At 71.9% G+C, this 57,317-nt stretch carries 48 protein-coding genes, 2 tRNA genes and 2 pseudogenes (2 of these 52 only partly in view); 29 read left to right on the top strand and 23 right to left on the bottom strand.

Annotation, left to right across the window (positions count from 1 at the left end; all coding sequences use genetic code 11):
• Positions 1-1,339 carry the 3' portion of a hypothetical protein gene (locus JL106_RS11825; RefSeq protein ID WP_205260926.1) on the top strand. 92 nt of this gene lie to the left of the window's left edge, so 1,339 of the gene's 1,431 nt are visible here — the last part of the coding sequence; its start codon lies beyond the left edge, outside the window; its stop codon occupies positions 1,337-1,339.
• A 97-nt stretch (positions 1,340-1,436) separates the two neighbouring features.
• Here JL106_RS11825 and JL106_RS11820 read toward each other — a convergent pair whose 3' ends face one another.
• Both JL106_RS11820 and ilvB read right to left on the bottom strand, forming a co-directional pair.
• Positions 1,437-3,761 carry a transketolase-like TK C-terminal-containing protein gene (locus JL106_RS11820; RefSeq protein WP_205260925.1) on the bottom strand — a complete coding sequence of 775 codons (2,325 nt, stop codon included), beginning with the start codon at positions 3,759-3,761 and terminating at the stop codon, positions 1,437-1,439.
• A 25-nt stretch (positions 3,762-3,786) separates the two neighbouring features.
• Positions 3,787-5,544, bottom strand: a complete 1,758-nt coding sequence (gene ilvB / locus JL106_RS11815) for a biosynthetic-type acetolactate synthase large subunit (protein ID WP_407940149.1) — start codon at positions 5,542-5,544, stop codon at positions 3,787-3,789.
• A 135-nt stretch (positions 5,545-5,679) separates the two neighbouring features.
• On the opposite strand from ilvB, the gene JL106_RS11810 reads away from it, so the two are divergent.
• Positions 5,680-6,165: an Lrp/AsnC family transcriptional regulator gene (locus tag JL106_RS11810; RefSeq protein WP_268928138.1), complete on the top strand. Its 486-nt coding sequence runs from the start codon at positions 5,680-5,682 to the stop codon at positions 6,163-6,165.
• A 12-nt stretch (positions 6,166-6,177) separates the two neighbouring features.
• Here JL106_RS11810 and JL106_RS11805 read toward each other — a convergent pair whose 3' ends face one another.
• On the bottom strand, positions 6,178-7,167 hold the full coding sequence (locus JL106_RS11805) for a GlxA family transcriptional regulator (RefSeq protein WP_205260922.1): 990 nt from the start codon (positions 7,165-7,167) through the stop codon (positions 6,178-6,180).
• Positions 7,168-7,262: 95 nt separating this feature from the next.
• The gene (locus JL106_RS11800; RefSeq protein ID WP_205260921.1) at positions 7,263-7,640 is read right to left on the bottom strand and encodes a YybH family protein; all 378 of its coding nucleotides are present in this window, start codon (positions 7,638-7,640) and stop codon (positions 7,263-7,265) included.
• 332 nt (positions 7,641-7,972) lie between these two features.
• Here JL106_RS11800 and JL106_RS11795 point away from each other — a divergent pair, with 332 nt between their 5' ends.
• The 8 genes from JL106_RS11795 to JL106_RS11760 are packed head-to-tail and all read left to right on the top strand — an operon-like array spanning position 7,973 to position 18,519.
• Positions 7,973-8,977, top strand: a complete 1,005-nt coding sequence (locus JL106_RS11795; protein WP_205260920.1) for a sugar ABC transporter substrate-binding protein — start codon at positions 7,973-7,975, stop codon at positions 8,975-8,977.
• Positions 8,978-9,023: 46 nt separating this feature from the next.
• Positions 9,024-10,559: a sugar ABC transporter ATP-binding protein gene (locus JL106_RS11790; RefSeq protein ID WP_205260919.1), complete on the top strand. Its 1,536-nt coding sequence runs from the start codon at positions 9,024-9,026 to the stop codon at positions 10,557-10,559.
• Positions 10,556-11,548, top strand: coding sequence for an ABC transporter permease (locus tag JL106_RS11785; RefSeq protein ID WP_205260918.1), 993 nt, complete (start codon positions 10,556-10,558; stop codon positions 11,546-11,548). Before JL106_RS11790 ends, JL106_RS11785 begins: the two co-directional genes overlap by 4 nt.
• 31 nt (positions 11,549-11,579) lie before the next feature.
• A complete protein-coding gene (locus JL106_RS11780; protein WP_205260917.1) occupies positions 11,580-13,814 on the top strand; it encodes a N,N-dimethylformamidase beta subunit family domain-containing protein in 2,235 nt (744 codons plus the stop codon).
• Positions 13,811-14,581: an SDR family NAD(P)-dependent oxidoreductase gene (locus JL106_RS11775; protein WP_205260916.1), complete on the top strand. Its 771-nt coding sequence runs from the start codon at positions 13,811-13,813 to the stop codon at positions 14,579-14,581. The genes JL106_RS11780 and JL106_RS11775 overlap by 4 nt, the downstream gene beginning before the upstream one ends.
• Entirely contained in the window at positions 14,578-15,948 is a 1,371-nt protein-coding gene (locus JL106_RS11770; RefSeq protein ID WP_205260915.1) for a glutamine synthetase family protein, read from the top strand. Before JL106_RS11775 ends, JL106_RS11770 begins: the two co-directional genes overlap by 4 nt.
• Positions 15,949-15,957: 9 nt before the next feature.
• The gene (locus tag JL106_RS11765; RefSeq protein WP_205260914.1) at positions 15,958-17,403 is read left to right on the top strand and encodes an aldehyde dehydrogenase family protein; all 1,446 of its coding nucleotides are present in this window, start codon (positions 15,958-15,960) and stop codon (positions 17,401-17,403) included.
• 45 nt (positions 17,404-17,448) lie between these two features.
• A complete protein-coding gene (locus JL106_RS11760) occupies positions 17,449-18,519 on the top strand; it encodes a Glu/Leu/Phe/Val dehydrogenase (RefSeq protein WP_205260913.1) in 1,071 nt (356 codons plus the stop codon).
• A gap of 64 nt (positions 18,520-18,583) precedes the next feature.
• Here JL106_RS11760 and JL106_RS11755 read toward each other — a convergent pair whose 3' ends face one another.
• On the bottom strand, positions 18,584-19,336 hold the full coding sequence (locus JL106_RS11755; protein ID WP_205260912.1) for a gamma-glutamyl-gamma-aminobutyrate hydrolase family protein: 753 nt from the start codon (positions 19,334-19,336) through the stop codon (positions 18,584-18,586).
• Positions 19,337-19,406: 70 nt separating this feature from the next.
• On the opposite strand from JL106_RS11755, the gene JL106_RS11750 reads away from it, so the two are divergent.
• Positions 19,407-20,105 (top strand): FadR/GntR family transcriptional regulator, encoded by a 699-nt coding sequence (locus JL106_RS11750; RefSeq protein WP_205260911.1) that lies wholly within the window; start codon positions 19,407-19,409, stop codon positions 20,103-20,105.
• A gap of 294 nt (positions 20,106-20,399) precedes the next feature.
• On the opposite strand, the gene JL106_RS22055 is transcribed toward JL106_RS11750, so the two are convergent.
• Both JL106_RS22055 and hrpA read right to left on the bottom strand, forming a co-directional pair.
• A complete protein-coding gene (locus tag JL106_RS22055; RefSeq protein WP_205260910.1) occupies positions 20,400-21,503 on the bottom strand; it encodes a copper resistance D family protein in 1,104 nt (367 codons plus the stop codon).
• Entirely contained in the window at positions 21,500-25,939 is a 4,440-nt protein-coding gene (gene hrpA, locus JL106_RS20985) for an ATP-dependent RNA helicase HrpA (RefSeq protein ID WP_236007502.1), read from the bottom strand. The genes JL106_RS22055 and hrpA overlap by 4 nt, the downstream gene beginning before the upstream one ends.
• 123 nt (positions 25,940-26,062) lie before the next feature.
• Between hrpA and JL106_RS11735 the strand changes: the two genes are divergently transcribed.
• A complete protein-coding gene (locus JL106_RS11735) occupies positions 26,063-27,274 on the top strand; it encodes an MFS transporter (protein ID WP_205260909.1) in 1,212 nt (403 codons plus the stop codon).
• A 21-nt stretch (positions 27,275-27,295) separates the two neighbouring features.
• Positions 27,296-27,847 (top strand): 2'-5' RNA ligase family protein, encoded by a 552-nt coding sequence (locus JL106_RS11730; protein WP_205260908.1) that lies wholly within the window; start codon positions 27,296-27,298, stop codon positions 27,845-27,847.
• 21 nt (positions 27,848-27,868) lie between these two features.
• Here JL106_RS11730 and JL106_RS11725 read toward each other — a convergent pair whose 3' ends face one another.
• Positions 27,869-28,600: a GAF and ANTAR domain-containing protein gene (locus JL106_RS11725; RefSeq protein ID WP_205260907.1), complete on the bottom strand. Its 732-nt coding sequence runs from the start codon at positions 28,598-28,600 to the stop codon at positions 27,869-27,871.
• A 354-nt stretch (positions 28,601-28,954) separates the two neighbouring features.
• Between JL106_RS11725 and JL106_RS11720 the strand changes: the two genes are divergently transcribed.
• From JL106_RS11720 to JL106_RS11710, 3 genes are read left to right on the top strand one after another with little or no spacing between them, the layout of a single operon-like run.
• On the top strand, positions 28,955-30,175 hold the full coding sequence (locus tag JL106_RS11720) for an AI-2E family transporter (RefSeq protein WP_236007501.1): 1,221 nt from the start codon (positions 28,955-28,957) through the stop codon (positions 30,173-30,175).
• A gap of 24 nt (positions 30,176-30,199) precedes the next feature.
• Complete coding sequence (locus tag JL106_RS11715) at positions 30,200-30,715, top strand: SixA phosphatase family protein (protein ID WP_205260905.1); 516 nt, start codon at positions 30,200-30,202, stop codon at positions 30,713-30,715.
• Between the two features lie 58 nt (positions 30,716-30,773).
• Entirely contained in the window at positions 30,774-32,354 is a 1,581-nt protein-coding gene (locus JL106_RS11710) for a CYTH and CHAD domain-containing protein (RefSeq protein WP_205260904.1), read from the top strand.
• Positions 32,355-32,399: 45 nt separating this feature from the next.
• On the opposite strand, the gene JL106_RS11705 is transcribed toward JL106_RS11710, so the two are convergent.
• Positions 32,400-33,488, bottom strand: coding sequence for an NAD-dependent epimerase/dehydratase family protein (locus JL106_RS11705; protein WP_205260903.1), 1,089 nt, complete (start codon positions 33,486-33,488; stop codon positions 32,400-32,402).
• Positions 33,489-33,620: 132 nt separating this feature from the next.
• On the opposite strand from JL106_RS11705, the gene JL106_RS11700 reads away from it, so the two are divergent.
• On the top strand, positions 33,621-34,766 hold the full coding sequence (locus JL106_RS11700) for a pepsin/retropepsin-like aspartic protease family protein (RefSeq protein WP_205260902.1): 1,146 nt from the start codon (positions 33,621-33,623) through the stop codon (positions 34,764-34,766).
• A 103-nt stretch (positions 34,767-34,869) separates the two neighbouring features.
• Here the strand turns inward: JL106_RS11700 and JL106_RS11695 are convergent, their stop codons facing one another.
• From JL106_RS11695 to JL106_RS11670, 6 genes are all read right to left on the bottom strand, one after another.
• Positions 34,870-35,304: a hypothetical protein gene (locus JL106_RS11695; protein ID WP_205260901.1), complete on the bottom strand. Its 435-nt coding sequence runs from the start codon at positions 35,302-35,304 to the stop codon at positions 34,870-34,872.
• 623 nt (positions 35,305-35,927) lie between these two features.
• Positions 35,928-36,422, bottom strand: coding sequence for a gluconokinase (locus JL106_RS11690; protein WP_205261016.1), 495 nt, complete (start codon positions 36,420-36,422; stop codon positions 35,928-35,930).
• Between the two features lie 84 nt (positions 36,423-36,506).
• Positions 36,507-37,346 (bottom strand): HAD family hydrolase, encoded by an 840-nt coding sequence (locus JL106_RS11685; RefSeq protein ID WP_205260900.1) that lies wholly within the window; start codon positions 37,344-37,346, stop codon positions 36,507-36,509.
• Positions 37,343-38,476: a cysteine protease StiP family protein gene (locus JL106_RS11680; RefSeq protein WP_407940155.1), complete on the bottom strand. Its 1,134-nt coding sequence runs from the start codon at positions 38,474-38,476 to the stop codon at positions 37,343-37,345. The genes JL106_RS11685 and JL106_RS11680 overlap by 4 nt, the downstream gene beginning before the upstream one ends.
• Before the next feature lie 38 nt (positions 38,477-38,514).
• Positions 38,515-39,903, bottom strand: a complete 1,389-nt coding sequence (locus tag JL106_RS11675) for a phosphoribosyltransferase domain-containing protein (RefSeq protein WP_205260898.1) — start codon at positions 39,901-39,903, stop codon at positions 38,515-38,517.
• Positions 39,900-41,054, bottom strand: a complete 1,155-nt coding sequence (locus tag JL106_RS11670) for an HpcH/HpaI aldolase/citrate lyase family protein (protein ID WP_205260897.1) — start codon at positions 41,052-41,054, stop codon at positions 39,900-39,902. The genes JL106_RS11675 and JL106_RS11670 overlap by 4 nt, the downstream gene beginning before the upstream one ends.
• A gap of 444 nt (positions 41,055-41,498) precedes the next feature.
• Here JL106_RS11670 and JL106_RS11665 point away from each other — a divergent pair, with 444 nt between their 5' ends.
• From JL106_RS11665 to JL106_RS11635, 7 genes are all read left to right on the top strand, one after another.
• The gene (locus JL106_RS11665; RefSeq protein WP_205260896.1) at positions 41,499-42,074 is read left to right on the top strand and encodes a TerD family protein; all 576 of its coding nucleotides are present in this window, start codon (positions 41,499-41,501) and stop codon (positions 42,072-42,074) included.
• A gap of 152 nt (positions 42,075-42,226) precedes the next feature.
• Entirely contained in the window at positions 42,227-43,465 is a 1,239-nt protein-coding gene (locus JL106_RS11660) for a DUF475 domain-containing protein (protein WP_205260895.1), read from the top strand.
• Positions 43,466-43,541: 76 nt separating this feature from the next.
• Positions 43,542-44,285 (top strand): TerD family protein, encoded by a 744-nt coding sequence (locus JL106_RS11655; RefSeq protein ID WP_205260894.1) that lies wholly within the window; start codon positions 43,542-43,544, stop codon positions 44,283-44,285.
• A 102-nt stretch (positions 44,286-44,387) separates the two neighbouring features.
• Positions 44,388-44,528 (top strand): hypothetical protein, encoded by a 141-nt coding sequence (locus JL106_RS11650; protein WP_205260893.1) that lies wholly within the window; start codon positions 44,388-44,390, stop codon positions 44,526-44,528.
• Between the two features lie 344 nt (positions 44,529-44,872).
• Complete coding sequence (locus tag JL106_RS11645; protein WP_205260892.1) at positions 44,873-46,261, top strand: S8 family serine peptidase; 1,389 nt, start codon at positions 44,873-44,875, stop codon at positions 46,259-46,261.
• Between the two features lie 68 nt (positions 46,262-46,329).
• On the top strand, positions 46,330-46,596 hold the full coding sequence (locus JL106_RS11640; RefSeq protein WP_205260891.1) for a hypothetical protein: 267 nt from the start codon (positions 46,330-46,332) through the stop codon (positions 46,594-46,596).
• A gap of 61 nt (positions 46,597-46,657) precedes the next feature.
• Positions 46,658-46,852 carry a hypothetical protein gene (locus JL106_RS11635; RefSeq protein ID WP_205260890.1) on the top strand — a complete coding sequence of 65 codons (195 nt, stop codon included), beginning with the start codon at positions 46,658-46,660 and terminating at the stop codon, positions 46,850-46,852.
• A 109-nt stretch (positions 46,853-46,961) separates the two neighbouring features.
• Here the strand turns inward: JL106_RS11635 and JL106_RS11630 are convergent.
• The 3 genes from JL106_RS11630 to JL106_RS11620 form a co-directional block, all read right to left on the bottom strand.
• Positions 46,962-47,034, bottom strand: a tRNA-Arg gene (locus tag JL106_RS11630).
• A 57-nt stretch (positions 47,035-47,091) separates the two neighbouring features.
• On the bottom strand, positions 47,092-48,087 hold the full coding sequence (locus tag JL106_RS11625) for an NADPH:quinone oxidoreductase family protein (RefSeq protein ID WP_205260889.1): 996 nt from the start codon (positions 48,085-48,087) through the stop codon (positions 47,092-47,094).
• Positions 48,084-49,796: an AMP-binding protein gene (locus tag JL106_RS11620; protein ID WP_205260888.1), complete on the bottom strand. Its 1,713-nt coding sequence runs from the start codon at positions 49,794-49,796 to the stop codon at positions 48,084-48,086. The genes JL106_RS11625 and JL106_RS11620 overlap by 4 nt, the downstream gene beginning before the upstream one ends.
• A 169-nt stretch (positions 49,797-49,965) precedes the next feature.
• Between JL106_RS11620 and JL106_RS11615 the strand changes: the two genes are divergently transcribed.
• Positions 49,966-50,736: an SDR family oxidoreductase gene (locus JL106_RS11615; RefSeq protein WP_205260887.1), complete on the top strand. Its 771-nt coding sequence runs from the start codon at positions 49,966-49,968 to the stop codon at positions 50,734-50,736.
• 76 nt (positions 50,737-50,812) lie between these two features.
• Here JL106_RS11615 and JL106_RS11610 read toward each other — a convergent pair.
• Positions 50,813-50,900: transfer RNA gene (locus JL106_RS11610), tRNA-Ser, on the bottom strand.
• A gap of 78 nt (positions 50,901-50,978) precedes the next feature.
• The gene (locus JL106_RS11605; RefSeq protein WP_205260886.1) at positions 50,979-51,902 is read right to left on the bottom strand and encodes a hypothetical protein; all 924 of its coding nucleotides are present in this window, start codon (positions 51,900-51,902) and stop codon (positions 50,979-50,981) included.
• A 205-nt stretch (positions 51,903-52,107) separates the two neighbouring features.
• On the opposite strand from JL106_RS11605, the gene JL106_RS11600 reads away from it, so the two are divergent.
• The 3 genes from JL106_RS11600 (at position 52,108) to JL106_RS11590 (ending at position 54,593) form a co-directional block, all read left to right on the top strand.
• Entirely contained in the window at positions 52,108-52,434 is a 327-nt protein-coding gene (locus JL106_RS11600) for a putative quinol monooxygenase (RefSeq protein WP_205260885.1), read from the top strand.
• Positions 52,435-52,581: 147 nt separating this feature from the next.
• On the top strand, positions 52,582-53,658 hold the full coding sequence (gene hisC, locus JL106_RS11595; RefSeq protein ID WP_205260884.1) for a histidinol-phosphate transaminase: 1,077 nt from the start codon (positions 52,582-52,584) through the stop codon (positions 53,656-53,658).
• A 188-nt stretch (positions 53,659-53,846) separates the two neighbouring features.
• Complete coding sequence (locus tag JL106_RS11590; RefSeq protein WP_205260883.1) at positions 53,847-54,593, top strand: Pr6Pr family membrane protein; 747 nt, start codon at positions 53,847-53,849, stop codon at positions 54,591-54,593.
• Here JL106_RS11590 and JL106_RS11585 read toward each other — a convergent pair.
• Positions 54,536-55,438, bottom strand: coding sequence for a DNA-3-methyladenine glycosylase family protein (locus JL106_RS11585; RefSeq protein WP_205260882.1), 903 nt, complete (start codon positions 55,436-55,438; stop codon positions 54,536-54,538). The genes JL106_RS11590 and JL106_RS11585 overlap by 58 nt on opposite strands.
• A gap of 97 nt (positions 55,439-55,535) precedes the next feature.
• Positions 55,536-55,949, bottom strand: a pseudogene (locus tag JL106_RS11580) (VOC family protein).
• Between JL106_RS11580 and JL106_RS22525 the strand changes: the two are divergent.
• Positions 55,908-56,716 (top strand): annotated as a pseudogene (locus JL106_RS22525) (helix-turn-helix transcriptional regulator); the annotation flags it as partial. The pseudogenes JL106_RS11580 and JL106_RS22525 sit on opposite strands and share 42 nt — an antisense overlap.
• A gap of 2 nt (positions 56,717-56,718) precedes the next feature.
• Here JL106_RS22525 and JL106_RS11570 read toward each other — a convergent pair.
• Positions 56,719-57,317, bottom strand: partial view of a SulP family inorganic anion transporter gene (locus JL106_RS11570; protein WP_205261015.1) — the 3' end only. Its footprint extends 943 nt past the window's final position; only the last 599 of its 1,542 coding nucleotides appear in the window; the start codon falls outside the window, past its right edge; the stop codon is at positions 56,719-56,721.

The raw sequence follows: 57,317 nt of genomic DNA, 5'->3' as shown, positions 1-57,317 counted from the left end.
GGGGCGCACCACGCCCCGCAGCCTCGTCGTCTTCATGCACCGCATGTGGCTGCTGGCCTTCGTGCTCAAGCTCATCGGGGCGTCCTGGGACGTCTCCTGGCACTTCAAGTGGTTGCGGGACGACCTGGCCCCGCCGCACCTGATCAACACCGTCGGCACCGGCATCGCCGTCGGCCTGGTGCTGGCGCACAGCTTCACCGGCTACGGCACCGACCGGCGGTCGCTGCGGATCATCCAGGTCGGCACCGGCATCTTCGTGCTGGCCGGCCCGATCGACATCATCAACCACCGGCTCAACGGCCTGGACCTGACCGCCTGGTCGCCGTCCCACATGCTGCTGTACATCGGCACCGGGATCATGCTGGCCGGTGTGCTGCGCAGCTGGTGGCACAACTACCCGCGCGACACCGACGGCGACATCAGCCGGAGCACCGGTCGGCCCAGCCGCGGCTGGACCGCGGGGTTCGTGGCGATGTGGGCCCTGATGTTCGAGAACACCTTCTTCCCGACCGGGCAGCAGGAGTACGGGATCCTCGAGGTCGCGTCCTGGTTCCGTGGCCAGCCGTACGGCGAGGGTGAGCTGCTGAACTTCGCCGCCGAGCAGATCGGCCGGCCGGTCGACGACATCGCGATCGAGCACTTCTCGCTGCCCATCGCCCCGTGGGTCTACCCGGTGTGGGGCGTCGCGGTCTGCGCGGCGGTGCTGGTCTTCGCCCGCCTGTCCACCGGCTGGCGCTGGACGGCGACCGCCGTGGTCGCGGGCTACGTCGCCTACCGCTGCGTCATCTGGCCGCTGCTGACCTTCACCATCTTCCCGCCGAGCTCGGTGCCGTTCTGGCTGCTGCCGGTCGGACTGGCGGTCGACCTGGTGCTGCTGCTGCGCATCAACCCCTACCTGCGCGCGGTGCTCGGCGCCGTGGTGGTCACCGCCGTCGCGTGGGGCGCGCTGGCGGTCAACTCGCTGGCCCTGGGCACCCCGCTGGCGCTGGGGTCCTGGGACATCGCGCAGATGCGGGCCGCGTTCGAGGCCGGCGACACGCTGCACTTCCCGCCGGTGAGCTGGAGCTCCTGGTGGCTGGCCGGCCTGGGCCTGACCGTCACCTGGGTCGCCGTGACGTGGATCTGGCAGCGCAGCACCGGTGATCGCCCGCCGCCCGCCGCCTCGTACGCGGCCGAACCGCCGCGCGACGCCCGCGGCATCCTGCTGGGCGAGCCGCTCGACGAGCCGGACGCCCGGCCGGCGCGCCGCGCGGCCGCGACCGGCGAGCGGCCGGTCGCGGGGCCGTCCAGCCGTGCGGGCCGCCGCAGCCGGCGGGCCCGGGAGCGCGCGCACGCCTGATCGGCATCGGCCGGGACCCGACCGGTTCCAGCGTGCGCGGTGACGGTTTGCGCCTGGGTCGCGCTCGCCGGACCACCCCACCCCATCGATGACGGAGTCAACGACCGCTGACCGCGAAGGCGGCGTCGACGATGGTCGTCACGTCGATGCCGTGCAGGCGGTAGGCGTCCTCCACGTCCGAGGACTGACCGAACTCGGTCACGCCCAGGTTCATCGACCGGTCCCCCCGCAGACCGGCCAGGAAGGACAGCGTGTGGGGATGGCCGTCCATGACGGTCACCAGCGGCGCCGGGTGTTGCGAGGGGAAGAGCACGGAACTGATGTCGCTGCCGTGCCCCTGCGCGGAGCGGAACAGCAGATCGGGGCTGGTCAGGCAGACGATGCCCGCGGTCACACCCTGCTCCGCGAGCACGTGGGCGGCCGCGATGACCTCCGGCATGATGGCTCCGGCGCCGACGAGCGTCACCTGATCGTCGGCCGGGGCGTGGGTCGTGATCCGGTAGCCACCGGCGACCGCCTGTCGTCGACGCCGTTCCAGGAGGACCTCGTCCTGCGGCAGCGCCGACAACGAAGGGTCGATCGGGCGGGTGGACAGGCGGAAGTAGCCGGATGTACCGCCGGGGACGCCGACGTGACTCATCGCTTCGAGCAGGCACCACTCGAGGTCTTGAGCGAACGCCGGCTCCCAGGCGATGCAGCCGGGCTGTTCGAGCCCGATCGAGGGGGTGGTGATGGACTGGTGGGCGCCGCCCTCGGGGGCGAGCGTGACGCCCGATGGTGTGCCGATGATGATCGACTGCCCGCCGGCGTAGATGCCGTACGACCAGGGTTCGAGAGCCCGTGAGATGAACGGGTCGTACATCGTTGCGATCGGGATGAGCCGCTCCCCCCATCGTGACCACGTCGCTCCCAGTTCGCCGAGCAGCCCGACCAGGTTGACCTCCGCGATGCCCAGTTCGATGTGTTGTCCGGTGGTGACCTCGGACCACTTCAGGACGCGTTCGGCGTCGTCAGCGAACCAGTCCAGGCGGTCCTGTGCCGACCACACCCCAGTCTTGTTGATCCACCCGCCCAGGTTCGTGGACGAGGCCACGTCGGGGCTGCACGTGACGACCCGCGCCGCGACGGCCGGCGCTTCGCGGGCCAGGTCGGCCAGGAAGCGACCGAGCGCCGCCTGGGTCGAGATCGGCTTGCCGTACGAGCGGGACAGCGTCGATGGCAGGACGTCGGGCCGTCGGGACGGGACTGCGGGTCGCTCGAGTGCCGTGGTCCGCTGTGCGCACAGCGCCGCAGCCGGTGAGCCGGGGGCGAAGGTCCGCCACGGATCGGCCGGATCGGCCCCGACCGAGTCGGCGAGCGTGGCCATCTGAGCTTCGCTGAGCAGTGCCGAGTGATTGTTGGGGTGGCCTTCGGTCGGCAGTCCACGACCCTTGACCGTGTACGCGAAGATCACGGTCGGGCGGGTCGTGTCCACCGCCCCGTACGTCTCCAGCAGCAGGCCCATGTCGTGACCGCCCAGGTCGCGGACGGCGACGGCCAGGTCGGCGGCGGGGAGCGACGCGAGCAGCGCACGGAGCTCGTCGGATGCGCCGGCACCGGCGATCCGCTCGGCCACGAGCGAGGTGTCGACCCGCAGCAGGCGCTGGTACTCCTCGTTCGACATCGTCTCGAGGCGCTCGCGCAGCTCCTCCCCGCCCGGGCGTTCGAACAAGGCGCTGATGGTGCGCCCCCACTTGAGGGTGATCACCTGCCATCCGGCCGCCCGGAACATCCCGATCAGCCGGTGGATCTGGACGTCCGGGACCACCCGGTCGAGAGACTGCCGGTTCAGATCGACGATCCACAGCAACTCGCCCAAGGTCGCGACCGAGGGGTCGGCGACGGCCTCCCAGATGGCCCCCTCGTCCAGCTCGGCGTCCCCCAGGAGGCTGATGAACCGTCCGGCTCGGGGCGTCGTGTCGAAGTGGGACGCGACGTAGCGGCGGGACATGGCGGCCCAGAGCGCTGCGGTGGCACCGATCCCCACCGAGCCGGTGGAGAAGTCGACGGTGTCGGGATCCTTCAGGCGGCTGGGGTAGGACTGCAGGCCGCCCTTGGCCCGGAGTGAGGTCAGGTACTTCGCGTCGAGATCGCCGATCAGGTAGTTGATGGCATGCAGCACGGGTGAGGCGTGGGGTTTGACCGAGACGCGGTCGTACCGCGTCAGCTCGGAGAACCAGAGCGAGACCATGATGTCCACCATCGATGCGCTCGACGCCTGGTGTCCCCCGACCTTGACGCCGCTGGTGTTGGGCCGGCCACGGTTGGCCGCGTCGACGATCGAGGTCGACAGCCAGAGCACCTTCCGGGCGATCTCGTCGAGCAGTTCGGTGCTGATCGGGCTGTCGCCCTCGGACAGTTCGGATTCGTGGACTGCGGTCATGATGCTCTGCCTCTGGGTTCGGGGATCAGTCTTCGGCGGCGAAGGCCGGGGCCAGACCGCGGGCGTACTGGATGTCTTCGTTGCTGGCTCCGGCGGCGATGCTCGGCCAGACCAGGGCCTGGGCGTCCACCCGGAAGTCGATGACGACGGGTGCGTCGTTGATCGCCATCGCCTTGGCGATCACGACGTCGACCTCCTCGGGTGTGTCGCACGACAGCCCCACGCAACCCAGCGCGTCCGCGAACCTGACGAAGTCGGGAACTCGCTCGAGCGGGTGCCGGGACGTCAGGTCGACGTTGTTGATCCGCTCGTCGTAGTAGAGGGTCTGCAGTTGACGGACCATGCCCAGGCCGCCGTTGTTGATCAACGCCACCTTGATGGCGATGCCTTCGAGCGCACAGGTGGCCAGTTCCCGGCCGGTCATCTGGAAGCAGCCGTCGCCGTCGATGCACCACACCGTGGCCTCGGGTCGTCCGAGCTTGGCGCCCATGGCGGCGGGAACGCCGAAGCCCATGGTCCCGAGCCCGCCGGAGTTGAGCCAGGTCGACGGGTGCTCGAAGGCGATGAACTGCGACGCCCACATCTGGTGCTGGCCGACGCCGCTGGTGAACACGGTGTCCGGTCCACCCACCAGTTCCCCCAATCGCTGCAGGACGTACTGCGGGGACAGCGGTCCGTCCGGAGGCTGTTCGAAGCCGAGCGGATACCGCTCGCGCAGGCTGTCGAGTCGGCGGTGCCAGGCGGACAGGTCCGGCGCCGGCTGCGTCTGATCGAAGTGCCCGGCCAGCTCTTCGAGCACCCGGCGGCAGTCACCGACGATGGGCACGTCGACTGCTCGGTTCTTGCCGATCTCGGCCGGGTCGATGTCCACGTGGATGACACGGGCGTCGGGGGCGAACGAGTCTCGGTCGCCAGTCACGCGATCATCGAAGCGGGCGCCCAGCGCGATCACCAGGTCGCTCAGTTGCAGGGCCACGACCGCCGGCACGGTGCCGTGCATCCCGGGCATCCCCAGGTTGCGTGGGTGGGAGTCGGGCAGGGCTCCCCGGGCCATCAGGGTCGTCACGACCGGGAGCTGGGTCCGGTCGACCAGCTCGCGCAGTGCGCGGGCGGCGCCCGACCGGATGACGCCACCCCCGACGTACAGCACCGGGCGGTGTGCTGCGTGGATCAGCTCGGCCGCGGCGCGGATGTGGTCCGCGGTCGGCGGCTCCGTGGTCTCGTACCCCGGCACTCCGGGCGAGTCGGGCCACCGGTAGCTAGCGCGTCGGATCAGGGCGCTGCTGGCGATGTCGACGACGACCGGGCCTGGACGTCCGGTGGAGGCGATGTGGAAGGCCTGGGCGATCGTCGGGGCGATGTCGCTGGTCTCGGTGACCAGGAAGTTGTGCTTGGTGACGGGCATCGTCATGGCGCAGACGTCGATCCCGTGCAGGACCCGGTTCCCGGCCTGGTCGTCGGCATCCTGGTGGATGGTGATGGCCACGACGGGCACCGAGTCCATGGCGGCGTCCGTGAGTGGCGTGATCAGGCTCGTGACACCGGCTCCCGAGGCCATGCACACGCCCACTCGCCCCGTGGCCAGCGCGTATCCCTCGGCGGCGTGCCCCGCACCCTGCTCGTGTAGGAACCGAACCTGTCGGATCCGCGAGGACCCCGCCGACGCCTCGCTGACCGGAAGCACCGGACCACAGTCGGGAATGGCGAAGACGGTCGTGACCCCCGCCGCCTCGAGGGCGGCGAGCAGACACCCCGCGCCGGTCCATTCGATGCTGTCCACCACACGCTCCTTGAGATCCGTTGTCCCGCGCGAGCACTGTGCGGACACAACGATCACGGGGGCAACGGATGTCGTGATTCCGTGCGGACATTCGCACGAGAAGCTCGCGGCCACGGTCAGGTCGTGCATCATGCGTTCATGGCCGAGCACGAATCCCGGACGACGCGTCGGACGGTGCACTTGGATCAGGTCGACCGACAGTTGCTGGAGCGGTTGCGCACGGACGCCCGAGTACCCGTGACCCAGCTCGCGCGGGACGTGCAGCTGTCACCCGCGCCGGTCAGCCGCCGGATCGCGCGCCTGGAGCAGGAAGGCGTCATCCGCGGCTACGTCACCGTCATCGACGATCGAGCAGCGGGGGATCTGCATGCTTTCGTGGAGATCCGGCTCACCGGCGACACCGAGACCGGGGATCTGGAGGAGCAGCTGCGCCAGATGGCGGAGGTGGAGCACTTCTTCACCGTCGCCGGTGATCCGGATGTGCTGGTGCGGCTGCGCGTGCACGACGTCGACCACCTGCAGCGCGTCGTCAACACCATCCGGCGTACGCGCAAGGTGACCGGCACCAAGACGATGATCGTCATGTACGACTGGTCTCGCAGCGAAGATGTCGGTGTCGGTTGAGCGCGGGCACCATCACGCAACGGGTGTCGAGCGCCGGCTTCCCGGTGTGGAGTGCCTGAGTCGGTAGCCGGCGGGCGACTCGCCCAGGGTCCGAGTGAACGCCCGTCGCATCGCCTCCGAGGAGCCCCAGCCACACGATCGGGCGATGAGGTCGACGTTGTCCCGGGTGTCGGTCAGCATCCGTTGAGCGGCCTCGACCCGGACCCGCTCGACGTAGCGGCCCGGGCTCGTACCTGTCTCGCTCAGGAACAGCCGGGCGAAGTTGCGAGGCGACATCGGCATCCGCTCGGCAAGGGCGGTGACCGACAGGTCGTCGTCGAGGTGATCAGCGATCCACGCGCGGACGTCGCCGAGGCGGGCCGGCCCGTTCGACTGGACAGTCAGCTGAGTGCTGATCTGAGCCTGGTGGCCCGGCCGACGGACGAAGACCACGAGCAGCCGGGCGACCTGGAGAGCGAGCTCGCGACCGTGGTCCTGCTCGATCAATGCGAGGGCCAGGTCGATCCCGGCGGTCACCCCGGCCGAGGTGAAGACGCCGTCGTCCTCGACGAAGATGGGGTACCGCTGGACCTTGACCTCGGGGTACTCCCTGGCCAGGTGGCCACAGAACGACCAGTGGGTGGTGGCCCGCTTGCCGTCCAACAGCCCAGCTTCGGCGAGCAGCAGCGCACCCGTGCAGACCGATGTCAACCGACGGGCATCCGGGCCCAGGCGGCGCAGCCTCTGTGCCACCTCGGGATCGGGAGTCTCCGCACCAGGGCCACCGGGCACGAGCAGGATGTCCGTGCGCCCCACATCATCGATGTCCAGGTCGGGAACGACCATGAGCCCACCGACCAGGCGCACCGGTCGGCCACCGATCGTTGCGATCCGCACCACGTAGGGCGGGTCCGTCAGCGATGAGGAGACCCTGGCGGCGCCGTTGAAGGCGTCGTACGGGCCGGTGACATCGAGCGGCTGCGCGCCGTCGAACAGGAACATCACCACTTCCCGTGGAGGCATTCCAGGGATCCTAGGCACCTGCGCCACCCACCGTTCCGGCCCGGGTCCCCCGACCGGGACGCGGCGCCGCCGGTCGGAGGTCGGGGCCGCGGACCTCACGGCCTGTCGTGCCACATGTCGACGCTGCACTTCCAGGTTCCGTCGGACTGGCGCACCCAGGCTTCGTGCGTGAGACCTTCGGCGCGAGCGCCGTCGGCCGTGGTGGCGACGTAGGTACCGATGACGCTGGCACTGCTCGCCCCGGCCACGATCTTCAGCACGCCGAGCTCGAAGCGCAGTCCAGTTGCCTCACGCAGCCCCGCGAGGTAGTCGCAGATGGGCCCTCGCCCTTCGATGAGGTCGTGATCGGCCGGCAGGGCGATCGCGTCCTCCGCATAGAACCAGGTGCCGAGCTCGTCGAAGCGGCCCTCGTTGAACAGCAGCGGGAACCGTGCCCTGGCGTCCTCGACGGTCTTGGCATTCGCGGCGCTCATGTGCGGTCTCCTCGTCCTCATCCAGATCGTCCCCGGGTGGCCCGTCAGGACAGCTCGCGAAGCCAACAACGGCTGTGTTACGAACAGTCGATGCTGTCCGGATCGGTGGGAGGGCTGTCCTGGTCCGTGGTGTGCCCGAGGCTCACGCTGGGGTGGCGGCACCTGGATCTCATGCGTGCCCCCACCGCAGCGTGGCTGTCGGCGCCGCGACTGTTGCTGAACGGCGCGAGAACGCAACATGTCTCGAGGGTCTGTTCACGGGGCGGGGTCGACCGCTATGGTCCCCGGATGATTGGTCTACAACGCAGACCAACTAACCGACCATGGGACGGGTGATCGCAGCGATGCTGACGACGAGGAAGGCGCGAGGTACGGTCGGCGTGACCGCCGCTGCGCTGCTGGCACTGACGCTCGGCGCGTGCGGCGGCTCGGACGACGCCGCAGCCGCGTCCGGCTGTGAGACGACCTACGAGATCGGGTTCTCGCATCCGATCAGTGAGGCCGCCTTCGTCAAGGGTCTGAAGAGCCAAGTCACGGCCCAGGCGAAGGAGATCGGTTGCGTGGAAGTTCTTTTCGATGACACGCAGGCCAGTGACCTGGAATCCCAGCGGAACACCGTCGAGACCTGGGTGACTCAGGGGGTTGACGCCGTGGTCGTGTTCCCGGTGGACGCGAAGGCGCTCACCCCACTGCGGACGCAGGCGCAGTCGGCCGGCATCAAGTGGCTCCAGTACGCCACGCCCGGTGAGGGCGTGGACGGCTACACCGGCTTCGACAACGTCGCCAGCGGCGACATCGTGGGCCAGGCTGCTGTCGACTGGATCACTGAGCACCAACTCAGCGGCAAGGTGACCGCAGCGATCACCTCCATCACCGCCGTGCCTGACGTCCGGGGCCGCTGGGAGCAGCCGCAGAAGTTGATCTCCGACGCCGGTGTGGAAGTGATCTCCTTGCAGGACTGCTCCGACCAGACCTGCGGGCTGGAGCAGGCCGAGGCGCTGCTCAACGCGAACCCGGATCTGCGGATCTACATCGGCGCCAACGACGACGCCGCCCTGGGCGCGCTCAAGGCGTTCCAGAGCAAGGGCATCGATCCCAGCGAGGTCTTCATCGCCGGTCAGGACGGCAACATCGAGGCGCTGAAGGCGGTCAAGGCCGGCGGCGCCTACAAGGTGTCGGCTGCCATCGACATGATCGACCTGAGCCACGCCATCGTTCAGAACTCGATCAACGCGATCACAGGCTCGGGCGAGACCGAGACCGAGGCCGCTGTCATCCCGGCTTCGCTCGATGATCCCAGCGAGCTCGACGAGCTGATCGCGCAGCAGGGCGGATGAGCAGCGCGACGCGGCGCGAGGAACGCGTGCCATGCCGATGAGCGGCATGACCATCCACGGTCTGAGCAAGTCGTACGGCAACAACGTGGTCCTGCGGGGCGTCGACCTGCAGATCCGGGCGGGTCGGATCCACGCCCTGCTGGGACCCAACGGTGCGGGCAAGTCGACCCTGCTGGGCTGTCTGAGCGGCGCGGTACGGCCGGACGCGGGGACGATCACCGTGAACGGTCTGACCCACACCGGCTTCACGCCCCAGTCAGCGCTCAAGGCTGGGACAGCGATCATCTACCAGCACCTCGAGCTCGTGAGCGACCTGTCGGCGGTGGAGAACATCTTCCTGGGCAGTGAGCAACGGACCCCGTTCGGCACCGTTCGGAAGGCCGCACAGCGCCGGATCGCCTCCGAACTGCTGGATCGGGTCGGAGCGGACTTCGATCCGTCCCGACCGCTCACGTCGCTGACCATGGGACAGAAGCAGGTCGTCGAGATCGCGAAGGCCCTGCACCATCGGCCCGAGGTCCTGATCCTCGATGAGCCCACGGCGGCCCTGAGTTCGCGGGAGACCGACATCCTGCTGGGCCTGATCACCAGGCTCGCCCACGAGTCCGGCCTTGCGATCGTGTACGTCACCCACCTTCTCCGCGAGGTGACGGCGGTCGCCGATGAGGTCTCGGTCCTGCGCGACGGCAGCGTGGAGTGGACTCGACCCACGGCCGACCTCGGCATCGAGACACTCATCGAGGGCATCACCGGGGCCCCCGTCGCCCGAGCCGCCACCGCCACGAGCGAGAACCGCCCGGTCCAGCATGACCGGCCGCCCCTGCTCGAGCTTGCCGACTTCCGCGCGTCCGGCGCACCGGGCGTCTCCGTGCGGATCGGCGCCGGCGAGATCGTCGGAGTCTTCGGGCTGCTCGGTTCCGGGCGGACCAACCTGGTCGAGGCACTGGCCGGAGCCAGGCCCAGCGAGGGTGGGTTCCGGTTGGCCGGAAGTGATCTCCGGCTGTCCTCGCCCGGGATCGCCCGGCGGTCGGGCATCGCGCTGGTCCCGTCCGATCGCAAGTCGCAGTCCCTGTTCTCCTCGCTCTCGGCCCAGGAGAACGTGCTGATGCCGCACTATCGGAGGCTGTCCCGGGGTTGGCGCCGACCAAGGGTCGAGCAGCACGTCTTCGACTCAGTCGCCGGACGCATGTCGCTCCATCCGATGTCCGCGGGCCTGGCCGGCGATCGCTTCTCGGGCGGCAACGCGCAGAAGCTGGTGATGGGCCGATGGCTCATGGACGGCAGCGGCGTCACCCTGCTGCTGCTCGATGAACCCACCCAGGGCGTCGACGTCGGTGCGCGGGCAGAACTGCACCGCATGATCCGAGAGTTCGCGCGCGAGAGCGAACGCGCGGTCATCTTCGTCTCCAGCGACGTCGAGGAGCTCAACGCACTGGCCGACCGTGTGGTCGTTCTCGCCGAATCCCGCATCGTCGGGATCGTGCCGGGCGACACGGCCGAGCGGGAGCTCATGGTGCTGGCCCAGCCCGCCCCATCATCCGGACCCAGCGAGGTCCGATCCGAAGGGAACACCGCCGCATGACCGAAGTGATCGCCACCGACGCGAAGTCCGAGCCGGCCCCGTCGCTGAAGTCCGGGCTCCTCACCGGCATCGACAGCATCATGCCCGTCGCGACGGTCGGCTTGATGATCTTCTTCGCCGTCAACCACTCCTCGTTCCTCACCAAGGACAATCTGCTGCTGATCGCGCTTCAGTCAGCGCCCCTGATGGTCGTCGCGGTGGGAGCCGCGCTCCTGCTGATGTCCGGGTACATCGACCTCTCGATCGGCTCGGTGATGGCCGTCTCCGGGGTCTGCGCCGGTCTCACCTTCAACTCGGCCGGCGTGACGGCAGGCGTGATGGTGGGCCTCGGCGTCGGTCTCGCGGTCGGCCTGCTCAACGGCGTGCTCATCGGCTACTTCAAGCTCTCACCGATCATCGTCACCCTGGGCATCCTGGCAGCCGGTCGCGGGCTGGCCCAGGTGCTGTCCCCGGACGCGCTCTACGGCTTCCCGAGCGCCGTGCTGGAGTTCGGCAACGCCCGCGTGCTCGGCGTCCCCACGCTCGTGTGGATCGCGGTGTTCGTGGTCGCACTCGGGGCACTGGTCATGACGCTCCTGCCGGCCGGCCGCCATGTCGTCGCCGTCGGCGTCAACAGCCGAGCCGCGTACCTGAGCGGAATCCCAGTCCGGCGCCTCGTCCTCAGTCTGTATGCATTGGTCGGGACCCTCAGTGCTCTGGGCGGTCTCATGGTCGTTGCGCGCCTCGACAGCGCCCCCAGCGGCACGCTGGGGGCCGGCTTCGAGATCAGTGTCCTGACCGCAGTGCTGCTCGGAGGCATTCCGTACTCCGGCGGCAAGGGCCATCTGTGGCGCGTCGTGGTGGGCGTCTGGCTGATGGGCATCCTGACCAACGGCATCACGCTGATGAACGTCAGTTCCCAGCTGAGCCAGGTCCTGACCGGCGCTGTCCTCGTCCTCGCGGCAGCGCTCGAAGGCGTTCGCTTCTGGATCCACCGGTCGTCGCGCTGACGACCCGTCCCCCATCTCGTCAGGAGCCTCGATGATTCCCTCGATCTTGACCTCGTACACCGACCGACTGTCGTACTTCCCGGGCGATCCGATCCGCGTGTACGTCTCGAGTCCGACCCGAGCCCAGGCAAGCATCGCCCTGGTGCACCTGGACACAGCCCTGGACTCGCCCGGGCGGGAAGGACAGACCACCGAGATCACCTGGCCCGACGCGACCACCCTCACCGTCGACGGCCAGGACGGTCACTTCGGCGGCTTCATGACCGGCACCCTCCGCACAGCGCCCGGCGCCCGACTCACCATCGGCGCCTTCGTGCGCTTCGACGGCCAGGTCGGCTCGACGCCGCAGTCCATCGTGACGGTGGGGGACGAACAGCGGCTCGTCACCCTCGGCGTCGAGGACTCCCGGGTGGTGCTCAAGACCCACGATCCCGCGGGAACCCTCTCCAGCCCCGAGCCGCTCGAGCCGAATGCGTGGTACCTCCTCGTCGGCATCGTCGACGACGACCGCACCCAGGTCCATGCCATCGCGGTCGAAGGCGGGGTGGAGTCCAGCTCGGCCAGCGGCCACCTGGCAGGCAGCGTCTCCATCGGCGACCAGGTGGTGGTCGCCGGGGCGTTCCCGATCGTGACCCACGGCACCGGCCCCACGGCCCACGGGCGCGCCACTGCCAATCTCACCGCCACGATCAGCTGGCCGTTCGTGGCCGACGGTGTCCTGAGTCCGCAACAGCTGCGGACACTGGCCAGGCAACGCACCCTCGACCCGGCGGACTCCGAGGTCGAACTGCTGGGCGCCTGGGACCTGTTCCCTGCGTCGGGCGAGGACGGCGTCGCCACGAACATCGCCGGTGGCACCTCCGGCCAGCTCTACAACCTGCCGACCCGTGGGGTCCCCGGACCGAACTGGCAGCGGCGGACCACTCGCTTCATCGAGGCGCCCACGGAGTACTCGGCCGCGCACTTCCACGAGACCGACCTGTCGGACTCCGGCTGGACGGAGACCCTCACCGGGGCGCTCCCCGCCGACCTGCCCTCCGGGGCCTACGCCCTCCGGATCGCCACCGAGCACGCAGTGGACTTCGTCCCGTTCGTGGTGGCGCCGGCCCCGGGGGACACCCGCAAGCCGGTCGTGGTGGTGGTGCCGACCTTCACCTACCTGTCCTACGCCAACGAATCCCTGTTCGAAGGCATGGCGCCCTCGGTGACCGGGCACTTCACGACTGAACCCGGCGAGGCCGACCTCGCGCACGTCGGCAACGGCACCTTCGGGCTCTCGCAGTACGACACACACCCCGACGGACACGGGGTCGTGTACTCCAGCGCAGCACGCCCCATCGTCAACACCCGGCACGACTACCGCATGTGGCTCAGCGACAGCGGCCGCGGCTTCTCGGCCGAGATGTACCTGCTGGAGTGGCTGGCCAGCGTCGGCATCGAGTTCGACGTGATCACCGACTTCGAGTTGCACAAGCTCGGCACCGACTATCTGCGCGGGTGGAAGGTGGTCGTGACCGGGGCGCATCCCGAGTACTACTCCAGCGAGATGCTGGACGCGCTCGAGCAGTACCGCGACTCGGGCGGCCGCATGGTGTACATCGGCGGCAACGGCTTCTACTGGGTGACCGGGGTCGTCTCCGAGTCCCCCTTGGTCGTGGAGGTCCGTCGGGGCTTCGCCGGCATCACGGCGTGGAAGTCCCGACCGGGCGAGACGCACCTGGTGTCGACCGGGCTGCTCGGCGGAGCCTGGCGGCACCGCGGCCGTGAGCCGCAGCGCCTGGTGGGCATCGGGATGGCGGCGCAGGGCTGGGGTGGATCACAGCCGTACTGGCGGACGGACGCATCGTTCGCGCCCGAGCTCGCCTGGATCTTCGAAGGCGTGGACGAGGAGCCCCTCGGCAACTACGGGCGAGTGATGGGCGGCGCAGCCGGCGATGAACTCGACCGGGCGGATCCGGTCCTGGGCACACCCGCCAACGCAATCATCCTGGCGGCCTCGCGCGACCACGGTCGCACCTACCAACGGGACGCCTCGGAAGTCGCCTTCATCCTCGACGGCCAGCACGGCGGGGACGTCGACCCAGAGGTGCACTCCGACATCGTCTACTTCGAGACCTCGCAGGGAGGAGCGGTTTTCGCCGCCGGGTCCATCGCCTACTCAGGTGCCTTGCTCGAGAACAACTCGAACAACGGCATTTCGCGAATGACAGAGAACGTCGTCCGGCGGTTCGCCGAGATCGACACCATGGAAGGAACCACAGCGTGAAGCGCCGTCATGAGGGCAAGGTCGCGTTCGTCACCGGCGCCGGCGCCGGTATCGGCCGGTCGATCGTCGAGCACCTGGCAGCCGAAGGGGCCCGCATCGTCGTCACGGACGTCGACGAGACCGCCGCCACGACCGTCGCCGAGGCCATCGCCGCGAACGGTGGCGAGGCCATCGCCGCTCCGCTCGACGTCCGGAGCGCGGAGCAGATCGACGCCGCTGTCGCCCGGGCGGAGGCGACGTTCGGCGGGATCCATCTGCTGGCCAACAACGCCGGCGTGGTGACCAGCCACTCGCTGGCCACCCTCACCGAAGAGGCCTGGGATCTGGTCGTCGACGTCAACCTCAAGGGTCAGTTCCTCGTCGCCCGAGCCGTCGGCAAGGCCATGGCCCGCAGCGGCGGTGGGGCCATCGTGAACCTCTCCACGATCGAAGCACTGGTCGTGGTCACCTCGGGTGCGACCTCGCAGCCGCACTACAACGCCAGCAAGGGCGGCGTCCCGATGCTGACCAAGGCCTTGGCGGTGGAACTCGCCGGCGACGGCATCCGGGTGAACTGCGTCGCCCCCGGCCCCATCGCCACCAACTTCTTCGATCTGGAGACGGTCACCTCCGAGGCGGGTCTGGCGTTCATGAGACAACGCCTGCTGATTCCCCGGGTCGGTCAACCCGAGGACGTCGCCAAGGCGGTCTCCTTCCTCCTGTCCGATGAAGCGTCCTTCATCGACGGCGTCCAGCTGCCCGTCGACGGCGGGTGGCTGACCCGATGAGCGCCCAGATCCTGGCCGATGCCGGCCTGACCGACGACATCCACACCGTGATCGTCGCCACCCCGGACCTGCAGGGTCGCCTGGTCGGCCGTCGGATCCCGATCGAAGGCTTCGATCGTGTGGTGGAGGGGGGCGTTGACGTCTGCACCTGCATCTACGCCTGGGATCTCACGCAGAGCCTGGACCTGGTGGAGGCGAATGTCTTCAAGGTCTGCGGAGTGCACAACGGGATCCCCGACTTCACGCTGCGCCCGGACCTGTCGACGCTGCGCCGAGCAGCCTGGCTCGACGGAATCGCGATCTGCTTCGCCGATGCCGTGGACAAGGAGACCGGGGAACCCCTGGCGATCTCACCGCGCGAGATCCTCAAGCGTCAGATCGCCGACCTGACCGACGCCGGCTTCGCGGCCAAGACGGGCACGGAGCTGGAGTTCTACCTCTTCCGCAACGAGCCACGGGCACTGCGGCAGGCCGGGTTCCGTGGCCTGGAGCCGACCACCCTGAGTCCCTCGGACTACATGATCCACGAGGGCAACCACTACGAGCCGTTCTTCCGCAAGCTGCGCCAGGACCTGCGCGACTCCCGGATCGAGATGGAAGCGGCCCAGAGTGAGTGGGGCTCCGGCCAGTGGGAGATGACCTTCCGGTACGGCGAGCCACTGGAGATGGCTGACCGACACGCCCTGTACAAGCTGGCGGTCCGAGACAGCGCCGCGGCCGCGGGCATGTCGGCCACCTTCATGGCCAAGCCGCTCAACCAAGGCCAACCAGGGTCCTCATGTCACGTCCACCTGTCCGTGGTGGATCGTCACGGCACGCCCAGCTTCTGGGATCCGACCGCGGAGCACCGTCTCAGCGACATCATGCGCGGCGCGATCGGCGGGGTCCTTCACCATGCGCCCGCGTTCATGACCTGGTACGCCCCCACGGTCAACGCCTTCCGGCGGGTGAACTCGGGGGACGTCTCCGGTTGGGGCACCACCTGGGGGCTGGACAACCGCACGACGTCGCTGCGCGTCGTCGGGCGGCAGCCGCAGGACCTTCGCCTGGAGTTCCGTCTCCCCGGGGCCGACACGAACCCGTACCTGACGTTGGCCGGGCTCATCGCCTCAGCGCGAGACGGGATCGCCAACGACGTCGCCCCGCCTCCCATGACGACGGGCAACGGGTACGAGGCACCGGTGGATCCCACCTTCCCGGCGAACCTGGCCGAAGCCGCAGCCCTGTTCCGCGACGCGGACTTCGTCGCCCGCATCATCGGCGAGGAACAACGCCATCACATGGCCATCCTGGCCGAGCACGAGTGGCGCACCTTCATGTCCCACACCGGCGACTGGGATCTCGACCGCTACTTCGACAGGATCTGAGGCACCACGATGCAACCCCCCGTTCCGCGTACCTGGATCGCCGGCGCGCCGACCCCGAACGCCGCACCGACCTTGCGCCGCGACCTGTTCGACCCCAACACCGGTGACCTGCTCCAGACGTACTCGTTCTCCAGTGACGGCCAGGTCGACGCAGCGATCGCCGCGGCCGTCAGGACCCATCGATCTGGACTCTGGGCGCGGGCCGACCTGGCGGAACGAGCTGCCGTCCTCGCGGCCTTCGCCACGCAGCTCGAGCAGGCGGCCGACGACATCGCAGCACTGGACGCGATCAACAGCGGCGTCCCCGTGCGGTTCACCCGGCTGTTCGCCCAGAGCCTGCCCGGAACTGTTCGCCGGGCAGTGCAGCTCGCGCAACAGCAGGCCGCCGCCAGGTGGCTCGAGGCCGATGGCAGGAGCGTGCAGCTGCGACGCGTGCCCTGGGGTCCGACCGCGCTGCTCCTCCCCTGGAACGCGCCCGCCGCCGTCCTGGTCAAGAACCTGACCTACGCCTTGATCGCCGGCGCGCCGGTCGTGGCCAAGCCATCGCCCGAGTCACCCTGGAGTGCTGAGCTCATCGCCGCAGCGCTCGCGGCCGCCGGAGTGCCGGACGGGGTCTTCGGGCTGATCCACGGCGACGCCCATGTCGGCGCGCTCGTCGCGGGCGACTCGCGCATCCGAGCCATCTCGATGACCGGGTCCACGGAGACGGGTCGCCGGGTGGCTTCGCGCGCCGGTGGCAACCTCACCCGGCTGCGCCTGGAGCTGGGTTCCAACAACCCGGCGCTGGTCCTCGCGGACGCCGACCTGGCGGTCACTGCACGCGCGCTGGCCTCCGGTTTCACCAAACTGAACGGGCAGTGGTGCGAGGCGCCGCGCGTCGTCCACGCCCATCACCGTCTCGTGCCGGCTCTGGTCGAGGCAGTGGTGGCCGAGATCGAGCAGCTCCGCCTGGGACCGAGCACCCACCCGGAGGTGACCTTCGGACCGCTGGCGTTCGCCGACCGCCGAGCCGTGCTGGAGGGCCAGATCCAGCAGATGGTCACCGCGGGAGCCGGCCACCTAGCCCCGCTCCCGTCGCCCGAGCACGGCTGGTTCCTCTCGCCGACGCTGCTCGTCGGCGACGACATCCCCCTTCCCGGCGAGATCTTCGGCCCGGTCCTGGCGATCAGTCCCGTGCTTGACGATGCCCAGGCCGTGACCCGGGCGAACGGGCTCGGCGGTGGCCTCGCCGGGTACGTCTTCACCGGCGATGAGGAGCGCGGGATGGCGGTCGGCGCCCAGATCGTCGCCGGTGAAGTCAAGCTCAACGGAACGAGTCTGCTGGACATGGCCGCCGACTCGGCCCAGAGCTTCTTCGGTACCAGCGGCCTGGGCGGGCACGGCGACCGTGACGTCCTGGAGTTCTTCGCCGGCAAGCAGGTTGTCGGTGCAGACCTGCTCGACCCGGTGATCTGAGTCGCGCATCCGCGAACCGGACCCCCTCACACGAAGGCAAGAGCCATGATCAACGACATCTTCAGCAGCGACCACGAACAGGTGGTGTTCTGTCACGACGAGGCATCCGGCCTCAAGGCCATCATCTCGCTGTACTCCACGGCCCTCGGGCCGGCGATGGGCGGAACCCGCTTCTACCCCTACAGCTCATCGCAGGACGCCCTCGACGACGCGTTGCGCCTGTCCAAGGCGATGGCCTACAAGAACTCCCTGGCGGGGCTCGATCACGGCGGGGGGAAGGCGGTCATCATCGGAGATCCCGACAAGCACAAGTCCGAGATCGTGCTGCGGGCCTACGGCCGCTTCATCCACGGACTCAGCGGGCGCTACCTCACCGCCTGCGATGTCGGCACGTTCAGCCCTGACATGGACGTGGTGGCCCGCGAGACGCCCTACGTGACCGGCCGGACCGTCGCTCAGGGCGGAGCCGGTGACTCGTCGATCCTGACCGCGTGGGGAGTGTTCCAGGGCATGCGGGCGGCCGCTGCGCACCGCTGGGGCAGCACCTCACTGAGCGGCAAGCGGGTCGCGATCGCGGGCGCCGGGAAGGTCGGCTCGCGCCTGACCGAACTGCTGGTCGAGGCGGACGCAGTCGTCACCATCACCGATCCCAGCCAGGCGGCGATCGACGCCCTGGCGGGCCGATACCCGCACATCACCGTCGTCGGATCCACCGATGAACTGCAGAGCGTCGACATGGACATCTACTCACCGTGTGCCATGGGCGGCGCCATCGATCGCTCCTCGCTGGCTGCGCTCAACGCCGAGATCATCTGCGGAGGAGCCAACAACCAGCTGGCGGAGCCGGGGATCGACCAGGAGATCGCGTCCAAGGGAGTGCTCTACGCCCCTGACTACTGTGTCAACGCCGGCGGAGTGATCCAGATCGCCGACGAGGTGCACGGATTCGACTTCGAGCGCGCGAAGGTCCGCGCCACCGGGATCTTCGACACCACACTGCGAGTCCTGGAGACCGCCGCATCCACCGGCCTCACGACCGCAGCGACCGCCGATCGTCTGGCCGAGGAGCGGATGGCGGGCGTGAGTCGCCTCCGCAGCATCGACCGCGGCGCCTGACGGCGGGACACCGATGAGGCGTACGCCCCGGGCCTGAGGCCGGGGCGTACGCCTCATCTGCGCGTCACCCCGCCGCGGCCACGTCACTCCTGGCGGCGTGGACCAACCAGTCGAACACCGGGTCGGAGGCGAAGCACTCGGGATGCCACTGGACCCCGAGCACCGGTGCGTCGTGCATCTCGATGGCCTCGACGACCCCGTCCTCGGCTCGTCCGGTCACGGTCAGTCCAGAACCGACTCGGTCCACCGCTTGGTGGTGGAACGAGTTGACGCTCGTCAGATCTCCGTACATCTCGTGCGCCCTACTGCCGACCTCGAACCGCACTGCATGGCGACGGTGCGCCCTCGGGAAGGCGTACGACGCGTGGGAGGCTCCCTCACCGAGGGGCAGGTCCGACACCAAGGTGCCGCCCAGCGCCACGTTGATCAGCTGGCTCCCACGGCAGATGCCGAGGATCGGCTTGCCAGCCCGCAGGACGGCCTCGAACAGGGCGATCTCGAACGCGTCGCGGTCTGGGTCGACGGCCGTCGATCTGGGACCGATCGTGCTCCCGTACCGGGACGGTTCCACGTCGTCCCCACCGGTCAGCACCAACGCGTCGATCACGTCGCCGACGTCTGTCGCTGCGGCATCCAGCGAGATGTGGAACGGAAGCCCACCGGCGTGCGCCACGCTGCGCGCGTACTCGCTGTAGTAGGCGTCCGCTTGGGCGTCCCAGAAACCGGGCGGTGCTCCCAGGCGGGCAGCGGAGGTACGCCGTCCCGTCAGGCCGATGACTGGTCGGCTCCGGACGTGATGTCTCGTCGAAAGTGTCATAATGGATCGCAGATTAGTCCAAAGGACCGTCTTTGGGTATGGCGCACCGACGCCGGATAGGATCGTGGTCATGGCCGATCACCAGGTGCGCGTTCCGGCTGCCTATTCGGTGGTGCTGGAACGACTTCGCCGGGACATCATGCTGAGCCGGGTCTCGCCCGGTGAGCGGTTCCCACCGGAGCGCGAGCATGCCGAACGCCTGGGCGTTTCGCGGGTCACCCTGCGTGAGGCGCTCCGGGTCCTCGAGGGCGAGGGCCTGATCGAGGTGCGCCGTGGCGTCAACGGAGGCTCGATCGTCAAGGCTCCGGCGGCCCCGGACGCCCGGACCCCGCCCGCGCTGCGCTGGTCCGAGCTGCAGGGACTGCTCGAGTTCCGGGCTCGCATCGAACCACTCGCGGCTCGCCGGGCCGCGGAACGCCCGACCGACGAGGGCTTGGGTGAGCTCGAAGGCGCCGTCCGCGGTCTCGACACGGCTGAGGACGTCGCCACCTTCCGAAGTCTGGATTCAGCGTTCCACCTCACGATCGCGCAGATGGCCGACCTTCCGCTGCTGTTGGACGCCATCGAGACGACGCGGATGGCGATGTTCGAGCCGTTGGACCGCACGGACTTCGACGTCGTGCTGCCGTCGACCCAGCGCGCGCACCGACGGATCCTCGCTGCGATCACCGACGGGAACGCCACATTGGCGGAGCGGAGGATGGCGTCACATCTCGCCGACTCCGCCACTGAGGTGGCAGACGTCTACACCCGCTTCATCGACTCCTAGGGCGTTCGCTCGATGACCGCGGCGCGGGACGGGGATCGAGGCCTGATGTCGCGGGTTGCGGTGCTCTCGGATGGCCAGTGGGGCTCGGATCGAGTCGTTCGGAACCACCATGGGTGGTCAGCGGGCGGGCCGTTCCGTGATCACCGGCAGGCGATCGAGAGCGATGTGTCCCGGTAGCGGCCCGGCAGCGCCTGGCGAAGGCGGTCCCTGGCCACCCGTTGCGACGGACTCGAGGCCGAAGGCAGGTGCCCGGTCGAGATCGTCCGACTCGCCGGGCAGCACGCACACGCCTGCTCAGTACAGGGTGACCGAGCTGCGGGTCAGCACCACGGCGACCCCGAACGCGACAGCCAGCACGATCAGCTCCCAGCCGCACCAGAGCGCCACCGCCGTCCGCTGCCGGTTCGCGATGTGCGGCAGGAAGCGCGTCCGCACCACCACCGCGATGACCGCGACGACGACCATGCACAGCGTCTTGGCCAGGATGAGCACGCCGTAGCGCGTCGTCCACAACGAGGACGGCAGCTCGGTGAGCGGTGAGAGCGCCAGCTCGAGGATGCCGGTGAACAGGCCGGTCACCCCGACCGCGACGACGCACCAGGTCGCCAGCCGGGAGAACCGCGGCAGCGCGACGGCCAGCAGGTCCGGCCGGCGCACCAGGAAGACGATGACCGCGCCCAGTCCCCCGGCCCAGGCGCTGGCCGTGACCACGTGCAGCTCCATCAGCACCATCGACAGGTCGTGGTACTGCCAGTTGCTGGCGTGCCCGGTGAGCGGCAGCGGCAGCAGGCCGAACAGGGCCAGCCCGGTGCGCAGCTCGGCCGGCACCCGTTCGCCGTGCCGGACGGCCAGCCGGGCCAGCCACACCGAAGCCAGCGCGCAGGCCGCGGACAGCAGCAGTCCCTTGCCGGCCGGGATGTTGCCGATGTACCGCCACACGTCGGCCGGGCTGGGCACCGAGCCGGGCTGCAGCTCGGCGGTGAGCAGCACGATGCTCGTCAGGGCGGCGGCCGCCCAGGCCGCCGCCGTCCACACCGCCACCCGGCGCACCCGACGCAGCACCGGTTCGGCGCGGTCCGGGTCGTCGAATCCGATGAACCGGGACAGCAATCCGAGCCCGGCGGTCGCCACCGCGGCCACGTCGAGCAGGGTGCGCATCACCGGGATGCCGAACTCCACCAGCGGGCCTGGTGCGGCCAGGCCGACCACGGCCGGATCAGCGGTGCCCGCCGTCCCGACCAGCGCGGCCACCGCCGCGGCCCCGACCACCAGCGCCATGAACGTTGCTCCGCCCCGCACCAGCCCGGCGAACCGGACCGGCGGCTGCTCGGCGCCGGCCGGCCGGCGGGGGCGTGATCGGGACGGCTGACCCGACCGGCGGGTGGACGAGGAGGTCACCGGCCCATCGTGGCACGGAGGTCGGCCACGGCCGCCCCGATGCGCTTGGCCGACACCGGCACCGCGGTCCGCATCGGCTGGGCGAACAGCGCGACCCGGTACTCGGCCAGCAGCCGCCGCAGCTCCCGCACCCGCGGGTCGAGCTCGGGTCCGACCCGGGCGCCGGATCCGGCCCGCCCGTCGACCAGCGCGGCCAGCCCGCGGCGGTGCCAGACGGCGTCGACGACCTCGTCGGCGGCGGCGGACAGCTCGGCGATCTCGGCCATCCGCTGCCGGTCCCGGTCCGGGTTCTCGGCCAGCCGTTGCGCCCGCACTTCCAGGGCCTGCAGGTACCGGACCAGATCGGGCAGCCCCGCGGCACCGGTCCGGGCCACGAAGTCGCCGCCGACCAGCTCGGTCAGCCGGGCCTGCAGGTCGGCGACCTGCCGGGTCAGCGCGGTGCCGCGGATCCCGTCGATCCGGTCCCGGGCCGCGTTGGCCGCCTGCACCACCTGCCCGGCGGCGTGCAACACGTCCAGCACCGACCGGTTCAGCTGCCCGGCGATCCGCTCCCGGCGGGCTTCGAACTCGGCCGCCGTCCAGGGTGGCCCGCCGGCCCAGTCCAGCAGCGCGTCGACCACGGCCACGGTGGCGTCCTGCACCAACGCGGTGGTCGAGCCGTGCCCGCTGGTGGCCAGCAGCATCATCTCGGTGCGGCTCAGCGCCTGCCGCAGGAAGCTGATCGGCACCGTCAGCCCGGCCCCGAGCAGTCGCACCGTCCCGGTGCGGTGGGCCAGCCGCTGGTCGTCCGGGTCGGTGAGCACGACCAGGTCGACCCGCGGCGCACCGTCCACCGTCCCCCGGTCCAGCAGCGCCGGGTACGCGGTCACCGACTGGCCGGCGACGGTGGTCGTCACCTGGCGCGGCACCCCCTCGGGCGGGAAGGTGGTCTGCCCGGGCCGCTCCAGGCTGCGGCTGTCCCGCGCCACGGCACTGGCCACCGCGGTGCGGGTGTCGTCCCGCAGCCGGTGCTGCAGCGATGCCAGGTCCTTGCCCGCGGCGACGTCCTCCCCGGCCTCGTTGACGATCTTGAACGTCATCCGCAGGTGGTCGGGCACCTTGTCCACGTCGAAGTCGGCGGCCCGGACGACGACGCCGGTGAGCGCGGTGAGCGCGGTCGCCAGCTGGTCCGGCAGACCGGACGACCCGTCGCCCGCCTGGTCGATCCGCTGCAGCGCCGCCGCGGCGAAGTCCGGCACCGGCACGAAGTTGCGCCGCAGCTGCTTGGGCAGCGAGCGGATCAGGGCCACGGTCAGGTCCCGGCGCAACCCGGGGATCTGCCGACCGAACGCGGCCGGGTCGACGCGGGACAGCACGGCCAGCGGGATGGTGACACTGACCCCGTCGTCGCTGCGGGCCGGGTCGAACGTGTAGTCCAGGTCCAGCTCGACCGGGCCGGCCGCGAACGTGTCCGGGAACGCGTCGCGACCCAGCTCGGAGTCCGGGAAGCCGGCGTCCCGGCGCTGCAGCTCGGCGACCAGCTGGTCGGCGGTGAAGGTGAGCAGGCCCGGCTGCGTGCGGGACTGCGTCTTCCACCAGCGGTCGAACCGGCGGGCGTCGGTGATGTCGGCCGGGATCCGCTGGTCGTACCAGGCGAACAGCACCTCGTCGTCGAGCAGGTCGCGACGACGCAGCCGGTCCTCCCACTCGGCGACCTCGTCGACCGCCCGCCGGTTGGCGGCCGCGAACGCGTGCCGGGTCGGCCAGTCCCGCTCGACCAGCGCGTGCCGGATGAACAACTCGCGGCACAGTTCCGGGTCGATCCGGTCGAACTGCACCGTGCGCGCCGCGAACAGCGTCACCCCGAGCAGGGTGACCCGCTCGGTGGCCACGGTGGCGCCCCGCTTGGCGCTCCACCGAGGCTCGGAGTACGAGCGTTTCAGCAGGTGCTCGCCGACCTGCTCGGCCCACTCCGGTTCGATCCGGGCCACCACCCGGCCCCAGAGCCGGCTGGTCTCCACCAGTTCGGCCGCGACGGCCAGCGGCGGACCGGACCGGGACAACGCCGAGCCCGGCCAGATCATCCACTTGCTGCCGCGGGTGCCCTGGTACTCGCGGCTGGCCTCCGGACGGCTGCCCAGGTGGCTCAGCAGGCCGGCCAGCACGGCGGTGTGCACGCGGGCGACGTCGACCGGGACCGCCAACGAGCCCTTGACGGGCTGACTGGGCTGGGTGGTCCCAGGTGCCGCCGCGGGCGCGGTCTGGGGTGCAGGCTCGGGTGCGGCGGCCACCACCTGGGCAGCGGGACGGCGGCGCCGGCCGCGTCCGCGCCGGCTGCCGTCCCCGTTCCCGGCTCCGGATGACTCCGGTCGACCGTGCTGCTGCGGCTGCTCGAGGACGAGGCCGACGTTGGTCCGGGCCGACGCGGTGGTGTCCATGCCGAGGCCGCGGGCGATCTGCTCGAGCTGGGCGTGCAGGTCCTGCCACTCCCGGATGCGCAGCCAGTGCAGGTACTCCCGTCGGCACATCCGGCGGAACGCGTTGCCGGACAACGCTCGTCCCTGATCGGCCAAGTACTGCCACAGGTTGATGACGGCCAGGAAGTCGGACCGGGGGTCGACGAACCGGGAGTGCGCGGCCACCGCCTTGTCCCGTTCCTCCAGCGGGTACTCGCGGACGTCGACCACGGTGAGGGCGGCGACGACGACCAGGATCTCGGCGATGCAGCCCTGCCGGTCGCCCTCGACGATCATCCGGGCCAGCCGCGGGTCCACCGGCAGCGCGGCCAACGCGCGACCGGTCGGAGTGAGGAAGGTGCCACCCTGACCGGGTTCGAGCGCGTTCAGCTCGGTGAGCACCGTGATGCCGTCGGTGATCAGCCGGCGGTCCGGCGGGTCGATGAACGGGAACGACTCGATGTCGCCCAGGCGCAATGACGCCATCTGCAGGATCACCGAGGCCAGCGAGGTCCGGACGATCTCCGGGTCGGTGAACTCCGGCCGCGCCACGAAGTCGTCCTCGCTGTACAGCCGGATGCACACGCCGTCGGCGACGCGGCCGCAGCGTCCGGCCCGTTGCCCGGCCGACGCCTGGGACACCGGCTCGATCGGCAGCCGCTGCACCTTGGTCCGCGGCGAGTACCGCGAGATCCGGGCGGTGCCCGGATCGATGACGTACCGGATGCCCGGGACGGTCAGCGAGGTCTCGGCCACGTTGGTGGACAGCACGATCCGCCGCCCGCTGTGCGGACTGAACACGCGGTGCTGGTCGGCGGCCGACAGCCGCCCGTACAGCGGCACCACCTCGTGCACGCCCGGCCGTCCGGCCAGGTGCGCCCGCACCGCGTCCGCGGTGTCGGTGATCTCCCGCTCGCCGGACAGGAAGACCAGGACGTCGCCGTCGCCCTCGCGGGCCAGCTCGTCCAGCGCGTCGCAGATGGCCTGGGTCTGGTCGGCCGGGCCGTCGGGCCCGGCCCCGCCGGCAGTGGCACCGGTGCGGCGGTCGGCCTCGTACACGGCGTCCGGGTCCCCGTCCCCGTCCTGGTCGCCGAGCGCGTCGAGGCCGAAGGGCCGGTACCGGATCTCGACCGGGAACGTGCGGCCCGACACCTCGATGACCGGCACCTCGCGGCCGGGGGCGGCGAAGTGCCGGGCGAACCGCTGCGGGTCGATGGTCGCCGAGGTGATGATGAGCTTGAGGTCGGGCCGGCGCGGCAGCAGCTGCACCAGGTACCCGAGCAGGAAGTCGATGTTGAGGCTCCGTTCGTGGGCCTCGTCCAGGATGATCGTGTCGTAGCCGAGCAGGTCGGCGTCCCGACCGATCTCGGCCAGCAGGATGCCGTCGGTCATCAGCTTGACCGAGGTCTGCGGACCGGTGTGGTCGTTGAACCGGACGCTGTAGCCGATGGCCTGTCCCAGCTCGGTGCCGGTCTCCTCGGCGATGCGCTCGGCCAGCGCCCGGGCGGCGATGCGGCGGGGCTGGGTGTGCCCGATCATTCCCCGCCGGCCGCGGCCGAGCCGCAGGCACACCTTGGGCAGCTGGGTCGACTTGCCCGACCCGGTCTCGCCGGCCACCACCACGACCTGGTGATCACGGATGACCGCGGCCAGGTCGTCGACCCGCTGGGACACCGGCAGCGAGTCCGGGAACGTGATGGCCGGGACGGCGGCCGCGCGACGACCCAGTCGCTCCTCGGCCCGCTGCAGCTGGGTGAGCCACTCCTGCCGCTGCAGGTCCCGGCGGGCCGGCGGCCTCACCCCGGCGAGCCGGTGCCAGCGCTGGGTGAGCCGGCGCTCGTCGAGCAGCGTCACCGCGGCCAGGCGGGCGGCCAGGTCGGACGGGAGATCGAGGCGGCCCCGCCCGCGATCGCTCGGGGTGCGGGAATTCCGGCCGTCGCCGGACGAGGGCGGCGTGGCTGGGGCCTGGGCGGGAGCCGGCACCCCGGGCGAGACGGTCATGGCGCCGTTAAGGATAGGCGCGCCCCGGCCGGGCGGGGCGCGGCCGACGGGTCCCGTCCCACGGCCTATGCTCCTGAGCAGTTCATCAAGTGAGACACCGATCCCAAGATGTGGGAGCAGCAGATGAGAACGCCGGATCGTGGGCATCTTCCGCCGCTGCGCCTGTGGTCGATGCTGGCGCTCGGCATGGGCACCCAGGCCGCCGGCGCGGTCTTCACCAACGGAGTGGCCTTCCTGCTGCCGACGCTGCACGAGCAGCGCGGACTGTCGCTGGCCGCCGGCGGCGTGGTCGTGGCCATGCCGACGGTCGGCGTGCTGTTCACCCTGATCGCCTGGGGGGCGCTGGCCGACGCCGTCGGCGAACGCCTGGTGCTGGCCCTCGGCGGGATCCTCACCGCCGCGGCCGGACTGGGCGCCGTGCTCACCGCCGACGCCGGATCCCTGGTGCCGCTGAGCGTCTTCCTGCTGCTGGGCGGGGCTGGCGCGGCCAGCGCGAACGCGGCCAGCGGGCGGGTCGTGGTCGGCTGGTTCCCCGCCGAGCGGCGCGGCACCGTGATGGGACTGCGGCAGATGGCACAACCGCTGGGCGTGGGACTGGCCGCGCTCACCGTCCCCGGCCTGGCCGAGGAGCACGGCATCGGCGCGGCCCTGCTGGTGCCCACCGTGCTGACCGCCGTCGCCGGGATCTGCTGCGCACTGTGGGTGCTGGACCCGCCGCGGCCGGTCCGCGCCCAGGCCGCTCCGGAGCTGACGGCCAATCCGTACCGCACCGACCGGCGGCTGTGGCGCATCCACGGCGTCTCGGTGCTGCTGGTCGTCCCCCAGTTCGTGGTGTGGACCTTCACGCTGACCTGGCTGATCACCGAGCGGTCCTGGTCCGCGGCTGCGGCCGGGGTGCTGGTCACCGTGACCCAGCTGCTGGGCGCGGCCGGCCGGGTGGCGGCCGGCATCTGGTCGGACCGGGTGCACAGCCGCATGCGACCGCTGCGCACCGTCGCGGTGGCCATCGCCGTCGTCATGGCCACCCTCGCGGTCACCGACGCCCTCGACTGGGGGGTGGCCGTCGTCGTGCTGGTGCTGGCCACGGTGGTGACGGTGGCTCCGAACGGGCTGGCCTTCACCGCGGTCGCCGAGATCGGCGGGCCGTTCTGGGCCGGGCGGGCGCTGGGGGCCCAGAACACCGCCCAGTTCCTGGCCGGCTCCGCGGTCCCGCCGGCGATCGGTGCGCTGGTCGGCGTGGCCGGCTATCCGGCCGGGTTCGGGGTCGCGGCGCTGCTGGCCGCGGCGGCGGTGCCGCTGGTCCCGCTGCGCCGCCGCGGCGACCGGCCCGACTGACCCGCGTGCCAGGCTGATCCGATGGTGCAGTCGGTGGAGTTGCTGTTGGACCACGACGCCGACGCGTGGGTGCGCTCCCAGTGGGACACGCTGGCCGCCGCCGGACTGCCCAGCCAGTCCCGGCACACCGGGTCGACCAACCGCCCGCACATCACCCTGGCCGTCGCCCCGGCCCTGGACGACGAGCCCGGATCGCCGCTGGCCGCGGCGCTGACCGCCGCCGTCGCCGACCTGCCGGTGTCCGCCACGTTGGGCGGCGTCGTCGTCTTCGGCGGGACGCGCTGCGTGCTCGCCCGCCTGGTCGTGCCGTCCGCGGCCCTGCTCGCCGTGCACGCCCGGGTCGCGGCCGTGCTGGCCGACGCCGGGGTCCCGGCGGCCGGGCACCTGGCCCCGGACGACTGGACCGCGCACGTCACGCTGGCCCGGCAGTGCCGCCCGGAGCAGGTCGGTCTGGCCTTGCCGCTCGTCGGCGGGTTCGGATCCGTCCCGGCCACCGCGGTGGCGGCCCGGCGCTGGGACGGCGACCGGCGGGTGGCCTGGGCGCTGGACGGTCGGGTCGCGCCACCCAGCTGACGCCGCCGGGCGGCGCGGCCGTCAGGCGAGCAGCCGGCGCGGCAGCAGCACACCGTCCACGATCAGCTGCGCGGTCGCCTCCACCGGGCGTTCCGTGCGGTAGGAGTAGGCCCGCAGCAGGGACAGCGCGCGTGGCGCGGTCAGCTCGAGCGCGACGTTGATGATCCCGGCCGCCTGCACCACCTGGTTGCGGGCCGCGGCCGCCGGATTGCTCAGCCACAGGGACGACCGGCCGACCTCGGCGCTGAGCTCGGCGTCGACCAGCAGCCGGCAGATCTGCTCCGCGACCGTGTTCACCACGGCCAGGTCGAGGGTGTGCAGCGACGCCCCGGTCCCGAACAGGTCGAGCACGCCGATCTGCACCAGGTCGTCGTGCAGCGGCACCGACGCGACGGACCGGAACGCGGTCCGGGCCACCAGGTCGTGGTGGTACTTCGGCCAGTGCTTCGCGATGACCGGCTCGGCGGCGAGCAACGGCTCGCCGAGGGCGTACGCCTCCAGGCACGGCCCGGACCCGAGCGTGAACTGCAGCCGCTCGGCCAGCGCGGCCGACTCGTCGCTCGCCCCCACCGGGATGCGCAGGTCGTCCCCATGCAGGCTGAGGCCGGCGCCCGCCACCGGCAGGGCCCGGGCCGTGGCCACGGCGAGCCGTTCGGGCAGCAGCTCGGGCCGGACCAGCTCGGGGTCGTGCAACTCCGCGACCAGATCGAGGAAGTGTTCCAGCGGACTGTCGTCCTGATCGTTCGTGACCATGCGCGACCTGCTCGGGTCTCGAGACACCGGCCGGGGCCGGCGAAGGCCGCCGGGCTCGGGTCGAACCACGGGGCGGCCGTACGGTAAGTCGTCCACCAGTGAGCCCGCAAACCGGTCGGTGACCCCGTCCGGACGGGCGGTGTCGTCGGACCGAACGCTCCGGCGGCTGGTTGGACGTGGGGGTCAGGGGAACACACGAGCGTCCGATGCCACCGCCCGGGTGGTCACCGGTTCACACTCGGTCATCGGCGGTGCACCGCACCGTCGGATGGCTCGGACAGGAAGGCGTTCATGTTCGGTCGACGCGGCAGTTCCACTCCTGACCGGCCCCGCGCCCGGAAGCAGGACCAGGCCATGGAGGTCCCGCAGGCCGATCCGGCCGCCCGGCACCGGCTCGGCCGGGGCGTCACGGCCGTGTCGACCTGGACGCTCCGGCTGATCATCATCGCGGCCGGGTTGTGGGTACTGGCCTGGCTCATCGGCGAGTTCTGGTCGATCCTGCTGCCGCTGTTCCTGGCCCTGCTGCTGTCCACCGTGCTGTGGCCGCCCGTGCGGTTCCTGCGGCGCTGGCTGCCCGCGTCGCTCGCCGCGCTCATCGGCGTGGTCGGCCTGCTGCTCATCGTGGCCGGGGTGGTCACCCTGATCACCCGGGTGGTCACCGCCCAGGGTCAGGACCTGGCCAACCAGTTCTCCGCCGGTCTGTCCTCGCTGCAGGACTGGCTGGCCGGACCGCCGTTCAACCTGAACGACAACGCGCTCGGCGACCTGGTCAACCAGGGCGTGCAGTGGGTGCAGGCCAACACCCAGACGGTGGCCGGCACCGCGCTGAGCAGCCTGGCCACCGTCGGCTCCATCCTCATCACCCTGGTGCTCGCGCTGGTGCTGGCCTTCTTCATGCTCAAGGACGGGCCCCGGTTCGTGCCGTGGCTGCGCCGCTGGATCGGCCGCGAGGCCGGTGACCACTTCGCCGAGGTCTCGGGCAGGGTCTGGTCGGCGCTGGGCGCCTACATCTGGTCGCAGGCGGCGGTGGCCGCGGTCGACGGCATCTTCATCGGCCTCGGGCTGTGGATCCTGGGTGTGCCGCTGGCCCTGCCGATCGCCGTGCTGACCTTCTTCGGCGGCTTCATCCCGATCGTCGGCGCCTTCGTGGCCGGCGTCGTCGCCGTGCTGGTCGCGCTGGTCACCCAGGGCTTCTGGTCGGCGGTCATCGCACTGGGCATCGTGCTGCTCGTCCAGCAGCTCGAGGGCAACGTGCTGCAACCGTTGCTGGTCAGCCGGACGCTCAAGATCAACGCGGCCGTGGTGCTGGGGAGCGTGTCCCTGGGCGGCACCCTGTTCGGCATCATCGGCGCGTTCCTGTCGGTGCCTGCCGTCGCCGTCGTCATGGTGGTGGCCCAGTACCTGCGCAGCCAGGTCACCCAGAACCGCGAGGAGTCCGAGCGCTTCCCGGAGTTGCCGGAGGAGATTCCGAGCGACCGCAAGGCGCAGCAGAACAACGAGGACTCCGAGACCCAGTACCTGGGCGACGTGGTCGGCGAACGGCGGCCGGATCGGTCCCCGGACGACCGCAGGTAGGCGCCGGTGCGACATGCTGGAGCGGTGACGAACCCAGCTTCCGGCACGCACACCCTGGTGCTGCTGCGGCACGCCAAGTCCGGCTGTCCGCCCGGCGTGGCCGACCACGACCGGCCCCTGGCCGAGCGCGGGCGGCGCGAAGCCCCGCTGGCCGGGCGCTGGCTCGCCGACCGGCTCCCACCTGTCGACGGCATCTTCTGTTCCACCGCGGTACGCACCCGGCAGACACTCGAGGCGACCGGCCTGGTCGCACCCACCGTGTACACCGACGACATCTACGAGGCCGCCCCCGAGACGCTGCTCGAGCTGGTCAACTCGGCCGACGAGACACTGCGCACCCTGCTGCTGGTCGGCCACGCACCGGGCCTCCCGGCCCTGGCCGACCGGCTGGCCGGACCCGACTCGGCCCCCGACGCGCTCGACGCACTGCACACCAAGTTCCCCACGTCGGCGATCGCGGTGCTGACCGTGCCGGGTCGCTGGGCGGACCTGGCCCCGGGTGGCGGGACGCTCACCGCGCTGCACGTCGCGCGCGACTGAAGACCGGCCCGCCGGGCACCGATCTCGGGAGCCCCGTCCATCAGGAGGAGATCACCGCATGTCCCGCTCGTCCGAAGCGCTCGAGATCGAGCGCAAGTTCGAGGTCGCACCCACGACCGCCATGGCCGACCTGGCCGGGGTGCCCGGTGTGCACAGGGTCGAGGTGCTCACGTTCCCGCTGGTCGCCGAGTACTTCGACACCGACGACCTGCGGCTGCTGCGGGCCGGCATCACCCTGCGCCGACGCACGGGCGGCGACGACGACGGCTGGCACCTCAAACTGCCCAAGGGCGCCGACCGCAGCGAGATCGCGCTGCCGCTGGACGCGTCCTCGTCCGAGCTGACCCCGCCCACCGATCTGCTGGACCGGGTCCGGGTGCAGCTGCGTGGCGGATCGGTCGGCCCGGTGGCCACGCTGCGCACCGAGCGGGTGGTCAGCCGGCTGGTCGACGCCGACGGCACCGAGCTGGTCGAGGTGGCCGACGACCGGGTCAGCTCGTCAGCCGGCGCCGACGGCACCGCACACCTCGACCAGTGGCGCGAGTGGGAGGTCGAGCTCAAGGACCCGTCCGGCGAGGACGTGCTGGCCGCGGTGTCCGAGCTGCTGGTCGAGGCCGGCGCGGAGCCGGCCGACCGCCGGGCCAAGCTGGACCGCGCCCTGGCCGACCGCGTCCCCGCACGCCGGCCGAGCGCGTCGGCGCTGGCGGCCGACCTGTCCGCGGATGGTCCGGCCGGCGCCGTGGTGCTCGCCCACCTCGCCGATCAGGCGGAGACGCTGCTGGCCTACGACCCGAAGGTGCGGGCCGACGAGGCGGACAGCATCCACAAGATGCGGGTCGCCACCCGCCGGATGCGCTCGGCCCTGTCGACGTTCCGCCCGCTGCTGGACCGCGCGGTGACCGACCCGATCCGCGACGAGCTCAAGTGGCTCGCGGCCGTGCTCGGCGTGGCCCGGGACGCCGAGGTGCAGCGCGACTTCAGCGCCGGCCTGGTCGCGGCCGAACCGGTCGAGCTGGTCATGGGACCGGTCGCCGCCACGCTGGACCACCACTGGACGTCGGTCTACCAGCAGGCGCACGCCGAGGTGGTCGTCACCCTCGACTCGACGCGGTACTTCACCCTGCTCGATCGGCTCGAGGCGCTGATCACCGAACCGCCCCTGCTGCCGACGGCCGAGCGGCCCGCAGGCCCGGAGCTCACCCGGCTCACCCGCCGCGCCTACCAGCGGCTGGCCGCCGCGGTCGACGAGATCGAGCACCCGCCGGCGGTGCTGCCGCTCGGCGTCACCGAGGCCACCGCCCGGGACCACCACTTCCACGAGGCGCGCAAGGCGGCCAAGCGCCTGCGGTACGCGGCCGAGGCGATCACTCCCGTCCTGGGCGACCGCGCGGAGGCCCTGGCCGCGGCGGCCGAGGACCTGCAGGAGGTGCTCGGCGAGCACCAGGACAGCGTGGTGGCCCGCGAGTGGCTGCGGGAGTTCGCCGTCCAGGCGTTCCTGCGCGGCGAGAACCCCTTCACCTACGGCCGGCTGCACGCCCTGGAGCAGGCCCGGGCGGACCGCGCCGAGACGCTCTTCGAGCCGGCGTGGGCGGCCCTGTCGGCCACGAAGATGCGCGGCTGGCTCAAGGGCAAGCGCTAGTCCGTGGACCCGGCCGGCGCCCTGACGGGTGCCGGCCGGATCCGGTCAGGGCCGTTCGCGACGGGTGAGGGGACCCCGCTGCACCACGGACCGCACCTGGTCGACCAGCGACCGGCGGCGCAGCACCGGGCTCGGCGTGGACGCCTGGGTCTGCATGCCGCTGATCAGCTCGGCCAGCGCCTGCCGGGCGTCGGTCGCGGGCGCCCAGGCGAGTGCACGCCGGGCCCGGGTGGTGTCCAGCAGCGGCACCGAGAAGGCGAGGTCGATCCAACCCGGGTCCAAGGGCTGCAGGTGCACCCGCCAGGACGCGTCGACCACCGTCCGCAGCAGCTTCGTCGGCACCTGCACCGGGTGGGCGCGCAGCACCGCCGCGATGTCGTCCCGGCCGACCGCGGGCTCGGCGGCCAGGTTGAACGCACCACCGGCTCGCCGCCGCACCGCCCGCACGATGGCGTCCGCGACATCGTCGCTGTGCACCATGGGCACGCTCAGCGAGCGGTCCAGCGGCAGCACCGGCAGCAACCGCAGCGCGGCCGGGGGGAACCAGCCGGGCAGGGTGTACCGGACCAGCGCACTGCCGGCGTCCCGCTGCAGCACCAGGCCCGGTCGCATCCGGGTGATGACGGGGCCGTCCGGATGGTCGCGCTCCCAGTCGTCCATCAGCCGCTCGGCCGCCGCCTTGTGCCGGCTGTAGGGCGAGCTCGGCACCCCGGTGGTCGGGTACGACTCGTCGACCCGCTGGCCGCGCTCGGCCGGGGCATAGGCGCCCACCGACGAGAGTTGCACCAGCTGCGGCACTCCCGCGTCGGTCGCCGCGCCCAGGACGACCCGGGTGCCCCCCACGCCGACGCGCTCCAGTTGGTCGACGTCGTGCGACGGCTGGAACCCCCAGGCCAGGTTGACCACCGCATCGGCGCCGGCCAGCGCCGCAGCCAGCCGCGGGCGGGCGTCCGGCGCGGTGACGTCCAGTTCCTCCCAGCTCACCCCGTCGTACGGGGCACCCGTCGCCGGACGGCGCCGGCTCATCCCGACCAGGTGCGGTCGGTCGTTCTCGGACTCGGCCTGCCAGCGACGGAGCAGGGCGGTCCCGATGTTGCCGCTGGCTCCGACGATCACGATGCGGCGTTGGTCCATGGTCCCGGCTGTGCCCGCCGACCTTCGCGGGCAAACCCGGTGCGCGACGTCCGCGACGGTGCGTAGCTGGTGGCTACATTCCGTGAGACACTGCGGCAGACCACGCTCGCGCTGTGACCCCTGGAGCTGCCGATGTCCCGGGCCCGGAACCGCACCGCACCGGCCGTCCTCGCTGCGCTCGTCGTGCTGTTGGCCGGCTGCAGTGACAGCGACACCGCCGGGGACACCAGTACGGAGTCGAGCGCCACGACAGCTGCGGGCACCGGCGGGGACAGCACCGGCGGCGGCACCGGCGGCGGCACCGGCGCGACCGGATCGCCGCTGCTGCCCAGCACGACCTCCCCCGCCAGTGCCTCCAGCACGGTGCCGTCCGGCCCGACCCTGGTGGTGCCGGTCTACACGCAGCCGGGAGACAGCGGCGCGGACAGCATCGTCGTGGTCGACATCAGCGTCGCCGGCGGCGATCCCGTGCCGGTGCAGCTGGACACCGGCTCGACCGGGCTGGTCCTGAACGCGTCCGCCGCCGGCGGCGCCCTGACCGACACCGGCCAGGCCGTGTCGATCCCGTACGTCAGCGGGACGGTGAACGGCACCCTGGCCCAGGGCGTGGTCACCATCGGCGGCGTGGACACCACCGCACCGGTGGACCTGACCGTCGTCCCGTCCGGCGGAACCAGCCCGTTCGCGACCGGCACCGAGGGCATCCTGGGCATCGCCACCGCGAACGGCCCGGAACTGGCGTCCGGACAGCCGTACTCGCCGAGCCTGCAGCTGCCCAGCCAGTACGCCGGCGGCTCCACCCTGCAGATCGCCGCCAGCGGCGCCGGCAGCTGGACCCTCGGCCCGGTCGCCGATCCGGCCGGGGCGGCGCAGATCGCGCTGGAGCCGGTGACCGGGGGCATGGAGACCTACCCGAGCGGCAACCGGGTCTGGGCCAAGGACGTGCAGCTGTGCTGGACGATCGGCAGCGAGCCGCAGCAGTGCGGCCCCACCGATCTCGACCTGGGCAACGGCACCACCGCGATCAACTCGACGACGTTCGCCCGGCTGGACGCGGGCGGCGGCACGGTCGCGGCCGGACAGCCGGTGACGATGACCGGACCCGAGCAGCAGTCGCTGTGGTCGTTCACCACCGGCACCGGGTCCGGCGAGCAGGACCTGAAGCTGGCCGCGCTGGGCTCGGCCACCGAGTTCAACACCGGGATCGAGTACTTCGTCGGCCGCACCATCGCCTGGGACTACGCCGGCGGGCGGCTGCTGATCACCGAGCAGGGCTGAGGACGTCGGCCGACATCGACCGAGCACACGGATCGCAACCATGTGATTCTTTGACAACCCACGCGGAATCACCCCGAAGGAGTGAGCTGCCAACTCGTTCGACTCATGTTCGCTCAGGCACGCTCAGACCGAGCGCATACTCCGGACGTCGAAACGTCCCCGGGGGAATCGTCATGCGTCGAGCCACGTCCATGAAATGCCGATTGTTTGCTGCCGTGAGCATCTTGGTGTTGATAGCCGGGTGCAACGACACCCCCGCCGGCACCTCCGAGTCGCCGGCGTCGAGCTCTGCGAGTGGCGCCGCGACGACGTCTGGATCCGTTACGCCCGCGCTAACGAAGAGCAGCACGCCGTCGACCGTGAGCCCGTCGACGGAGACGCTCACCGTGACGGTCACGTCGACCGCGACGACTCCGCCGTCCACCGCCGACGCCGGAACTTCAACGGCTGCAGAATCAGTCAGCGCGGAGCAGTCCCCGTCCTCGACCGTACCGACCGCCGTGTCCTGCAACGCTGCAGGACACATGGTCATGTCCAACGGAGAGATCTGGGCCGATGACACCTGTCACCGGACCAGTAATGGGGATGGCCTGCCGCCTCGCCCGGCCACTTGCCCCGACGACGACAGCATCTGCTTCGACGACGGTGACAGCTCTCTCACCGAGCAGTCCGAGGCCAATGTCTCGACGAACGATCGAGGCTACGCCTGTACCACGGACGGTGACTGTCGTTGGCCCGGCGGCTCGCAAGTGCCCAACTATCAGCGATGTGGCACCGCCTGCGGAGAGCCCGCGACGTCCGGCGAGACGCAATTCGAATATGGCTGCAAAGAGGGTTGGATCGCAGCCGACCAGTGCGAGGGATTCGAGACGCCTGCGGGATGACCAGCTCGAGCGGCAAACGCAACCACGATGATTGGCGTTGAACGGACCATCCGTGACGAACCCTGCTGACTGCTGAACCGGGGCAGAGCGCGACTCAGCCGGGGGACCCCCGCCGGCGTGCCAACGCGCCGGGTTCCGGAGTTCGCGCCGGGCGAGCGCCGAACTCCGCAATCCCTACCACCTGATGTCGGCGCGGGATCAGATTCCCGTCGCGGCCGCGGCGCACGTCGAGGATCCGGGCATGGGAACCAGGATCGGGCGCCGGCTGCGGCGCGGTTCAGTCGGGGACGGTGATGCCCGCCTGCCGCAGCCCGTCCAACGCGGCGTCGAGTTCCTGCTCCGGGGTGCCGCCGAGCGGGACGATGACGGCCTGTTCGTCGGCGCCGGGCAGTTCGAGGGTGGCCAGCTGGGAGTTCAGCAGCGACAACGGCATGTAGTGCCCGCGGCGGGCGGCGAGCCGGTCGGTGATCTGCTCCCGGCTGCCGTGCAGCAGCACGAACACCACGCCGGACCGGCGCAGCCGGTCCCGGTACACCCGACGCAGCGCCGAGCAGGTGATCACCCCGGACCGGCCGTTGGCCAGCTGATCCTTGATCCACACCGCCACCCGGTCCAGCCACGGCCACCGGTCGTCGTCGGTGAGCGGCTGCCCGGACGACATCTTGGCCACGTTGGCCGGTGGGTGCAGGTCGTCACCCTCCTGGAAGACCCACCCGAACCGCTCGGCCAGCCCGGTCGCCAGGGTGGTCTTGCCGGTCCCGGACACGCCCATGACGACGAGCACGACGGGCCGGGCCGGTGGCTCGGTGGGGACAGGGCGGTCGCTCGGGTCGGTCACGGGTGCTGAGTATCCCGGTCAGCCCACGCCCACCACGGCGGGTCGTGCCGCGTCCACCTCGGCCGCGAACCAGCGCGCGATCTGCTCGCCGGCCAACACCCCCGGCACGTCGGCCATGCTGACCCCGGCCGCGGTCCAGCCCAGCTGGTGCAGCTCGCCGTGCGGCGGGCGCATGGCCGCGTCGGCCATGGTCAGGAACCCGGCGTCCAGCGCCCCGTCGCCGGCGGCGAGGGTCCGGTCGGTCCCGGCCCGGGCGGCCACCTCGGCCAGCGCGCGTTCCTTGGTCAGGGCCAGCGGGATGGCGTAGATCTTGCGGCCCTGCACCGACACCCACCAGCCCCGCTCCCGGCACCAGGCGTCCCAGTCGGCCACGAACCCGTCCGGCACGGTGGACGGCTCGGCCACCAGGTAGCAGAACAGGTCCTCGGCCGTGCGCCGCTTGAGCACCCAGTCGCCGGCGCGGCGGTCGACCTCGGCCACCACCTCGGCCAGCGGTGCGGACGTCTCGGCGAGCCGCCGCCGGACCGCGGCGGCCCAGCCCGCGTCCGGTGCACCGTCCACGACGATCGACCCGCCGTTGCTGGTCACTGCGAAGGCCGGCGCGATGCCGGGGAACCGGACCCGCCGGTACTGCGCGTCGGTGCGGGTGGTGACCGGCACCAGCACGGCGGACCGATGCACCTGCTGCAGCGCCGCGACCGCGGTCGCGGTGCTGAACGACAGCGGCACGCCCTGGTAGACCTCGGTGCAGATCAGGGTGGGGGCGGCCTCGTCCGGGCCGGGCAGCGCCAGCGCGGCCGCCGAGTAGATCATCGTGCGGTCCAGGTCGGTGGCGACCAAGGTGCGGGGCACGCTCATCCCTCCCCACTCACCGTCGGCAGTTGCCGGACCAGCCCGACGCTGCTGTACGGCAGATCGGGCACCACCTCGAGCGGCACGCCTCGGTCGGCCGCCAGCAGCCGCAGGTGGGCCAGGTCCGGATCATCGGGGTCGCGGACCAGGATCCGTTCCGGCACCCGGCGCAGCAACACCCGCGTCGTCTCCCCCACCCCGGGCTTGACGAAGTTGACCGACCCGATGCCGTACTCGTCGGCGATCCGCTCCACCGCCGCCCAGCCCGCGAAGGTCATCGACCGGTCCCCGTGCCGCACCGACTCCAGGTCCGTGACCACGGCCGGGGCGACCGCGTCGAACCGCTCGGCGACGCGGTCCAACAGCCGGTTCGACACGTCCTGGTCGGCCAGCTCGCGGTAGTACTTCGCCCCGTGGAACTGGTCCGGCCGCAGCAGCCGCGGGTTCAGCACCGTCCGCGACACCAGCCCGGACACGGTGGAGTTCAGGCAGGCCGAGGCGATGAGGAAGTCGTCCCGGGTGCCGAAGGTGCGGGCGCAGTGTCCCGGGTCGGCCAGCACGGCCAGGTCGTCGGAGAACACCGGCCCGCCGTCCCGGGCCACCTCGCGCAGCGCCGCGGTCAGCTCCCGGGTGATGGCCCCCTTGCCCGTCCAGCCGTCCACGAACACCACGGAGGCGGGGTCGTGATGGGCGGCCAGGTGGGCCAGCGCGACCCGGTCGATCCCGCGGTCGCGGACGATCGAGACCGCGTAGTGCGGCAGGTCCACCCCGTGCCGCCGCTGCGCCCAGCGGCGCATCAGGATGCCGACCGGCGTCCCGGCCCGGGCCAGCGAGGCCAGCACCGGCGGCCCGGCGGCCGAGCGTTCGGCCAGCACCAGCTCGGTGACCACACCCACGGCCCGGGCCAGCCGGTCCGCGGTGCCGGCCAGCACCGTCTCGAACAGCTCGCGGTAGGCGGCGTCCGGCTGGTACTCCACCGGCAGCGACTCCGCGTAGTGCGCGCGTCCGGACTGCACGGCCGCCTCCCGGGTGGCGATGTCGCCCTCCAGGTCGACGCCGGACAGGTCGGTGAGCAGCCACGCCACCTCGTCGGCGCGGTAGCTGCCGAACCCAGGGCCGGTGAGTGGCGCCGGGATCGCCCCCTCGACGGGTCCGGACGCCGTGGTGGTGACGGTCATCGGGTGGCTCCCCGCTCGAGACGTTCGGCCTGCAGCACCGCCAGCACCACCGGGGCGCCGGTGGCGCCGGCGATCGCCGCTGCGGCCTGGTCGGCCCGGCCGGCGCCGTCGATGGCGTCGACGACCAGCACCACCACGTCGGCCTCGGCGATCCGCTCGTCGGCCGGGCCGGCGTCCCACCCGGCACCGGCGTTGTGCACGTAGCGCGGCACCTCGTCGGCCGGGTCGAACGCCGGCAGCGGGATGGACCGGCGGATCGGGTACCCGGGGCGGTCCACCGCGTGCACCGGCGACCGGGTCGTCGACTGGTACAGCACCCGCAGTCCCGGCTCACCGTCGGACGCCAGCCGTTGGGCCAGCCGCAGCGGCACGTACATCAGCTCCTCACTGCCCAGCACGACCACCGTGTGCGGGGATCCTGGCAGCTCAGTGGGCAGCACCGCCCGCAGTGCCGCAGCGGCCGCCGTCACCGCCTCGTCGGCCACGGCCCGGTGGGCGGCGGTGAAGCCGTGCCGACCGCCCTGCGGCAGTCCGGCCGGCCAGGGCACGGCGACCCGGGTGACCTTGGCCGGCGCCGGCGCCGGCGCCGGCGCGACCGACGGCGAGCCGGCGGCGCCGAGTTCGGCCGCGACCACGTCGACCAGGCCCCGCGGCAGCTCGACCGTGCCCCGGGCCAGGGCCACCACGTCGATGCGGCAGCCGAGCTCGGCAGCCAGCGCGGTGAGCCGGTCCCGGTCGGCCGGCCCGCGCAGGTCGACCAGACCGGCCAGCACGTACCGGGTCCGCGGCCGCAGCCGGTGCAGCTCGCGGATGAGGGCCATCGCGGTCGCCCCGGTGGACAGCTCGTCGTCGACCAGCACCAGCGGGGTCGGGTCCGGCGCCTCGCCGAGGCCGACGAACGGCTCGGCCGGATCCGGACAGAGCAGATGACCGGTGGCGTGCGAGTGGACCTCCTCGAACCCGGCCACGACCGGCACGCCGGTGCGCCGGCGGGTCGAATGCAGGTAGACCGGGGCGTCCAGGGCGTCGGCCACCAGGTGCCCGAGGCTGGTGGCGGTCTCGGCGAAACCCAGCACCACCGGGGCCGGGACGCGCTCCCCGGCGGGTGCGTCGTCGAGCCGATCCGCCACCGCCCGGCCCAACTGCGACCCGGCCTCGATGACCACCCGCGGATCGGTCGGCAGGTGCTTGCCGAGCACCGTCGAGACGAGCAGCTGGGCCCGCTTGGGGTTGCGCCGCAACGCCAGCCGGATCAGCCCGTCGAGCGTGCGTTGCGCCGGCTCGGTCGGCTCGCCGGCCGGCGGCACCGCCCGCACCCGGACGCCGAACCGGTCGGCCACCCAGCTCGGCGCCGGCGCGATGGTCATCCCCCGCAGCTCGCTCACCGGTCCCACTGCGCCGCCAGGATGTCCACGTGACTGACCTCCGGATTGGCCACGCCGAACGCCCGGGAGCGCAGCTGGATCCGCCGTGCCCACGCCGCGTGCGGCCGTGACTCGTTCATCTTGTTGCGGTACTCGGACCGGCTCACCCCGCCGCTGGGCGCTCCCAACACGTCGCGGGCGTCGCTGTACTCCTCGTGGGAGACGACCGACAGCGCGTGCACGGCGGCGACGTGCGCCGGGTGGATGACGGTCTTGCCGCTCAGCCCGTTGACCCGGTCCAGCACGATCTCGCGCATCAGCCCGTCCATGTCGGCCAGCAGCAGCTGCTGGCGCAGCCGGCCGGCGTCCCGGTCCTCGAACGGCGTCTGCCGCAGGGTGGGCCGGAAGATCCGCTCGTGCCCCGGGATGTACTCCCAGACCGGCCCGGTCACCGTGTACCCGGTGCCGTCGGCCCGCCCCAGCTGGTTGACCACATCGCCGATCAGGTCGGCGGCGACCCCGACGTCGTAGACGGTGAGGTCCCGGTCGCGGCGGATGCCGAACAGGCCGCACAGATCGGTGGCGCCGAGCCGCACCGCGAGCACCTGCTGCCGGTGTCGATGCAGCAGCTCCCGGATCCGGGTCAGCTCCTCGTGCCGGGACTCCCGGTACGACACCTGTGGAGTCTCCAGCACCGGCATGGCGAACAGCCGCGCGCCGAGCGTCGTCGACGCCGCCTCGATCGCGGTCAGGAACATCTCGCCGGTGTCGGCGCCGAACTTGGGCAGCACGAACCCGGACAGCACGCCGGCCGACCGGTCCAGTTCCTCCACCAGTGCGGTGACCATCTCCGGGGTCCGCACCCGGACGAACAGCAACGTCTCCGGTGGGTCCTCGTGCAGCTCGGCCAGGGTGTCCCGGGTGCGCACCAGTCCCTCGTCGACGCGCTCGTCGGGCACCGCGTCCTCCAGGTCGATGACCATCGACCGGACGCCGCCTTCGGCCCGCCGGCGGATCACCTCGGCCAGGCCGTCGCGGACCGCCGGGACGTACAGGGTGGCGCCCAGCGCGGCGCCCAGCAGGTCGGGGTCGGAGTGGCGCTCGAACGGCTCGGGTGGGCGGAAGAACAGCACGTCACGGACGGCTGACGGCAGGTGGTCGAAGTGGCGCACCGTTCTCCTCACTCGAGGGAGCTCACTGGGCAGGGCGCGCCGGTGCGCTCGGGGACTGCGGTGGTGCGGGCGGTACGGGCTGGTGCTGGACCGGTGCGGGGCCGGGACGGGTGCGCGCAGCCTGCCGATGATGCGGCACGGGTGGCCGTCCCCGCGCTCGTTTCACCCAACGTTCACGGTGACGTGCTGGAGCGTTGCGGTCGGTGAGCACCCGCCGCGGTGCGCGAGCGCTCAACTCGCCCAGGTGGGTGTCCGGTTCCCACGGCGTGTCGGGAACTCCGGACAGTGCACGGCAGTTGGGTGCTCGGTGCTCCGATCGTGGACCCGGCGACCGGCCGGACCCGCGGGGATCTCCCCGCGGCCCCGTCGCGGCGGAGCGCACCGCTCGTCGGGGCCGGTCGCTAGGCTGCCCGGACGGCTCGTGACCACGGGAGAGGAACTCACATGGGCGTCAGCCTGACCAAGGGTGGCAACGTCTCGCTCAGCAAGGCCGCGCCGGGCCTGCGCTCCGTCCAGGTCGGCCTGGGTTGGGACGTCCGGACCACCACCGGGACCGATTTCGACCTGGACGCCAGCGCGCTGGGTCTGGGCGAGAACAAGCAGATCATCTCCGAGCAGTACTTCGTGTTCTTCAACAACCTCAAGTCGCCCGACGGCGGCATCGAGCATCTGGGCGACAACCTGACCGGCGAGGGCGAGGGCGACGACGAGCAGATCGTGGTGAACCTGGCCGCGCTGCCCGCCGAGGTCTCCTCGGTCGTCTTCCCGGTGTCGATCTACGACGCCGACTCGCGCGGCCAGTCGTTCGGCCAGGTGCGGAACGCGTTCATCCGCGTCGTCAACTCCGACGACAACAACGAGTTGGCCCGTTACGACCTGTCCGAGGACGCCTCCACCGAGACGGCCATGGTCTTCGGCGAGCTCTACCGCAACGGTGCCGAGTGGAAGTTCCGGGCCATCGGCCAGGGGTACGCCACCGGGCTCGCCGGCATCGCCCGCGACTACGGCGTCAGCGTCTGACCGGCCGCCGGGTCCGCTCGCGCTGCGGCTGCGGCACGGCGCGGACCCGGTGATCGCGCCCCGTCCGAACCACGGACGGCTCCGGACCCGGGCCACCCGGTGGTCCACCGATCCGGCAACGTCGCCATCCCCCTCGAGAGGAAAGGCCGTCCGTGCACCTCAGGATCTTTCTCTGGTCCTACATCATCACCGCGATCTCGCTGGTGGTGGCATTCCTCTACGGCAACTGGAACGCCCTGTTCCTGTGCATCATCCTGGGCATCCTGGAAGTCTCGTTGTCCTTCGACAACGCCGTCATCAACGCCACCATCCTCGAGCGGATGAGTGAGTTCTGGCAGAAGATCTTCCTCACCATCGGCATCATCATCGCCGTCTTCGGCATGCGGTTGCTGCTGCCGCTGGTGATCGTCTGGCTGGCCGCGGGCCTGAACCCGATCGACGCGTTCGACCTGGCCATGAACCCGCCCGCCGACGACGCCCCCTACTTCCCGGACGGCAGCCCGTCCTACGAGACGCTGCTGACCGACGCGCACCCGATCATCGCCGGCTTCGGCGGCATGTTCCTGCTCATGCTGTTCCTGAGCTGGGTGTTCGAGGAACGTGAGCACCACTGGCTGGCCTGGCTGGAGCGCCCGCTGGCCAAGGCCGGTCGCCTGGAGTACCTGTCGGTCGTCGTGGCCTCGGTGATCCTGCTGCTGGCTGCTGAGGTCCTGGCCGAGAATCCCGAAGAGGTCCTGATCTCCGGCCTGCTCGGCATGATCGTCTACCTGGCCGTCAACGGCCTGGGCACCCTGTTCGAGACCGCCGGCCAGCACCCCGAGGACGACGCCGACGGTGCCGAGCACCCGCGGGACGCAGTGGCGGCCGCGGCCGGACTCGCCACCGACACCGACACGCACCCGGACAAGCGCGGGCACCGCCAGGAGGTCATCAGCCACGTCGCCGACCCCGAGCGCGAGCCGCGGCGGCCCGGCGGCCCGACCAAGCTGGCCAAGGCCACCGGCAAGGCCGGGTTCTTCCTGTTCCTCTACCTCGAGGTGCTGGACGCGTCGTTCTCCTTCGACGGCGTCATCGGCGCCTTCGCCATCACCAGCGACCCGATCATCATCGCGCTGGGCCTGGGGCTGATCGGCGCCATGTTCGTCCGGTCGCTGACCGTCTACCTGGTCCGCAAGGGCACGCTGGCCGAGTACGTCTACCTCGAGCACGGCGCGCACTGGGCCATCGGCGCGCTGGCCGTGATCCTCATGGTGTCCATCGGCTGGCACGTCAACGAGATCATCACCGGCCTGCTCGGGGTGTTCTTCATCGGCGCCGCCTTCCTCACCAGCATCCGGCGCAACAAGCGACTCCGCGCCGAGGGCAAGGAACCGGCCACCGTCGGCGCCTGACCGCCCCGCCCCCACGGAGCGGGCCCGATCCTCGGGCCCGCTCCGTTCGCGTCCGACCCGTCCCAGGAGGTTCCTGATGGCCATCGACTACACCAAGCGGCCCGGCGCGGCGGCGCCGTCCAGCCAGCCGTCCAGCCAGCCGTCCAGCCAGCCGGCCGCCGCCACCCCGCCGGTCTCCGGCAGTGGCCGCGTGGTGCTGACCAAGTCGGCGCCCCGGGTGTCGCTGTCCAAGCAGGGCAGCGGATCGGGCCGGATCCGGGTCAACCTGAACTGGTCGGCCCGGCCGGACGCCCCCGCGGCGCCGGAGAAGAAGGGCTTCCTGGCCCGACTGAACAAGCTGGCCGAGGCCGGCCGCCCGTCGGGCATCGACCTCGACCTCGGCTGTCTGTTCGAGTTGGCCGACGGCCGCAAGGGCGTCATCCAGGCGCTCGGCAACTCCTTCGGCGCCATCGGCCAGGCGCCGTGGATCGCGCTGGACGGCGACGACCGCTCCGGCGCGGTGACCGGCGGCGAGAACATGACCATCGAACTGGCGACGGGCCGGTTCCGCCGCATCCTGATCTTCGCGATGATCTATGACGGGGTGCCGAACTGGGCCGCCGCGGACGGCGTGGTCACCCTCACCCCCGTCGCCGGCCCACCGGTCGAGGTCCGCCTGGACGCGGCCACCGACTCGAGCCGGATCTGCGCCGTCGCGCAGTTGCTGGACCAGGGCGGCGAGCTGGTCGTGCAGCGCGAGGTCCGGTACGTGGACGGCGGCCAGTCGGCGCTGGACAAGGCGTACGGCTGGGGCATGCAATGGGCTCCGGGGCGCAAGTGACCCGCTGATCGCCCTCCCGGCCGGGAACCGATCGGCGTCTCCGGCGATTGGGCAGTCAGTGCGACACCATCCCGGTCCGTCCGGACCAGTGAGGAGCCACCCATGACCATGGGCGACCGCATCAAGTCGACCGCCACCCTGCAGGCCGACGCCGGCTCGCTGCTCGATGAGCAGCCGGCCGCGCCGATCGACGCGGCCGACACCGTGGACACCCCGGCCGGGCGCGAGACGGCACTCGACTGACGCACGGCGGGAACGCGACGCGGGGGGGGGCCCCCCGGGGTTGGCGCCCCCCCGCCGGCCCCCCAGCCGGGCCCCCGGGGCCCCCCCCCTGGGGCGGGCCCGGGGGGGGCCGCGGGGGGGGGGGGGCCCCCGGGGGGGGCCCCCCCCCCGCGTCGTCCCCCCATGCTGCGCCTCGTTCGCCCCCCAGCGTCCCCAGCGCTCCGTCAACGTACATGCACGCTCTGTGATCACGCAAGCGTGATCTTCACGCACCGTCACCGTCTGGGCTCTGCCCGTGTCGGGTGACTGTCGGGGGTCCGCGCTACAACGGACAGCAGTTCCTGCGACGGAGAGGCGCCACCCCGATGATCGATGCCCCGGACCGCGGCCCCATCGCCACCCGAACCGACCGGTACGTCGTGGTGTTCCGCGACGACGTGCCCGCCCTCGAGATGGACCGCGCCGTGCGCGACCTGCTCGGGCAGCCGGGTCCTGGCGGCGCGGTCGCCCGCGCCGAGGATTTCGCCGACCGGGCGGTGACCGCCGAGGAGGCCGACCGGGCCGCCGCGGTCGTCTTCGACGAACTGGGCGTGGCGGTGATCGCCGCCGACCCCGACCGCTACCCCTCGGTCCAGGCGGCCGTGTCGACCGATCCGCGGATCGTGGTGGTCGAGCCCGAGCTCATCTACACCGTTCTGCCGGGGCAACTGCCCGGTCAGGACACCGGTGTGCAGTTGCCGGCCCAGCCCGGACCGGCGGTACCCCGTCCGGCCGACCCCGCGACGCCGTCGGCGGAGTACCTGCGCGGGTACCGGGACGGTGTGCAGGACCTGGCCCGGCGGCTCGGCCAGGCCGGCGGCTCGGCGATGGACCTCATCGCCCAGGTGTCGTACCAGGACACCGACCAGGCCGCCTGGGGTCTGCACGCCACCGGTGTGCTGACCAGCCCCGCCACCGGCGCCGGCATCCGCATCGCCGTGCTGGACACCGGGTTCGACCTGACCCACCCGGATTTCTCCGGCCGGCCGATCACCGGCCGCTCGTTCGTGCCCGGCGAGGAGGTGCAGGACCGGCACGGGCACGGCACCCACTGCATCGGCACCGCGGCCGGACCGGCCGCACCCGGCCAGGGCCCGCGCTACGGCGTCGCCCCCGAGGCGCAGATCTGGGCCGGGAAGGTGCTGTCCGACAGCGGGTCCGGCACCGACACCAACATCCTGGCCGGGTTGAACTGGGCAGTGGCCGGGGGCTGCGAGGTCATCTCCATGTCCCTCGGCGCCGATCTGGACCAGGTGGTGCAGCGGTACGAGACGGTCGGCCGCCGGGCGTTGGCGGCCGGATCGCTGCTCATCGCGGCGGCCGGCAACAACGCCGCCCGCCGCCGCGGCTCGGTCGGGTTCGTCGGTGTCCCGGCCAACAGTCCGTCGATCATGGCGGTGGGCGCGGTCGACCAGACGTTGGCCGTGGCGGACTTCTCGGCGCGCTCGTCGGCGCTGCCCGGCGGCCAGGTCGACCTGGCCGCACCCGGCGTCGACGTGCTGTCCAGCTGGCCGATGCCCGGGCGGACCCGCAGCATCAGCGGCACCAGCATGGCCACCCCGCACGTGGCCGGGCTGGCCGCGCTCTGGGCGCAGACACGGGGCGACCGTGGGCAGGCCCTCTGGACTACCCTGGTCCAATCCGCGAGCCGACTGGACGCCTCCTCGGCGGACGTGGGCACCGGCCTGGCGCTGGCTCCGCAACGCACCGGCTGACGCGCCCGCGGCTCGGGTGCCTGACGCTCCGCCAGGCACCGGCTGTCCGGGCGAAGAGGGTGGTGGCCATGGCCGCAGCGCACATCTCCACGGCGCACGTGTCGATCACCGTCGCCGACGACCACCTCGACGATCTCGATGGGGTCGCCCAGGCGCTGCGGGAACGCGGCGTGCACGTCGACGAGGTGTTCGGTGCGCTCGGCATCATCGTCGGTTCGGTCCCGGAGACCCGACGGGCGGCGTTGACCCAGCTCCCCGGCATCGCCGCGGTCGACGTCCAGCCGGGCGGTCCGACCCGCTTCACGGTGCCGCCGCCGGACGCGCCCGTCCAGTGAGCGGTGTCGTCCCGCTCACACCGATCTGGAACTCCGGTCACCCGCGGAGTAGCGTTTCGGCATGGCGAACATTGCGATGGGCGATGGCGAAGTCGGCCGTGCGCCGTCCGTGTTCGCGCGCAGCGGTGTGAGTGCTCGTCGGCTCAAGCTCCAGCTCGTGGCCCTGCTGCTGGGCGGCGTCGTGGTAGCCGGCGGTGTGGTCGCCGGCGTCATCGACAACCCGGCACCCGCCCCCGCCGTCGTCACTGCTCCCTGAACGCCGCGCGGGTAGACAGCCGTCAGAGCGTGCCGATTCCGGCCGCGGAACGAAGAAGACCCCGATCGCCGTCGCGATCGGGGTCTCGTCGTTCTGTCTCAACCAGAAGTGCGCCCGGAGGGATTCGAACCCCCAACCTTCTGATCCGTAGTCAGATGCTCTATCCGTTGAGCTACGGGCGCTGGCCGGTGACCGTCGAGAAGCCTACCGGACCGCGGGCCGTGGTCGAAATCGGCTGATCAGCCCCCGCGACCACCGACGGACGGTCGACCGAGCGTCACCACGGCCTTCCCCCGGACCTCCCCGCGGCCGAGCCGCTCCAGCACCTCCGGCAGCTGCTCGAACGGCACCACGCTGTCCAGCTGCGGTCGCACGAAGCCCTGCCGGGCCAGCCCGTCGAGCGTCGCCGCCTGCCGGGCGATGAGCCCGGGCTCGAGGTCCTGGAACGCGCCCCAAGCGGCACCGATCACCGAGATGTTGCGCAGCAGCACCCGGTTCACCCCGATCTTGGGGATGCCGCCGGCCGCGAACCCGACCACCACGATCCGGCCCTCCGGCGCCAGACACCGCACCGCCTCGTCGAACAGCCAGTCCCCCACCGGGTCGACCACCACGTCGACGCCCCGACCGGCCAGCTCCTTGACCCGGGCCGCGAAGCCCGGCTCCAGCACCAGCACGTCATCCGCGCCGGCCGCCGCAGCCACCTCGACCCGCTCCGGCCGGCTCACCCCGGCGATGACCCGGGCGCCCAGGCCCGTGGCCACCTGGATCGCGGCCGTGCCGATGCCGCCGGCCCCGCCGAGGACCAGGACGACCTCGCCCGCCCGCAGCGCCGCCCGTCGTTGCAGCGCGAACAGCGCGGTCTGGTGGTTGACCAGGATGGCTGCGGCGTCGACCAGGTCGACGTCGTCCGGCACCGGGGCGGCCGACGCGGCCGGCAGCACCGTCTGCTCGGCGAACCCGCCCTCCCAGGTGAAGCCGCAGACCCGGTCGCCGACGGCGAAGCCCGACCCGTCGGGCGCGGCCTGCACCGTGCCCGCCACCTCGCAGCCCGGCACGAACGGCGGATCGGGGCGGAACTGGTACCGCCCACGGGTGGTGAGCAGGTCCGGATAGTTCACGCCGATGGCCGCGACCCGGATGAGCAGGTCGTGCGGACCGGGGACGGGTGCCGGCACGTCGACCAGCCGCAGCGCGGCCGGACCCTCGTAGGCGTGCAGCTGGAACGCCTTCACGCGGTGCCACCTCTCGGGAGCTCGGTGGTGCGCAGCTCGCGCCGGAGGATCTTGCCGCTGGCGTTCTTGGGCAGGTCGCCGACCACGCTGACCAGGCGCGGGTACTTGTAGGCGGCCAGGTGCTCGCGGCAGAACGCGATGATCTCGGCCGGCTCGGCCGTCGTCCCGTCACGCAGGCTGACGTAGGCGTGCACCGTCTCACCGCGGTACTCGTCCGGCACCCCGACCACCGCGGCCTCCCGCACGGCGGGGTGCTGCAGCAGCACGTCCTCCACCTCACGCGGCCAGATCTTGTAGCCGCCCGCGTTGATCAGGTCCTTCTTGCGGTCCACCACGAACAGCCAGCCGTCCTCGTGGAGCACCCCGACATCACCGCTGAACAGCCAGCCGTCGCGCACGGCGTGCGCCGTTTCCTCCGGGGCGTTCCAATACCCGGGCACCACCATCGGCCCGGCCACGCAGATCTCGCCCACCGCCCCGGCGCCCAGCACCTCGCCGGTCTCGATGTCGGCGATGCGGACATCCGCACCCGGCACCGGCACCCCGACCGACAGCGCCCCGCTGGCCGGGTCGATCGGCGGGTCCACGCCGGGCGGCACCATGGTCGCCGGGGATGTCGTCTCGGTCAGGCCGTAGACCGCGAGCAGGCGCCACCCGGCCCGTTCCGCCACCCGGGCCACCAGCGCCGGGCCGAGCGGCGCGCCGCCCGAGACGGCCTTGCGCAGCGAAGTCAGGTCCCGGGTGAGCACGTCCGGATGCGAGGCGAGCGCGTTGTACGCGGTGCTGGCGGCCACCGTGAAGGTGACCCGGTGCCGCTCGATCGCCTCCAGCGTCGCAGCCGCGTCGAAGCGGTGCAGCAGCACGATCGGTGCGCCGGTCAGGATGGTCAGCCCGAGACCGGCGACGGTGCCGGTGATGTGGAACAGCGGTGCGACGCCCAGGACCACGTCGGGCTGGTCCGCGTCGTCCGGGTCGATCGAGTGCCAGGACGCGTAGACCTGCACGTTGTGGGCCATGCCGCCGTGGGTGTTCATCGCGCCCTTGGCCCGGCCGGTGGTCCCCGAGGTGTAGGTCAGCAGCGCGACGTCGGCCGGATCCACGTCGACCGGGTCCGGCACGGCACCGGCGTGGTCGGCCTGCAGCTGCAGCCAGTCGACGGTGTCGGCGAAGATCCGCCGCGGACCCCAGGTCTCGGCGAACACCGTCGGCGGAGCCGCGTCGCCGAACAGGTCCCACGGCGCGGTGGTGATCACCGTCCGCACGCCCAGCTCAGCCCGCAGCGGCGCGACCACGTCGGCGTACAGCGAGTCCAGCGACACCAGTACGGTCGGCTGCGCGTCGGCCAGGTGGTGCCGCAGTTCCTCTCGGCGCAGCATCGGGTTGATGCACGCGGCGGTCGCGCCGCACTTCCACGCGGCCAGCAGGGTCACCAGCCACTGCGGATCGTTCTGCAGGTGCACGGCGATCCGATCCCCCGGCAGGACGCCGGACCGCTGGAACGCGACGGCCAGCGCATCGCTCTGCGCGTCGATCGTCCCGAACGTCAGCGTCCGGTCGAACGACAGCACCGCGGGCCGGTCGCGCCGGGCGGCGACCGTCCGTCGCCAGGCGTGCAGCAGCGTCGGGCTCGACGGGGTCAGGTCGGCAGGGACCCCGGCCGGATGGAGCCGGGTCCAGGGATGCGGGGGCGCTGGGGGCGTTGAAGGCATCGTCGTCCTCACGCTGCTCGGGCGGACCGTGGTCCCGACCGTAACGGCGACCCACCGTTGCGCACTGCACGGGGCGGGCCGCGTCCGGCCCGTCCCGCCGCCCGGTCGGCCCCATCGGTCAGGATGGGCACCAGGGGCAGCACCCTCATCACCGACGAAGGGACGACCCATGGACGTGTCGCAGTGCACCGTGCTCGTCACCGGCGGCGCCTCCGGCCTGGGCGCGGCCACCGCCGCGGCCCTGGTGGCCAAGGGCGCCCGCGTGGTGGTGCTGGACCTGCCGGCGGCCATCACCCGGGACACGGAGACCTGGTCGCAGCTGCCGATCGAGGTGGCGCCGGCGGACGTGACCGACGCGCTGGAGGTCCGGTCCGCCGTGGAGCTGGCCGCGGGCGACGCCGACCGGCCGTTGCGCGGCGTGGTCAACTGCGCCGGCATCGGGCCCTCGATGCGCATCCTGGGCCGCAGCGGGCCGCACGACCTGGACCTGTTCCAGCGGGTCGTCACCATCAACCTGATCGGCTCGTTCACCGTGATGACGGTGGCCGCGGAGGCGATCGCCCGCACCGCACCGCTCGAGGACGGCGCCCGCGGCGCCATCGTGAACACCGCCAGCGTGGCCGCGTTCGACGGGCAGATCGGGCAGGCGGCGTACGCGGCGTCCAAGGCCGGCATCGCCGGGCTGACCCTGCCGGCGGCCCGGGACCTCGCGTCCGCCGGGATCCGGGTCAACACCATCGCGCCCGGGATCATCGAGACGCCGATGCTGGCCACGGTGTCCGAGGAGTACCGCGCCGGGCTGGCCGCCGGGGTGCCGTTCCCCAAGCGTCTGGGACGCCCGGGCGAGTACGCCGAGCTGGCGCTGTTCCTGCTGGAGCACGACTACGTCAACGGCGAGACGATCCGGTTGGACGGCGCGCTGCGGATGCCGCCGAAGTGATCGCGCGTCGGGTCGAGGGAGCGGGCGCTGTCAGGCGGCGGACACGGTGAGCACCGGCCGCCCGACCTGACGAGTGCGGAAGCGGAGGGATTTGAACCCTCGGTGCCCTTGACGAGCACAACACATTAGCAGTGTGTCCCATTCGGCCGCTCTGGCACGCTTCCCCGGGGCCACCCGCAGGAGGCCACCGGGCAGGAACAGTACCGGGTGACCGGACGTGCGAGCAAAGCGCCCGCGTCCGGTCACGATCGACAGGTGGCCGGGTCCAGTGCGGCGACGTCGAGCTCGGCGGAGCAGCCGATGACGGTGTAGCGGTCGCCGGACCAGCCGAACACCAACCAGAGCGCCGGGTCGGCGCTTCCGTCCTGCACGGCGATGCCCAGCTCGCCACCCCCCAGGTCGACCGCGCGTCCCTGGTCGGTGCCGGACGGGAACGCGTCGTTGCCCGAGACATCGCGCCAGGCACCGGTCGTCGTCAGCTGGAACGCGGACAGCACGGCGCGCCCGTCGCCCTGTCGCCCCACCACGATGCACCGCGCGGCCGGGTCACAGCGCAGGGCGTCCGCGGCGAAGGCGGTTCCGTACGGAACGTTGATGGTGCCGCGCAGCGCGCCGCCGGCGTCCACCGAGACCAGCAGCGCGCGGCCACCGGTGGTGATGAGCGCCGCGCCCAGCGCGCCCTGCACCCCGGCGGCCGACGCCAGCACGGCACATCCGGGGCAGGCTGACAGGTCGACCGGCGGGGCGCCGGGCGCCGGCGCCACCGGTGATGCAGGCGGGGCCTGCGCCGGCGCGGATCCGTCGGTGGTCGGCGCCGCGTCCGGAGTGCCCGGTCCGGCGGACTCGGAGGCGGGGTCGGGCGTGAGCCCGGCGGTGGGCGCATCCGGCGCAGCGGCAGTGGAGTCGGACGGCACGGCATCGGACGGCACGACATCGGACGGCACGGCCCCGGACGGCGGGGTGTCCGCGCCGGGCAGGGCGGGCACGGTGATCACCGGGCCCCGGCTGCTGCCGGCGACCGCGCCGGCGGTGGGGGTGGTGGCCGAGCTGACCGCTGGCGCGGTGCCGAGGTCGTCACCTGCGCCGTCGGGTCGGGCGCCGGGACTGCCGCACCCGGCCGCGCCGGTCAGCAGCAGAGCCGCCAGCGCGCCCGCCAACAGCCTCACCCGCCGGCGCCCCCACGCACCGCCCGACCCGCGCATCCTGCCCCCCGCCCGCGCCACCCATCCCGGTCCGGCGACACTCGCCGACCAGCGTCGCACCCGGAGCCGGCTCGGTCCGGCAGGTCGAGCGGTGCGCCGTGGGCGGGCGGTCGCCCCGGTTCGCGGGACCCGAAGGAAGCGGCTCGAGCGGCACTGTCATGCTCGCGCGATGACCACAGCCAGCAACCCCATCGTCGTCGTCGCTGTCTTCACCCCCGCCGAGGGCAAGAAGGAGGAGCTCACCGCGCTGTTCACCGAGGCCGTCGCCAAGGTGCACACCGAGCCGGGCTGCCACCTGTACTCGCTGCACGAGTCCTCGGACGGCAACCTGATCTTCATCGAGAAGTGGGAGTCGGCCGACGCCCTGCAGGTGCACAGCACCGCGCCGGCCCTCACCGAGGTCGGCCCCAAGCTCGGCCCGCTGCTGGGTGCCGCCCCGCAGGTCACCACCATGACCGCCATCCCGGCCGGGGACGCCACCAAGGGCGCCCTCTGACCCCGATCGTCCACCCGGTCCGCTGACCCGTCGGCCCGGCGCCGGTCCCGACACCGCTACGGTGACGGACCGGCGCCGGGCTCTTCTCTGTCCCGGCCGGCCGGCGCGTCGTCGCCGGTCCCCCTTGGCGAGCGAGGACGTGCGGACATGACGGTGCGGTTCAGGTCGGCGCTCGACGGGCTCCCCGCCTACGCACCCGGCCGCAGCGTCCCCGGCGCGGTGAAGCTGGCGTCCAACGAACTGAGCTGGCCGACACTTCCCCAGGTCGCCGAGGCGATCGCGGTGGCCGCCGGGGACGAGCACACCCGCGGCATCAACCGGTACCCGGACAACACCGCCGAGCACCTGGTGTCCGCGCTGGCCGAGCACGTCGACCAACCCCGGGAGCGGCTGGTGGTGGGCGGCGGTTCGGTGGCGCTGTGCCAGCAGCTGGTGCAGATCGTGGCCGGCGACGGCGACGAGGTGGTGTTCGGCTGGCGCTCCTTCGAGGCCTACCCGATCGTCACGCAGATCACCGGGGCCCGGCCGGTGATGGTGCCGGTGACCGGCGACCACCGGCTGGACCTGGCCGCACTCGCCGATGCGGTGACCGAGCGGACCCGGTTGATGTTCGTGTGCACGCCGAACAATCCGACCGGCACCGTGGTGCACACCGACGAGCTCGTCGAGCTGATCGAGCGGGTGCGCGACGACGTCCTCATCGTGGTGGACGAGGCCTACCGCGAGTTCGACACCGATCCCGACTCGGCCGACGGGGTCGCCCTGGCCGCCCGGTACCCGAACGTCGTGACGCTGCGGACGCTCTCCAAGGCCTACCAACTGGCCGGACTGCGGGTCGGCTACGCCGTGGCCGACCCGTCGATCGTCACGGCGCTGCGCAAGGTGGCCATCCCCTTCGCGGTCAACTCGCTCGCGCAGGTCGCGGCGCTCACCGCCCTGGCCGCGCAGACTGAACTGGCTCCGCGCTGGCGGGCCGTGGTGGCCGAGCGGGACCGGGTGACGGCCGCGCTGCGGGAGGCCGGGTTCGAGGTCCCCACCTCGCAGGCCAACTTCGTCTGGCTGCCGCTGGGCACCCGCGCAGCCGCCTTCGCCGAGCACTGCGAGACGACCGAGAAGGTGATCGTGCGGGCCTTCCCGGACGCGACCGGCGGGGTCCGGATCACCATCGGCGCACCGCAGGAGAACGACCGGATGCTGCAGGCGGCGCGCAGCTGGCCGCGGTGATCGCCGCCCACGGTCCCTCGACGAGCCCGAACCCACCGGGGCCGGCCGAGCGCCCATCGAGCACGGCGCGCAGCTGGCCGCGGTGAGCTGACTCCGCGCCAACCATTGCGTCACCGTGCGTCGGCGACTGATCATGTCCGGTGATCAGCGCGGTGACGGTGCCGCGCGGGGGTGATCAGGGGACCACCATGACCGCACCAACCGCACCCGTGCGGTCCGAGCGCCGCCGCGCGTCCCGGATCTGGCATCTGGTCATCGCGATCGACGTGACCGTCGCGTTGATCATCCAGGTCTGGCTCATCCTCACCGGAGGCCCCGACCCGAACACCGGCGAGACGGTGGCCACGGTCGGCGTGCTGACCCGGATGATCCAGACGGTCAGCTTCTTCACCATCCAGAGCAACATCCTGGTGCTCGTCGTGGCGATCACGATGATCATCGATCCGGACCGGGACGGGCGGTTCTGGCGGGTGCTGCGCCTGGACGCGCTGCTCGGCATCACCATCACCGGACTGGTCTTCGACCTCATCCTGATCCGGTACGTCGATCCGCACGGCTGGCAGCTGGTCGCCACCATCGGCTTCCACTACATCGCGCCGTGGGCCACGCTGCTCGGCTGGCTGCTGTTCGGTCCGCGCCCCCGGATCGACCGCGGGACCTTGATCTGGGTGTGGGTGTGGCCGCTGGCCTGGATCGCGTACACCTTCATCCGGGGCGCCATCGTCGACTGGTACCCGTACCCGTTCCTGGACGTCGAGGAGCTCGGGTACGCCGCGTCGCTGCGCAACACCGGCTTCGTCCTGCTGGTGGCGGTGGTGCTGGTCGTCGTCTTCACCGCGATCGACCGGCGGCTGGGGGTCGTCGGCGGTGGCCGACGTCAGTCGGACCGGGCCGTCCCGTCCGGCGCGACCGCGGCGGAGCCGCCGGCCCGCTGAGCCAGCGCGTGCGCCCACAGCTGGAAGGCGGCCGCGGCCCGGTGCGGTGACCACCGCGCCGCCACGGTGCGAGCCGCGCGCTCGTCGGGCACTCCCATCGCGCGGCGTACGACCAGGTCGCCGGCCGGGAACGCGTCCCGGTCGGCCAGGCCGCGCATGGCGATGAGGTCGAGCGTCCAGGGGCCGATCCCGGGGAGCGCCAGCAGCTCCCGCCGGGTGGCGGTCAGATCGCCGTCCGGGTCCAGGACGAGTCCGTGGGCCACGGCGGCGGCCAGGCTCGACAGCGTCCGGGCCCGGGCGCCGGTGACGCCCAGCGCCGCCCGCAGCTCGTCCACCGGGACGGCGGCCACGGCGGGCGCGGTCGGGAAGATGCGCCCCCCGGACGGCAGTGCCTGGCCACACCGGTCCAACAGCCGGGTGGTGAACGTCCGTCCCGCGGCCACCGACACCTGCTGGCCCAGCACCGTCGTCGCCGCGCACTCGAAGACGTCGAGGTACCCGACGACGCGCACCCCGGGACGGTGCTCGGCCAGCGGTCCGAGCAGCGGATCGTGCCCCCAGGCGCGGAGCTGGGCGGCCGGGTCGGCGTCCAGGTCCAGCCACCGCCGGACCAGCCGCTGGACGTCTCCCTCGTGCCGCCCGACCGGCTGGACCAGCCGGATCCGGTCGGTCGCGAGGCGGACCTCGATCGGGACGGCGGTGTCGTCGGGCAGCCGCAGCCACCGCCGCACCGTGCCGGTGGCCGCGTCGACGGCGTCCTGACCGGGCAGGGCGTGCACGGTCAGGATGGTCAGCGCCTCGGCCACGGCGAACGGCGGCGTGACGGGCAGCTCGACGGTCCGCACCGGACCGAGGGTGTGCGGGTCGGGCGGCGGCTCCGCTTCGCTCGCCGTGCCGCCGGCGCTCCTCGGTCCCACGCGTGGGACGCTACCGGCGCCCGTGTCACCCCTGGCTGTCCGCCGGCGTCACCCCGAGCACCCAGGTGACACCGAACCGATCGGTGAGCATGCCGAAGCCAGCACCTCGTCCAGGCTGGAGCCGTTCACCGAGACGAAGAACGGCTGGTCGGTGATGGTCACGCCGTGCTCGCGTCGGGTCGAGCCGGTCGCGGCGGAACCACCGCTCTGACCTGGGATGTCGTACGCCATGACCGTGAACCCGTTGTCGGCCAGGACCTGCCCGAAGACCACCTTGTCGGCGCCCGGGGCCTCGGCGGGCATCCCGAAGTCACCGTAGGTCGAGACGGTCAACCGGCCACCGAAGACCGACCGGTAGAAACTCCAGCGCCGCCCGGGCGTCGCCGCGGAAGTTGGCTGGCCGGTCACGGTGCTGGCCGGCCGGCTGGACGTCAGTCACCGGACGATCCGGCGGAACGTCGACCGGCTGCGCGAGATGGGCTACCGGATCGAGGCGACGATGGGCCCGGACGGGGGTACCGCCTCGACGCCGGTGCCGAGCTGCCACCGCTGTTGTTCGACGACGACCAGGTCGTCGCGCTGACCATGGCCCTGCAGGCCGCCACCGTGACCGGGGCCGGCATCGAGGAGGCCGCGCTGCACGCGCTCACCACCGTGCGGCAGGTGATGCCGTCCCGGCTCCGCCACCGACTGGACGCTCTCGAGTTCACCGCCGTCCCCGGCGGCCGACCCGGCGATCCGGTCGACCCCGAGGTGCGCCGGGCGGTGTCCTCCGCCAGGAGCGCGCGGGAGGTGCTGCGGTTCGGATACGCCGACCGGGACTCATCCGCCGATCCGCCGCCGCGCCAGGTGGAGCCGCGCAACCTCGTGGTCACCTCGGGCCGGTGGTACCTGGTGGCGTGGGACCTGGACCGCGACGACTGGCGCATCTTCCGTGCCGATCGCATCGCGCCGCGCGTTCCGCACGGTCCGGGCTTCATCCCGCGCGAGGTGCGCGGCGGCGACGTGGCGGCGTTCGTGGGTGTCCGGTCCATGGGATCCGACTCCCACGACACCTGGCCGTGCATCGGGACCGTCGTGCTGCACCGGCCGGCCTTCGAAGTCCGGCCGTTCGCCGGCGACGGCACGGTCGAGGTCCTCGACCCGCCCGAGCTGGCTGCGGCCTTCGGCCGACTCGCGGTGCCCAACGCCACCACCGCCGCCTCGACTCAGTGGCCGGCGCCCAGCTTCCCGGCCAGCCGGTCGTGCCGCTGGGCGCTGTCGGCGTTCATCCCGACGATGGTGACGTGCTTGCCACGGGTGGCGTACCGGTGCTCGATGGCGTCCAGGGTGGCGACCGTCGAGGCGTCCCACAGGTGCGCCCGGGACAGGTCGATGACCACTTCGTCGGGATCGCCGGCGTAGTCGAACTGGTGCACCAGGTCGTTGGACGAGGCGAAGAACAGCTCACCCTCGACGGCGTAGACGCGGCGCCCGGCCGGGTCACTGTCCCGGTCGGGACCGGTGTCGATCCGGGTCACGGTGGTCAGGTGGGCCACCCGCCGGGCGAACAGCACCATGGCGACCAGCACGCCGACGATGACGCCGTAGGCGAGGTTGTGGGTGGCCACCGTGACCGCGACGGTGGCCACCATGACCGCGGTCTCGGACCTGGGCATCCGGCGCAGGGTGGCCGGGCGGATGGAGTGCCAGTCGAAGGTGCCGACCGACACCATGATCATCACGGCGACCAGCGCGGCCATCGGGATGATGGCCACGACGTCGCCCAGGCCGACGACCAGCACGAGCAGGAAGACCCCGGCCAGGA

Source organism: Nakamurella leprariae, assembly GCF_016918035.1.
Lineage (GTDB): Bacteria > Actinomycetota > Actinomycetes > Mycobacteriales > Nakamurellaceae > Nakamurella > Nakamurella leprariae.
Note: the sequence above shows the minus strand (reverse complement) of the source record. Positions and strands in the feature narration are given on the sequence as shown.

Excerpts from the sequence above, each read along its gene's own strand:
- JL106_RS11755 (WP_205260912.1), bottom strand. The coding sequence starts at position 19,336 with ATGACACTTTCGACGAGACATCACGTCCGGAGCCGACCAGTCATCGGC.
- JL106_RS11735 (WP_205260909.1), top strand. The coding sequence starts at position 26,063 with ATGAGAACGCCGGATCGTGGGCATCTTCCGCCGCTGCGCCTGTGGTCG.
- JL106_RS11800 (WP_205260921.1), bottom strand. The coding sequence starts at position 7,640 with ATGAGCGCCGCGAATGCCAAGACCGTCGAGGACGCCAGGGCACGGTTC.
- JL106_RS11690 (WP_205261016.1), bottom strand. The coding sequence starts at position 36,422 with ATGGGCGTGTCCGGGACCGGCAAGACCACCCTGGCGACCGGGCTGGCC.
- JL106_RS11685 (WP_205260900.1), bottom strand. The coding sequence starts at position 37,346 with ATGAGCGTGCCCCGCACCTTGGTCGCCACCGACCTGGACCGCACGATG.
- JL106_RS11620 (WP_205260888.1), bottom strand. The coding sequence starts at position 49,796 with ATGCCTTCAACGCCCCCAGCGCCCCCGCATCCCTGGACCCGGCTCCAT.
- JL106_RS11805 (WP_205260922.1), bottom strand. The coding sequence starts at position 7,167 with ATGCCTCCACGGGAAGTGGTGATGTTCCTGTTCGACGGCGCGCAGCCG.
- JL106_RS11820 (WP_205260925.1), bottom strand. The coding sequence starts at position 3,761 with ATGACCGCAGTCCACGAATCCGAACTGTCCGAGGGCGACAGCCCGATC.
- JL106_RS11810 (WP_268928138.1), top strand. The coding sequence starts at position 5,680 with ATGGCCGAGCACGAATCCCGGACGACGCGTCGGACGGTGCACTTGGAT.
- hrpA (WP_236007502.1), bottom strand. The coding sequence starts at position 25,939 with ATGACCGTCTCGCCCGGGGTGCCGGCTCCCGCCCAGGCCCCAGCCACG.
- hisC (WP_205260884.1), top strand. The coding sequence starts at position 52,582 with ATGACGGTGCGGTTCAGGTCGGCGCTCGACGGGCTCCCCGCCTACGCA.
- JL106_RS11615 (WP_205260887.1), top strand. The coding sequence starts at position 49,966 with ATGGACGTGTCGCAGTGCACCGTGCTCGTCACCGGCGGCGCCTCCGGC.
- JL106_RS11730 (WP_205260908.1), top strand. The coding sequence starts at position 27,296 with ATGGTGCAGTCGGTGGAGTTGCTGTTGGACCACGACGCCGACGCGTGG.
- JL106_RS11710 (WP_205260904.1), top strand. The coding sequence starts at position 30,774 with ATGTCCCGCTCGTCCGAAGCGCTCGAGATCGAGCGCAAGTTCGAGGTC.
- JL106_RS11590 (WP_205260883.1), top strand. The coding sequence starts at position 53,847 with ATGACCGCACCAACCGCACCCGTGCGGTCCGAGCGCCGCCGCGCGTCC.
- JL106_RS11790 (WP_205260919.1), top strand. The coding sequence starts at position 9,024 with ATGACCATCCACGGTCTGAGCAAGTCGTACGGCAACAACGTGGTCCTG.
- JL106_RS11750 (WP_205260911.1), top strand. The coding sequence starts at position 19,407 with ATGGCCGATCACCAGGTGCGCGTTCCGGCTGCCTATTCGGTGGTGCTG.
- JL106_RS11655 (WP_205260894.1), top strand. The coding sequence starts at position 43,542 with ATGGCCATCGACTACACCAAGCGGCCCGGCGCGGCGGCGCCGTCCAGC.
- JL106_RS11785 (WP_205260918.1), top strand. The coding sequence starts at position 10,556 with ATGACCGAAGTGATCGCCACCGACGCGAAGTCCGAGCCGGCCCCGTCG.
- JL106_RS11770 (WP_205260915.1), top strand. The coding sequence starts at position 14,578 with ATGAGCGCCCAGATCCTGGCCGATGCCGGCCTGACCGACGACATCCAC.
- JL106_RS11645 (WP_205260892.1), top strand. The coding sequence starts at position 44,873 with ATGATCGATGCCCCGGACCGCGGCCCCATCGCCACCCGAACCGACCGG.
- JL106_RS11760 (WP_205260913.1), top strand. The coding sequence starts at position 17,449 with ATGATCAACGACATCTTCAGCAGCGACCACGAACAGGTGGTGTTCTGT.
- JL106_RS11720 (WP_236007501.1), top strand. The coding sequence starts at position 28,955 with ATGGAGGTCCCGCAGGCCGATCCGGCCGCCCGGCACCGGCTCGGCCGG.
- JL106_RS11780 (WP_205260917.1), top strand. The coding sequence starts at position 11,580 with ATGATTCCCTCGATCTTGACCTCGTACACCGACCGACTGTCGTACTTC.
- JL106_RS11700 (WP_205260902.1), top strand. The coding sequence starts at position 33,621 with ATGTCCCGGGCCCGGAACCGCACCGCACCGGCCGTCCTCGCTGCGCTC.
- JL106_RS11640 (WP_205260891.1), top strand. The coding sequence starts at position 46,330 with ATGGCCGCAGCGCACATCTCCACGGCGCACGTGTCGATCACCGTCGCC.
- JL106_RS11635 (WP_205260890.1), top strand. The coding sequence starts at position 46,658 with ATGGCGAACATTGCGATGGGCGATGGCGAAGTCGGCCGTGCGCCGTCC.
- JL106_RS11665 (WP_205260896.1), top strand. The coding sequence starts at position 41,499 with ATGGGCGTCAGCCTGACCAAGGGTGGCAACGTCTCGCTCAGCAAGGCC.
- JL106_RS11650 (WP_205260893.1), top strand. The coding sequence starts at position 44,388 with ATGACCATGGGCGACCGCATCAAGTCGACCGCCACCCTGCAGGCCGAC.
- JL106_RS11705 (WP_205260903.1), bottom strand. The coding sequence starts at position 33,488 with ATGGACCAACGCCGCATCGTGATCGTCGGAGCCAGCGGCAACATCGGG.
- JL106_RS11765 (WP_205260914.1), top strand. The coding sequence starts at position 15,958 with ATGCAACCCCCCGTTCCGCGTACCTGGATCGCCGGCGCGCCGACCCCG.
- JL106_RS11600 (WP_205260885.1), top strand. The coding sequence starts at position 52,108 with ATGACCACAGCCAGCAACCCCATCGTCGTCGTCGCTGTCTTCACCCCC.
- JL106_RS11725 (WP_205260907.1), bottom strand. The coding sequence starts at position 28,600 with ATGGTCACGAACGATCAGGACGACAGTCCGCTGGAACACTTCCTCGAT.